The organism is Bacillus sp. Brlt_9 (assembly GCF_051948935.1).
In the GTDB taxonomy this organism is placed as follows: Bacteria; Bacillota; Bacilli; order Bacillales; family Bacillaceae_G; genus Bacillus_A.
In genome coordinates, this window is sequence record NZ_JAYJLO010000003.1 from 403,701 (window position 1) to 461,371 (window position 57,671).

Consider the following 57,671-nt stretch of genomic DNA (forward strand, 5'->3'; position numbering starts at 1 on the left):
ATATACTGGTTTCTCTTTATACTCAGAAAGGTTTTGATATTGAATTTTAAAGAAGTGAATGTATTCATAAGTGGAATATATCAAATTGTAAATTTCGTTGGTACCAAAAGGAACTGGTGAACCGTTTAAACTTCTTGGAATCAAAGTATATATATATTGGTTATCGTCATCTATTTTGACAATTTTGACTGTAGCTATTACTCGGTGATCATTAGTAATCACCTCTGCTGGCTGATGAAATTGCATAAAAGTTTTACACCCCCTAAATTTGACTAATTATACTTATTTATTTTAGATTTTCAAAAAAACTTATTAATCAAGTTAAAAAAACTTATAATACAAATTCTCAATAAAGCAAGCATCATCTAATTATTATTTTTGCATTATAAAATAATGCATTGCATTGTAAAGTAATGTAAAACAATATCTTGCATTACTTTACAATGCAAATATTTTTTAACCATAAATTCTTATGTCCTCTTTCTATATCTCACTATGTTATCACTTCTTACTTCTTATTTAAGCTACAGGTTTGGTTTTTTTACTTTTTTCTCCCAAAACTAAATTGCTGAGTAAAATATGAACAATACAAAGGAATAGATAATATTTTAGGGGGATTTAAAATGATTAAGGAAATTATTTTAGGTGGAGCAATTTTAATTGGAGGATTTGGCGCAACTCAATTTTTTGGAGAATCAGCAGAACCAATTACTCTTACAAAACAAGACGCAATTGTATTTGTAGAACAACAAGCTGTATCTTCAAATATTGTAGATGAAGCAACGCCTTATACTTCTCCAAGTGGTAACAAGGGATACAAGATTACATTAAAACAAGCCAAAAACATTGCCGAAATGGGACACTATAAAGAATGGGTAGTCACTTCGGGTTCTGGAGATAATCCTGTAAGATTTTCACCAGCAGAGTAAAAATAAAATAATAATAAAGCTCAACTCTTGAGCTTTTTTTCACGGAAAGATTCTTTATTCGTAGGTAGATTTTACTCATAGTTGTATGGGATCTCTCAAAAATAAAACCCTAGTCAATAATATTGACCAGGGTGGCAAGATTAATTATTTTGGTGCCCATTCTCTTTAGCGGTATCATCAATTCCATTCAATTTATCTTGTAATACATCTCTTAATCTATTTACTTCTTTATCCTCTGCAACTACATAGGATACCCCTTTAATCATTTTTGGTTCAGCCGTATATTTAATAGTATCTATGTTTTCAGCTTTTATATTTCTCATTTTAAGAGCAAGTAAACCTAAATCTTTATATGATACATTTGATGTAAAGTTTTTATCAATCGCTCCCATAATATCCACTATCTTCGGTATATTGCTTACAGAAATTGTTTGATCAATAATTGCTTTAACAACTTGCTGTTGTCTTCTCATTCTACCGAAGTCACCTTCACCATCACCTCGGAAACGAGCATAATTTAATGCCTGTATTCCATTTAAAGTTTGGTCACCTTTTTTAAGGGAGAATCTTGTTTTAGTTATTCTATCACTAAAGGTTAAATCTTTTTCTACTTTCACATCAACCCCGCCAATTGCCTCAACCATATCTTGGAATCCTTTGAAGTTGATAACAGCGTAGTGTTCGATCGGAACTCCAAAAATTTTCTGAATGGTTGCCGCAGTTAAATCTACACCACCCTTTGCAAAGGCAGCATTGATCTTTTCATACCCATTTTGCCCAGGAATCTGTACTCTTAAATCTCTAGGAATGGATAATAGAGATATTTTATCATTTTTCGGATCTACTATACTTAACATAATTGTATCACTTCTATTATTTTTAAATGATTCACCATCCACACCTAACAATACCATCGCAAATGGTTTTTTTGTATTTAAACTAGCTTCATCATCGAAATGATCAACACTTGAAATTTTTCTTACTTCCTTAGTAATTTGTTCTTCGATGGTTGGTTTTGGGTTAATTGTATTCCAAATGTATTCGTTAAAAACAAAATATCCACCGTATACTAATACACCAAAGAAAAATACAGACGTTATAAATTTTATAAAACCAAAAATTTTCATTCATACACCTCATTATGACGTTCAAAAGAAATTGTGATAAGTATTTATTCTTTTATAAATCCTCTTTCCCTTAAATTCAATTTTTTTATACAAATTTGATTAGTTTTGGTAAACTTCGCTTTTTTTTGTTTATAAATAGATTTATACAAAACACTAAGGGAGATTTACGATGATACAGACAAATAACAAACTAGCAGTATTTAAAAATATTATCACTGAGAAAGCACTTGAAATTTTCGGAGATATCGAAGAAATAGAATCAAATATATTTAGAGTTGTTTTAGATAATGGCACTTACATTAATATTGACTTAAACAAACCTTGGAATAAATTTCTAGAAACGAAAGATGAAACTGTAATTACAAATTTTATAAAAATGCAAAGTGATATCTTTTCAAATCTTGAACATACAGATAAAACATATGAATCCTTAAAGAAAACACTATTGTTAACAATCCGCTCTACAGAACTATTAGATGCACTGAATAATAAAGGAAAAACTTTTAGAAGAGATATTGGGAAAAACTTAAATGCGGTTGTGATTAGCAATCAGAATTCATATACACAGGTTGTCACTAAAAGTTTATATGATGATTTACCAAATGAAGAAGAAATCTTTGAAACAGCCCGTGAAAACCTACTTCAGAAAGGATGGGTCGGCCCAACCAAAACGCTTAATGAGGATATGTTTGACCTTTGTATTTTTGAAGATAGAAAATTCAACTCTCATTATCAATTTTTTATTCGCGAATGGATGGATAAGCATTTTGGTAATTGCTATATCGCTTTTCCTTCGAATAATGTAGCGTTTGTATTAAGATTAAAAGATCCAAGCTGGAAATCCTGGATAAAATGTCTTGAATTCTACTCGAACATTGTTAAAAAAACATTTGATGATGCAAAAAGCCCATTGTCCCATAATATCGTTGAATATAAAGACGGTGCATATACTGTATTATAGAAAAACAAGCCCTTTTGCTACTAATAGCATTAAGGGCTTTTTTTCTATTACTCTCAGTAATTTATCCGCAATGCAAAACAATGCAATACATAACTTTGCAATGCTAAATAATACTAAACAATGCTTTACAATGCATTGCATTATCTAACAATGTATTACATTAGAAAGCAATGCTATGACTTGCATTATATTGCAAAGCAATATCTTGCAAGTCAAAATACCCTCTACCTAATTAGCATTGCAAAATTATTATTTAGCATCGTAAACAAAATGGGAAATTCCTATAATTTTTGTTTATAATATTTAATATAGATATATTAAAAACTTTATATAAGATAACTTTTTAAATATAAACATTCACAACTTGGAGGTTCTACAATGAACGTAATTAAAAATGTATTAGCAAAAGTATTAGATCTAGGAGCAAAAGAAAATTTCTCAACTTATCAAGATGATGATTTCTACACAGTTGTTACTCTACACAAATCGACTGTTCTTTATGCTAGAGATAAACATCAAGCTGACGAACTAATAAGACTTCTAGAAAGTAAGTACCCTAACTGGGACAATATAAAAAGCCTTCAACATTTAAGAGATGTTGATCCGAGTTTTTACGAAACAATACGTCCTATTTTAAGAACGTATGCCGTACCAAAAAAGTTAAATGGTAATTATATGTCTACGTTAACAGCTGATGGCACAGTGAAGTATAAGTTGTCAAACGGTAAACTTGTAACTGGTTCACACATTAACGAAGGTATTGCTATTCGATTTGATAATACTATTTGTCATTTAGATAATATTGCAGTTGGACGAGTAATAACTTCTATGGATTCTGAATTACAATTAAAAGAGTTGTATAACAGTACAAAACAGTATATACCTTGGGCATCTGATAAAATTTTCGAAGTTATTAACCAAGAAGCAGCACTTATAAATTATTTAGTACAGAGTAAAGATGCAGTCCGTACAGGCAGTCCCCTCCCCTCTCTTGATCCGTTAGTTGCAAGTAAAGTGCAATTTAAAATCAATGGTAAAGTGAGCGAAAGTAAGTTAGCAGCATTTGAAAACGGTATGAAAAAGTTACTAAATATGACTGGACTTCACGGAGTAAAAAAAGAAGTACAAGGATTTATAAAAGGGATTTACGCTACTGAAAAGCTAAAAAAAATGAACCTCAATGTAGATAATGAAGCACTACACTCATTATTTGTTGGGCCTCCGGGAACCGGTAAAACTGAGGTTGCTCGTATTATGGGTGATCTATTGTGGTCTATGAATATGATAAAAGAAAATAAAGTGGTAGAACTTTCAAAAGAAGATTTAGTAAGTAACGTAATTGGTGGTACGGAAGAAACAACTAAAAAGAAAGTTGAAGAAGCTTTAGGAGGAATTTTATTCGTAGATGAAGCTTATATGCTAAAAGGTTCAGGAGATAATGACCAAGACTTTGGTAAAATTGCGCTAGAAATTATTATGAGATATATGGAAAATCATAAGGATAATTTAGTAGTCATCTTCGCTGGGTATGAGAAGGATATTAAAGAATTACTAGATATAAATCCTGGTCTCCCTTCTCGTTTTGCATTTACTTTTAAGTTCAACGATTTTGTACCTAGTGAGTTAGCTGAAATTGCTGATGGTATGCTAAGTTCAAAAGGATTTGTAACAACAAAAATCCAAAATGAACTTAATGATTTAATGAAATCTAAAGCAAAACAAGGTTCACTTTCTGGAAATGCTCGTGACGTAAGGGTACTAGTTGAAGAGATTGTAAGAAAACATAAAATTCGTGTGGCTGATCACGATATTAATGCAGCTGTTATTAACCCGGAAGATGTTCAATCACTTCTTCATAAAAAACAAGAGAAAAATGAAGATGCATTACTTAAATTAAGACTAGAAGCTGAAAAAGAATTGCATTCCTTAGTTGGTATGCAACAATTAAAAGATCAAGTAAAGACTTGGGCAAATTATGTAACAATTGAGAATAGAAGATTTGATCTTGGAATTAACACAGAACCACCAAAGTTACACTCTAGTTTTGCAGGAAATCCAGGAACAGGTAAAACTACGGTAGCTAGAATTGTTGGAAAGATTTTAAAAGGTAATGGTATTCTATCTAGCGGTCATTTTGTAGAAGTTAGACGTAAGCATTTAGTAGGAAGCTATATGGGACATACAGCTCAGAAGGTAAACGAAGTTGTACAGCAAGCCCTTGGTGGTGTTTTATTTATTGATGAAGCGTATGGATTGGTAAAGGGTGAAAATGATACTTTTGGTCTTGAAGCTGTTGATGAACTAATTACTGCTCTAGAAAATCATAATGATTTAGTTGTAATATTTGCTGGGTATCCAGAAAAACTAGAAGAACTATATGCAACTAATGCTGGTTTCCGCTCTAGAATAGCAGAAACATTCTTATTTGAAGATTATTCTTCAGAAGAGTTATATCAATTGTTTAAAATCCGCATTAAGGCGGAAGGTTTTGAAATCACTGAGTCCGCTTCAGAGAAAGCCAACTCACTTATTAAACAAGCTAAAGATAGCGGGTTAGTCAAAGATGGTAATGGTCGTTGGGTTAGAAACTTTATTGGTAAAATTAAAATGGCACAAGCCAATCGTTTAATGAATGAAGGTTCAAATCTTCTAACAAAACTAGAATTAAGTGATGTTGAAATCGGTTTTTCGAAGCTATAATTAAACAAAAAACGTCCGTGTTTTAAACGCGGACGTTTTTTTCTTCTAAATAAATTTAAGAGAGAAGTTATATACAGACCAGTACTCTATCATATTTTGCAATGCATTACATTGCAAAATATTGCATTGCGTTGCGAAATCTATGGATTTCTTGCATTACTTTACATTGTTTTGCATTACATATATATTACTTTGCATTGCAAAACATTATAATTTAATTACTAATTTCATATTCTTGTATACATTCTGCATTACTTTGCAATGCAAAGTAATTACTATTCTTTGTTTTTAACGGGATTTCTGCGTTTATCGCACTACAAATCAGTACTTTATACTACTAAACAGTATTAACGGATAGTAGAACTAGTATTCAATCACTGCTCAATACTCCAGCTACATTTAAACATCTGCTACTTTTATACCGATTCCATATGCATTTTAAGATACTATTCCTATAGCTCTATCCATCTTATAGTTCTTCTAGACAACAATTAGTTCATACTACACACAAGAATTATAGATTATTATAAATTTTTTCTAGCTTCATACCTCTTGATGCTTTTAACAATAAGAATAAATCTTCTTTTTGTATTTTTAGATGTTCAATTAGTTCATCGACAGTTGTGAAATATTTTGATTTAACGTCCGAACTGATAGAACTGTAAGAATGTTTCGTTTCACTTCCTACAAACCAATACAAAATTTCACTATCATTTGCTAGTACACCCAGTTCCTTATGGATCCCCCTGCTCTCATCACCAAGTTCAAAAATATCTCCAATTATCGCTACTTTCGTTTTTGTAGTCTGTATTGTTGATAATGTCTCCAAGGCTGTTTTCGCCGATGTCAGGCTAGAATTATAACAATCTAAGAGAAAACTATGTCTCCCCTTCTCTCTAAATTCTAGTCGAAGCGGCTGATTCTTATATTTAAGCAGCCCTTCCTGTATTTGATCTTCGTCCAGTCCAAGAAGTTGGGATAATCTAATTGCAAATGCAGCATTTTTAAAATTATGCTTACCCACAGTCGGAATCGTATAGTTAAATCCATTGATCTTACATAATATACCTTTATCGCTTAAGGATTCCCTTGATTCGTGCAATGCATTATTATTGTTTTGCAATGCAAAATATTGCATTGCATCGTGCCCTTCCGCATCTTTCTTTTGCGGTGCACCTGCCGCGCACATTGCAATATCGCCACTTTGCATTGCAATGCAATGCTTTTTAGGTTTATTCTCTATCCCCTGTTTTATAGCGGATTCCCTTGCGGCGCACTTTTCATTGTTATATTTTTGCATTGCAATATTGCCGTGACTCTTGCCGGGCCACTGCCCTTCCATAGCCATTCCCTCTGTCTTCCTAATGGATTCCCCTATTACATTTATACTAGAATCGCATATTTCATAGCCCTTAATATGAGATAGCAAAGGTTCATCACCATCAATTAAAATGTTTTCTTTGTTAATCAAACCGCTCATAATTTCAGATTTCGCCCTAGCGATTCCCTCTCTCGATCCGAGTAAGCCTATGTGCGATTCCCCTATATTCGTTATCATTGCATAGTTTGGATTGGCTATATTGCTAAGCAATTCAATTTCGCCGAAATGGTTCATACCCATTTCTACTATGCAAACCTCTGTATCCACTGGCATAGATAGCAAAGTTAATGGGACTCCTAAGTGATTGTTGTAATTCCCCTCGTTTTTATGAATCTTAAATTTTTCCGCAAGTGTGGCCGAAACAAATTCCTTAGTTGTTGTTTTGCCGTTTGATCCTGTAATCCCGATTACTATTGGATTTACCTTATGTCTATATTTATTTGCCAAATCCTGAAAAGCTTCTAGTGTATCTTTAACCAAAATAAACTCTATTTTATTTTTACAACTTTTCGGTATTTTAATACTCTCGTTCCATAAAGTTGCGACCGCGCCTTTCCCGATAGCTTTTTCTATAAAACTATGTCCGTCTGATTTTGAACCTTTAATTGGGATAAATAACCCACCTGGTTTTAATGCATCAGTGTTAAAGTGAACATTAGTAATTTTCGTTCCAATCAAATCTACCAACATTTATATTCTCCTGCCTTCTATTTCATTCTTATTTGTCTATAAATATTTATCTAACAAAATTAAATATTCCCTTTCCTTACTTTAAAAAATTAAATGTTTACTGGTTGATTTTATTTAATGGAATAGTTTTTAATGTTTCTGCTATATATAAATCCTTATTGGGAATTATAAATTCAATTTTCATTTCAATCGGAAATACATTAAGGGGGAAAAAATATGTGTGGAATTGTTGGGTATATCGGCTTAGAACCAGCACAAGGACATTTGATATCAGGATTAAGTAAACTTGAGTATAGGGGCTATGATTCAGCTGGAATTGCAACGATGGAAAACGGAAAAATTACGATCTATAAACAAAAAGGTCGTATCAAAGATTTACAAACTATCTTAAATTCAGATAACAACGCAACGATCGGCATCGGGCATACTAGATGGGCTACACACGGTCCTGCTACTAAATCAAATGCTCATCCTCATTCTAGTACGACTGCTCGTTTCGTATTAGTACATAACGGTATTATTGAAAATTACAATGAGCTAAAAAATGAATACTTAAATGATATTCAATTTAACAGTGATACAGATACTGAAGTTATTGTTCACTTGTTAGAAAAAATGTCTAACGACTCTTCTGACACTTTCGAAGCATTCCGTAAAACAATTCAATTACTAGATGGAAGTTATGCATTAGCTATGCTAGATAAAGAACATCCAGAAAACTTATATGCTGCTAAAAATAAAAGTCCCTTATTAATAGGCACTAGTAAAAATGCTAATGTAGTTGCTAGTGATGCAATGGCTGCGATAAATATAACTGATCATTTTATTGAATTAGAAGATGAAGAGTTGGCTATACTAACAAAAGACACTATTAGTCATTTTAAATTAGATGGTACTGTAGTTAACCGTTCACCTTTTAAAGCTGAGATTGATCCGGGTGATATCGAAAAAGGAACATATGACCACTATATGTTAAAGGAAATCGATGAACAGCCAACGGTGATTAGAAAATTGATTAATGAGTATACGAATAATGAAAACTTCAGTATTGATGAGGAATTGATTAGTACTGTTTTAGCATCTAATAGCATTCATATTGTTGCTTGTGGTACAAGTTATCACGCTGGACTGGTTGGTAAGAAATTGTTAGAAAAGTTGTCTAATATTCCAACACAAATTCATATTGCTAGCGAATTTACTCAGGATGTACCAATGATGGCATCGAATGACCTTGTAATATTTATTTCTCAAAGTGGAGAAACTGCTGATAGTCGTGAAGCTTTACAGATTGTTAAAAAACAAGGTAATAAGACTTTAACTATTACTAATGTCAAAGGTTCTACATTATCTCGTGAATCTGATTTCACACTTCTATTACACGCTGGTCCTGAGATTTCAGTAGCATCTACTAAGGCATATACTGCACAAATAGCTGTTCTATCGATCTTAGCTGACGTTGTTCGTGAAAAAACAGGGCGTTCCAAATTGTTTGATTTAAAGAAAGAGCTTTCTAAGATCGCACAAGGTATGGAACAAATGATTGCTCATAAAGAAGAATTTAAATCGATTGCCTCGGAGTATTTATCTACAGCCCGAAATTGCTTCTTTATCGGCCGTACTATGGACTATAACGTGTGTTTAGAAGGCGCACTAAAATTAAAGGAAATATCCTATATTCAAGCTGAAGGGTTTGCTGGTGGAGAATTAAAGCACGGCACAATTGCATTAATTGAAAAAGGAACACCGGTAATTATTCCTATCACTTCACCTGAAGTAAACTTGCTGATTCGTGGTAATGTCCAAGAAGTTAAGGCTCGTGGTGCAAATTGCTGTATTCTTTCAATGGAAGGTCTAAGTCAAAATGGAGATAGATTTACAATACCGAAGACACATCCTATGCTATCTGCATTAGTTAGCATTGTTCCTATGCAAATGATAAGCTATTACGCAGCTTTACAACGTGGCTGTGACATCGATAAGCCACGCAATTTAGCAAAATCAGTAACTGTAATGTAATCCGAAAAATTAATATCAATATTCTAGATAAATAGAATAATAGATATAAAATAGAGTTATAACATATAAAAAAAACTAACACCAAAGTGAGGACATAAAATGAAAAGTAAAAAAATTATCTTAGGTGCAGCTCTTACTGGCGTATTAGCTCTATCCGCTTGCGGTTCAATGGGTACTGTTGCCACTTCAAAGGTTGGAAATGTATCTGAAAGCGAATTAAATAAAGAACTTAAAGATCAATTCGGGCAAAAAGTTTTATACTATACAATGGCTAAAAAGGCTCTATTAGATCAATACAAAGTAACTGATTCTGAAGCTGAAGAAAAAGTAGAAGAAATGAAAAAACAAATGGGCGACAATTTTAAGCAAAGTTTAGAACAAATGGGTATTAAAGATGAAAGCGTACTAAAAGAACAAATGAAAGTCCAAGTCGCGATACAAAAAGGAATAAAAGAAAGTATTACAGAAAACGATTTAAAAGATCATTATAAGCCAGAAATTAAAGCGAGTCATATCCTTGTAAAAGATGAAAAGTTAGCTAAAGAAATCAAGGATAAACTTAAAAATGGTGAGGATTTTGCAAGTCTAGCAAAAGAATATTCTGAAGACCCGGGTTCTAAATCAAAAGGTGGAGACTTAGGTTACTTTGGCCCAGGCGTTATGGATAAAAACTTCGAAGAAGCTGCTTACAAATTAGAAAAAGACAAAGTAAGTGATCCAATTAAGTCATCATTTGGTTACCATATAATAAAATTAACCGACAAAAAAGAACTAAAACCATTCGAAGAAATGAAAGATGAGATTCGTAAGAAGTTAGAAACAGAACGTTCTCAAGACCAGAGTGGTGTATGGAATCAACAAGTGGTAGATAAAGCACTTAAAAAAGCAGATATTAAAGTGAAAGACAAAGATTTAGAAGGCACATTTAAGAATATAAAATAATTCAAATTATATTTATCCAGATAGCACACATCTTCTACAAGATGTGTGCTTTTTATGTAAGAAGTTTGATACTACAGATAACGTGCAGCTAAAGAAATTCATCCATTTATTAATATGTACAGAGATAATAAAGTTGTTTAATTTACAATAAAGTCATTTAAAAAATAATATAGTTGTTTAAAAATCCTTCTTCTACTAACGAGGCAGGTTAGTGGAAGAAATAGCAAGTGGGTTTAACTAGGAGAAGTGTTGATGACATTAAAGAAGACACCGAGGTGTCTTCTGTTTTTTAAATTAAAAATATCGATAAATTAGGATTTATTTACTTAACATTATACTTATATTCGGACCGAGGCATCTAATCGGTGAGTATATACAAACCAAGTAATGCTTGCTGTTAATAATGTTGACGAAATTAAGGCTGTAAGAACACTATATGTTTGCCAAATAAGTATCGTTGACCAATCGAAGGCAAAAAACATTATACACTGGGCAATCGTAGCGATTAGGAAAATAATTGTTACGATTGTTCTCTTTTTTGTCATTGACTGCTGCTCATTCGTTTTCCTTTTTCTTAATCCTAAGAAAAATAACAGAACGGCTAATAGGCAAAGAATAATTGTGGTAGACGACAAAATGATGTCCAAAAGCTGTGTGCTACTTTTCTCATATGGCTGAGTTAGATTGCCGTTTAATATATTTTTAACTTGTAGTACCAGGTTTATATTGGTATTTGCGCCGTTGCTCAGTAAGCAGATGGCTGTTCTTTCATTTGGCAGTATGGCTACTTTGGTACTAAAATTTGGATTACGCCCAGTGTGTTCTATAAACGTTTGTTCGGCGTTTACCGACCAACCTGCCGCATAATACATATCATTGACAGCCGAAACAGACATATCACCTCTATGTGATTTTTCGATGGCCCTGTGAAATATTTCGGGTATGTCCTGCACGATACCCATCTGTATGCCCATCCAACGCGCCATATCTTTTGTATTAGAAATGATATAGCCGGCAGGTTTATTCCCGGCATAATCCGGAGCGTTAAATGGAGTTGTTATAAAAAAGGAAGAACGGTAGCCCTGTGCTAACTGTCCAGTGGCTTGAGCATCTTCTTTATAAACATACGTCTGGTGAAGACCTAAGGGTAGAAATACCTGTTCCTTCATAAAGTCTTCATAGCTTTGTCGTGATACAATCTCAATAACCAAACCCAATACGTCATAATTAACGGTTCCATAGTTATATTGTTCACCGGGAGAGAACGCCAATTCTGCATCTACCAGCGTTTCCACAGTCTTTTGCAACATATCAGGCGTATTACCTTGTGGAATATTTTGAAGATGTTTAATATTTGTTAGACCGCTGGTATGGTGAAGAAAGTTATTTAGTGTAAGGTTTTGCATATCAACAGGTTTACCTTGATACTTTAACGTAAACCAAGGTAAATATTTTTGGATAGGGTCAGTCATTGATAGCAGCCCTTGCTCTTCCAATAGCAAAATCCCCATACCAGTAAAAGCTTTACTCACCGAGGCCAACTCATAGAGTGTATTTTCACTTGCAGACAGGCCCTTTTCAAGATCTGCATACCCAGAAGAAAAGTAGAACACTTCACCATCAGCAAGTATTGAGATTGACATTCCAGGCACACCTGACGTACGACAAGCATCATCTAGCAATGCTTGTATTGCCACAGATTTCGAATCTGACAACGCATAACCTTGTGTTGCGAATCCTGAGAATAATATAAATATCGTTAATACAAAAACAATAGTCTTTTTCATACACTCTCCTTTTTGAAGAATTATAAGGTTATAAATAACTTATTTTTATAACTATAAACTAAATTCTAATTTATCTTTCTATTCACCTGTATAATATCAAATAATTGCGAAGAGTTAAACTTAAACTAACGGTGGCGTTAGTTCAATAAGAAGTAAACAACTTTATTATTCATTTTTTAAGCATTACATAAGAAGATGGATATAATTTGAAACAACTTTAAAGAGCCTTGCTGCATATAGAATGTAGTGAGGCTCTTATCTTTTTTAATCAAAATTCAATAACTTTATTATCACTATACATAATATATCTGATTAATATCACGGATAATTTCAAACCTATATGAGTAAAAAAATACAAATTTGTAATTTGAATGGTGAATATTTTTATATTAAGATGTTATATATTATATTGAAAGGAGATTTGATTGATGATAGGAAAATGCGCTTTATGTAATTCAGACAAAGAACTAAAAAAAAGCCACATAGTACCTAAATTTATCGGAAAGTGGCTTAAAGAAACGTCGGCAACAGGTTATTTAAGGCAAGGTGCAAGTCCTGACGCAAGACATCAAGATATTTCAAAGCAGTATTTACTATGTGGTGAATGCGAATTAATATTTTCAAAGAATGAAAAATTGTTCTCCGAGAAAATTTTCAAGCCATTTCAAAATGGTTACACTACATTTCAGTACGATAGCTGGCTAAAAGAATTCATTATATCTGTTCAATGGAGAATCCTTGCTGTAAAAAAAGAAACAGCTACAGGTTTATCTGATAATTTCCTAAGAATTTTAGATAATACGTTTGAAATGTGGCGCGCGTATCTCAATAACGAAAGTAAAGACACTGGATTGTACACTCACCATATTTATTTTTTTGATGAAAATGAAATACAAAACAAAAAACAATACCTACCAGAAAGGCCTAATATGTATTTGTTAAGATCTATAGATTGTCAGGTAATAACTAATAATGTTAACAACCTTTCTATATACTCGAAATTACCTGGCATTCTAATTTGGTCACAACTTTATCCTGAAAAAATTGAAGGATGGCCAGAAACAATAATAAGTGATAAAGGTATACTATCAATACCTCAAGAATGCAATGTTGATCGTTTATGGGAATTAATTGGTAGTCTAATAAACGAATCACGTATGGGCCAAATAAGTGAAGCTCAGCTTGAGAAAATAATAAAGTCTTCTACAAAAAATAAAGAGAAGACGAAAAATTCAAGATCATATGCAGCCCTACTCGCAGATGAAAATCTAAAATAAATATAATTATATAGAAATAAAACGTTTTAGAAGAGTTATATTTAAACGTGTTATTTCTATATTCTTTTTAAATGTTGTGTAATTAAATTATCAAAGTTTTCTAATTTAAATACATAATATTTTGCATTGCAAAATATTGCAAAACTGGAGGGAGTAATTATTAGTCAAAAATTAAAGTTACGCTACACAGTTTCAGATTTAAGTGCCATTCTTATCTCTTCAAGTACAATGTTCAATTAAACAAGTTTTTTAAAGCCTCTAGAAGCCCCTTAGAGCTTCTTTGTCACTTCTGAATACCATTGCATCCCCCTCCCCTCTAAAACCTTAATATGAAGGTATATTTCCGATCTTTTTTTACTGAATTTGTAAAAATTCACTTGTTTTTTATTTGAAATTCTACACAACAAGTTTTCGTCAGAATATTTTAACTAAAACTAATTAACTCTTATTTCAATAAATAATTTTGAATAAAATAAAAAACTATGTAATCATAGTTTTTTACTCTTGGTTTAATTTTAATTTTTCGATTCTTTCGTTCCTTACTTTATCAATTTCCTTTCCAAAATCATTCGTTGAAATTTTAGTAAGATTTGTGATAAGAATGAGTTTCTCTGTTAACTCAGATATGAACATTGCAGCCAGATCACTATTCGGAGTGTTATTTACATACTTATACATATCGTCTACTTTATTACCTTCCTTAATAAGCATATAGTTAAGTGTTTCCAGTAAGGTTACCCTTTCCTCTAATGCTTCATTAATGCGTCTGTGAAAATCATTAACTAGTAGTACATATGTTTCTCTTTTCCCTTTTTCATAACCAAAGACAGCAATCTGCTCTTTACCAACTGTAATATCTAACTTGTAAACCTCGTCTTGGTATGAGTCCATTGAAATAAACCATTCCTTTATTTTCGATTCAATTTGCTCGATTTTTCTAACCAGTTCTATGATTCCGTTCATATTCATTCCTCCTAGTTGTATATAAATATATTATAATGACTCGTTTATAAAAATGTGGATAAATTTCACAGAAATTTAAAATAAGGTTGTTTAGTTTCAAAAATACAATATAATCACTTTAATCGAAAGAATGGAAAGAGGTAATCGAATTGAAATTAAGAGACTTATTAAGTGATTGTAAATATACTGTAGTGCAAGGTGATGTGAACGTGGACATTGAAAGTCTTGCATACGATTCTAGGAAAGTAGATAAAGCTTCAATGTTTATTTGTATTACAGGGAAATCTCTTGATGGACATAGATTCTTAGATAAGGCGATTGAGAGTGGCGCAGCCGCAATATTAGTGGAAAAAGATGTTGAAGTAAGCGATAAGCGTATTGCGGTGATTAAGGTGCATAATTCTAGAGAGATTATGTCACACCTTGCCGATCGATTTTATAATGAACCCTCAAAGGATATCAATATGATCGGTATCACTGGGACAAATGGTAAAACATCTATATCGTTTTTAGTATCTGAAATCCTTCAATACGTACAACGAACTGTTGGTGTAATTGGTACAATTGGCATTCAAGTTAATAATAAAACGCTAGATATCGAGAAAACAACTCCAACAACTCCTGATTCATTAGAAATGCAAATGATACTAAATGAAATGAAGAGACAAGAAGTTTCGGATGTCGTTATGGAGGTTACTTCAATAGCAATTGATTTAAACCGTGTTGATCACTGCGGCTTTAATATTGGTATCTTCACTAATCTTACTGAAGATCATCTTGATTATCACGAAACAATGGAAAATTATAAAAATGCAAAGAAGAAGCTGTTCAATATGTGTGAAACTGGCATAGTGAATGTCGATGACCCTGTAGGGTTGGAAATAAGTGAAACCGCTGATGCAACTATTATTACGTATGCAATAGACTCAAAAGCTGATATACAAGCACAAAATGTTCAGTTTACACCGACTGGTTCCTCCTTTGACTTAGTACTTTCTGACAAGGTGTATCATATTAAAATCAACCTTCCTGGTAAGTTCAATGTTTATAACGCCCTTGCTGCTATTTCTACGGCGTTGAAACTGGGTGTTAGCATAGTTGATATCAAAGAAGCTTTAAAAGGCATCAGAGGAGCAAAAGGACGTTTTGAGAGTGTATTGAGTAATAGAGGGTTTACTGCTGTAGTTGATTATGCTCATACACCTGATGCTCTAATGAATGTATTAAAAACTGCAAGACAGTTCAATCCAAACAAAATAATAACTGTGTTTGGCTGCGGTGGTGATCGTGATAAAACAAAAAGACCTATTATGGGAGAGATTTCAGGAGAACTATCAGATTTTACGGTAATAACCTCTGATAATCCGCGAACTGAAAATCCTGAGCAAATATTAAAAGATATTGAGCAAGGTGTAAAACGTAATACACAGCAGTATACAATGATTGCGGACCGAAAAGGAGCTATTAAAGAAGCTATTTCTATGGCCAGCATAGGTGATATTGTGATAATTGCAGGTAAAGGGCACGAAACATATCAAGTGTTTAATGATCAAACAATTCATTTTGATGATATGGAAGTAGTTCTCGAATTTCTTAGTTAATTTAATGATTTAATTTATTCCTAAATTACACTTATGAAACAAAAAAGAACACGGATTCCTCTTAAAATACGTGTTCTTTTTTTATCTCAGTGAATTAGATTGCTGTTGGAAGTTCCAAAAGGAAAGAATGCTAAAAAAAGGGAATACTTTTATCGTATATAAAATAGACAATGGATGTTTATTTAATTAAGGAAGTGTTTAAAATTGTCTATTTTCCCCTCAGTATATACACAGAATCTATTTGCAATAAGCTTGTTGCTATGGAGTCTAATAGAATTTAGAGTCCTAAGGAAAGATAAAAGTAAACGGCCTAAGAAACAAGATATAAAATCAATTTCATTATTTTCAGTTTTAATAATTATGTTTACGATAGTTTCTTTTAAAATATTTCATTTGCAGATAGGTACGATTCCTGTGCAATATGATTGGTTATATTGGATAGGCCTATCTATGATGTACTTGGGTATAATTCTAAGGCACTATTGTGTATATTTTATGGGAAATCAGTATGTTGCTACTTTACGAGTTAATGAAAAACCTAAATTAATTACACACGGTCCTTTCGGATTAATTCGTCACCCTTGCTATACTGGCTTTATTGTAGCTCTGTGGGGTGCTAGCATTACAATGCTAAATTACGTATTTGTTGCATTTTTAGTGTTAGCTTCGCTTATTCTTTTTTTAATCCAAATAAAAATTGAGGAAAAGCAGCTAATAAAATATTTCGGAAAAGAATACGAAGAATATATAAAATCAACGAAAAAACTGTTCCCATTCATTTACTAAAAAAATGGAGTTGGTAAATTCCAACTCCATTTTTTGCTTCATACAAATGTTGTTAATCCTTATTTATTATCTTCAAATTCTGAGCAATAGTCATTCGCATATACTTCTTTTCTAAGCATCTCGCAATAGCCTTCACGACTACTATCAGGATGATAGAAAATACAGTTTTTACAAGAATCTGACATAAGACACCCCCTATTTTTTAACATTAATTATTCTAGCTATATTTTTGTTAAACTGAAGGAAAAGCTCATATTTTAATTCATTTAAAGTGTGAATTAAGAACAGGTCATCTTGTTGTTTTGGAAGTCCGGTACGTTGTAAGAATGTTCGAGGATGATAAGGCTTTTCGAAGTTTTCAATAACAGAATCTAATAAAAGAAGTTCCTTGTTATAATCTTTGAATGCATCTTTAAAGCCTGTTTCTAATTCGTTATAAGTAATTGGGAAGGCGCTAAAGAATTTAGGATCCATTTCATACTTCAAGAAAGCAAAGTAATCGAGTAAGAAGAAGACATATAAGGATTTAATTTGATTTTTCTTTAATTCTTTAAGTTTGCTTAGATATAAAGACTTGGTTGAGAACGGGAAATCCTCTGGTCTAACAGAAAAAACGGCATCAAAATAGATCTCGATTGTAACAAAAGAACTTAGAACCATATAAGAGTATGGGGATGGGCTGTCATCTGGCTTTATTTGTTTTGATAATTCAAATGCAGCATCCTGAAACATTTTTCTAGTTTTATTATCCAATCCTACACCTCATTCACATTAAAAGCTTAAACATAAATAAGTAGTTAGTTACCTAAGTATAAAATCCTAAATACAAATGAAATAATAGTAGTGATGACTTATTTAACGTTTTTGTAGTATAATGAGTATTCCTATATATCTACATAGTTTGATATACTTAAATATAATGGGTCAATAAGTATTAATTTACTTTAAGCAAGTCTGTCGTTATTATACTTCTTAAATAAACGATAGAAAGAGGTGGGAAAATGCAGGGGAAATTGCGTAAAATAGGGAATTCACAAGGTGTTATTCTTCCAAGTCAATTTCTAAAGAAGATGGAACTGAGAGAAGATGAGATTGTTGAAATTGAATATGATGCAACTAGGAATATGATATTAATTAAACATCCTGATAGTAATTTTAATAATTTTGATAGTGCACCAAATGATTTCGATGCTTTACTGGAAAATAAAGTAAGGCGAATAGTAAAAAAAATAGAAGCTGAACAAACTTCTAAAAATTGCTAATGGGAGTCACTACTTTTCGCTGTTGGATGTGTCAAGTAGTTAGATAGTTAGTCGGTTCAGCTTCTATGTAAAAAAGAGAGGAGGATATACTCTTCTCTTTTTTTATTTAGTTTTGCTTAAAGCGGAAAAATGTTAATAGGACTGTCTACTTTACGTGTTGGATGTGTCTAGTAGACCGTTAATATTTGGTTAAGCTTTTATATTAAAAAGAGAGGGGATAAATGCCTCTCTTTTTTTATTTATTTTTGTTTTGCGCCGTCTTTCACATCTTCAACAGTAGTGTCGATTTTATCAACATTTTCTGTTGGAGTGAAGCGATTTGTTTCTTGTTTAACTTTTTCAGTAACTTTATCTAAATCATCCACTTTAGTGTTTGCTTTATTAAGCTCACTAGTTAAACCTGATTTTTCGTTTTCTAAGTTATTGTTTTGGTTACCAAGTTTGTCATTTTCTTTAGCTAATTTGTCGTTTTCTTTAGCTAACTTATCATTTTCTTTGCCTAATTTGTCAATTTCTTTACCTAATTTATCATTTTCTTTACCTAACTTGTCGTTAGTAGATTTTAGGTTTTTGTTTTCTGCTACAACTTTATCGTATTCTTTTTGAAGATCAGTAAGTTGTTTTCTTGTATCTCCAAGAAGTTTGATGTTGTTAGCAAGTTCTTTTTCAACTTTTTCTTTCTGAGCTGTAGTAAGGTCTAGTGTTTCTGAAGTTTCAATAAACTGAGCGCGTAGATCATCATATTGCTTAGAAATTTCCTCAATTTGAGCTGTCAATTTAGCAGCGTGATCTCTAATTTCAGCGTTATCAGCCTTTAACTGTTCAATATCTTTGTTCTTATTTTCAATGATTCCATTTGCTAATTGAACTTTATCGTTAGCACTTAATTTTAAAACTTGAAGTTTTTGCATAAGTGTTAACTCATTTTGATCATAACCCTCTACTTTTTGTTTAAGTGAATACAATGCGTTTTCAGTATTCTTAAGTTTTCCTTCACCAGTAAAGTATAGTCCTAGACCAGTGCCTGTTGCTCCGATTGTTAAAGCTGCTGCACCTGCGATAAGTTTTGTTTTTAATAACATTTTCTTGTCCCCCAATTGATTTCTGTTTTTTGTTTTTTAGTTTGTTGTTTGTTACATTCACAATGTTATAACATTGTTATAACATTGTAAAGCATATAATCGATTTATTGCGTTAAAAATATAATTAGTTATATATAATACACCAATAAATAATCAAATGCGTTATAACATTCATATTTATAACACAAAATAATTTTTATAGTAAAAAAAGATAGAAAAAATTCTATCTTTTTAAATAAGCCTTTTCGAACTCATCAACTGGAAGCGGTTTCGAGAAATGGTACCCTTGTATTCCGTCCGTACCTATTGTTTTAAGTATCTCGTATTCTTCTTTTGTTTCTACACCTTCGGCTATAACCTCTAAGTCTAATACGTGTCCTAAATCAATTATGATTTGAACCATTTTTTCTGTTTTTTCATCCTCAGCAATCGTATCAATAAATGATTTATCCAATTTCAAACGATTCACTGGAAAATCTTTTAGATAAGAAAGTGAAGAATAACCTGAACCAAAATCATCTATTGCTAATCCACAACCTAGATTTTTTAGTTTTTCAAGAACAGCAATAACATTTTTCTTACGTTTAATCACAACCGTTTCCGTAACTTCGACAGTTAATAAGCTTGGATCTAAACCATACTTACGGATTTTCCTTAATATTGTTCTATAAACATCTTGTCTATCGAATTGTTTTCCTGAAACGTTTATACTGACCGGAACAACTTTATATCCCTTAGAAATCCATTCTCTTAGTTGTCTACAGCTTTCTTGAATAACCCAATTTCCTAAAGAGTGAATCATACCAGAAACCTCTGCTAAAGGAATAAATACACCTGGAGATATCATTCCTTGGTCTGGTGAAAACCAACGTATTAATGCTTCTGCTGAAGTCATTTCCCCGGTTTTCGCATCAATAATTGGTTGATAGAATAACTGGAATTCGTTATTCTCTATTGCTTTCCTTAAGTTGCCGTTAAGATGGAATTGTTCACTTGTATCTTGAACCATTGTGTCGTTAAAGAAAGAATAGTAGTTTTTACCCCTCTGCTTTGAATAATACATAGCTAAATCAGCATATCTTACAAGATCGTTTGATTTCGTTGTATCCTCAGGATAAGTAGCAATACCTATAGAAGATGAAATCAGAACTTCGTGTCCTTCAATAAGAAATGTGTGTTTAAAGCCATTTAATACTTTTTTAGCTATTTCGATTAAGTCGCTTCTTTTTTCATAATTTTCTACTTGAACAGTGAATTCGTCTCCACTCATTCTATATAAATGACAGTTTTCAGGTAGTGCTCTTTTAATTCTTTTGGCAATACCTTTCAATAGTGCGTCGCCCGCAGCGTGTCCTAAACTATCATTTACATTTTTAAAATTATCGACATCGAAAAATAGAAGAGAAAATTTATTTTCATCTTTTTTAGCTGCATTGACTCTATTAACTAAATCATTTTGGAATTTCCCTCTGTTTGGTAGATTTGTAAGGGTGTCGGTATAGGCTAGTTGATAAATTCTTTTTTCATACTCTTTCTTTTTACTTATATCTTTAGCGATGCCGTGAATACCAACGAGTTGATTATGAACAAATATAGGGAATAGAGACAGAGAAACAAAAATAGGATTGCCGTGTTTTTTAATCATTACGGAGTCATAAGTTTTTCTAACACCTTTTTTTACGTCTATAAGGCTCATAACAGTCCTAGGGAAGTACTCGGGAGTAATTAAGGTTGAGAAAGGTCTATCGGTAATCTCATCCCTTGTAAAGCCTGTAGCATCCAACATAGCATCGTTAATGTCAGTGAAACAAAAATCTAAATCTAGTGAAAACACGAAATCAGGATTTTGATCAAATAAGGATTTAAAACGTTGTTCTCTTTCCACTATGTTCTTCACATCTTTTTCTTTAATATTTATATCTCGCATAATAATAACGATGTAAGAAACACTATTGTTTTTCCCGATAATAGGATTAAAACTTGCTTCTACAGCACTATATCCGTTTGCATTCTTAACTCTAAATTGAACTAAGTGCTTCTCGTTGTTTTCAAAGACTTTATTGATAATATGCGCGATCATTTGATTATCAGATTCGTGTACAAACTCAAGATAGGAGTGTTTTTCAAAACCTGAGGGTGCAATACCTAGTTGTTTTTTGTGAGAAGGAGAAGAGAAGAGTACTCGCGTAGTAGAATCAATTATATTAATCATATCGTTCGTTTCTTGAGTAATTGTGTTGTAAATAGGATGGTTCTTCAATTCAACATCTTCAGACCAAAACATATATAAATCGAATTGCTCATCGTTTATAACGATTCTATTTTTCTCGAAAAATACAGGTACTTCAAATCCATCTTGATGTAATAAAGCCTCTTCTTCTATTGAGAAGAGAAGATTGAATGGGTTTAACAATATATCTGTGTCAGACTTGTTTGTTAAGTGACAAATGAACGGGTTAACAGATACAACAATAGAATCATCGTTAACTAATACTGTGCCCGTGTTATAACGTTTTTCCATTAAAAATAACCCTCCTTCCGAGAAGTTTTCAGGATAATAATCTATAACCGAAAAAAAATCCATCTTTTTTAAAAGAAAAAGATGGATTAAAACACTTTTTTTCCAACGTTGAAAATACGAATGTAAAATTAAGTGGAAGGAGTGGCTTTATGATTACTAGAGAAGATATTCACGACTTAAATGAAATGATGCGCGAGATAAATATGTTAAGGAGAAAACAGATATATTCTAGTCTAAAGTGCATTTGGATATTGTGGAAGATAAGGATTAGGGAACTTATGAATGGCCGGTATATTGTTAGTGAAGAATGGCAGGTAGAAAATATCAAATGGAAAAACAACTTAAAACCGTTAGTAAAAGAAGAATACAACCATCTTAAATCCAAGTTTAAGATGAAATTTTTATTGTTTCGCCTTAAAATAAGATATATTTTTCACAAATAACTATTCATATTAAGCAAAAGAGATCGTATTGTACGGTCTCTTTTTATATTGAATCGAGCGGAACAAAAAGTTTTTCCAACATCATCCATAGATTGTCTTTTTGATATACAATTTAAGAAAAAACTAAGGAGAGTTTAATTTATGTTGAGATGTATAACTGAAAGTCAAATATTATTGTATGCGCCTAATTGCAAAGAGGAAGAGACTAGACAATTATCGAGAAGCGGATTACTATTTTGTCCATCTTGTAAAGATAAAGTACAATTTTGTCGAGGTCAAAAAAAGGGGTCATATTTCAGACATCCTAAAAGCAATTGTATAGCATATAAGTACGATTATTCAGAATCCCCGAATCATAAAAAGGGTAAAGATATTTTATATAATTGGCTTAAAAATAAATTTGAAAAAGCGATTGTAGAAAAAGAAAAATATATTCCTGAAACGGGTCAAATTGCTGACATTCTTGTAACGCATACAGAAGGAAAGCTAAAAGGATGTATATGGGCCTTTGAATATCAGCATAGTAAATTACCTAAAAAAGACTGGGATGCGAGGCATAATTTATACCAAAATGCTAATATAGTCGATTTTTGGATACTTGATGCTGAAGTGTTTTTAAAATACTCTCAATCCAATGATGAACGCATCAAGAACGCAAGAAATAAGCAGGATCTGCAAGAAACTATATATTCAACCACAGGTTTTTGTTATTTCTTAAATATATCAACTCTAGATCTTACAATTGATTTTAAGTTCAGAGAAGAGTTTATAGGACCAAAAAACCCTAAGGATGTCTTTTATCCTTCAAAGCCATATAAATTTCATAGCCCTCTGAAACACTCTTGTAGACTTGAAGAAATACAATTTATGTACTACGAAGGAAGCAGCGACTTTATAGCTATGTTCTACAAAGATATAGCGGAAAAACTGAAGAAAGAATTTAAAACAAAAAGCCAGGCGTTTAAAATAAAAAAGCAGAAAAAATGGGATAAAGAACTAGAAAGCAAGATTCAACAAATATTAGAGTATACAAAAATTAACTATGATGAAGTATTTTTTAGTTGTATGAAACGTTTTATAGAAATAAATAAACAAGACATTCAAATAGACGCATATCATTTACCGGAAGAAGAGTTCCTTCAAAAATATGAAGCATTTGTGCGTGTCCTTCAAAAATATGAAACTGAGAGGCTGGTCTGGAAAGAAAGTGTTAATGACACCTTACGTATCATATACGAACTTTCTGTGCGCGAAAAAGATGAAGAAGGAATATGTAGTTTAGAATTCCTTGATAAGAATAAGTTGACTTTAAAAGACCATTATCTAGAAAAATATAAGAATAAAATTGAGATAATTACCTATGTTCTTCGAAATTATGAAGAGCCGCTTAAAAAGTTAGCCCAGCTAAACCCAAACAGAATCAGAACGTGGTTGTCTAAAATTAACACTTGGCTTACACCACTCGGGATAGTTAACCCTACAAAGTTTGATTATGCTTTTGCATATCGCCATATCAAATCTAAAGAAGAAGTAGATAAAATATTTAAAGTGATTCAAGAAGAAACGAATATTCTTAAGTAATTATCATCTGAAAATCCAAATCTTATCAAATTAAATTATAAAACAAAAAAGACAACGTAAAACTACGTTGTCTTTTTAATTCTTTTTTTAAAAGTTAGATGGGTTTGAGGAAACAAGCATTAAATGGTAAGGTTCACTTTTTACTTGGCTTTTTATATACAAATAAATTTAGATTATATTTTTAATATCACCCGAAATTGTCCATTATGATATACAATTTAAGAAAAAATAAGGAGAATTGAAACTATGTTAAGTTGCATTACTAAGGATAAAACATCACTATACGCACCAAGTTGTGAAGTGGAATTAACAAAAGAAATGTCTAGTAACAAATTACTTTTGTGTCCTAATTGCCTAACACACGTCATATTTTGCAACGGCCCCAAAATGGGGTCCTATTTCAGACATTATGATGAAGATGCTTGCATAGGCAACTATTCAGAACCAGAAACAAAGAAACATCGTAAAGGAAAAGAGATACTCGTAAACTGGCTTAAAAATACATTTAAAACTTCAATTGTAGAAACAGAAAAACGTATTATAGAGACAAACCAAATTGCTGATATTTTAGTCACTCATACTGAAGGGAAAATTAAAGGGGATAGATGGGTTTTTGAATTTCAACATAGTAAATTATCTGCGAAAGATTGGGAAGAAAGACATAATCTCTATCAACAAGCTAATGTCACTGATTTCTGGATATTAGATGCTGAAGTGTTTTTAAATTACTCTAAATCTAAAGATAGCTACATTCAAAAATCGAGGCTACAGAAAGATCCTCAAGAAGCTATTTTTTCATCTACTGGTTTTTGCTATTTTTTAAATCTGAATACGCTTGAACTAACAATAGATTATAAGTTTAGGTATGAAGATATAAGGGTAGAAAGACCTAATGGAGGCTATTTTCCAAAAAAAGAATATAAGTTCCATAAAAATAGTGAGCAATCCTGCCATCTACATAAGGTAAGTTTCAAATACAATGAAGAATTTAATTTCCTTGCATTGGGTTACAAAAATATTGGAGATGAATTTTTTGAAGAATTCGAATGGAAAATACAAAAATTGCAAAGAGAGAAGCAGGAAAAATGGGAAGAAGAGCTTGTTAAAAGGGGTATGAAAAAAGTACGATATGCTCAAAAGTTATATGGTGAATCTTTTTCTAGCTATATGGTTGAGTTTATGAGGGAAAATAAAGAAGCTGTACAAAATGATGCTTTTGATTTATCAGATGAAGAATTTTTAAATACATATAAATCCTATGTACAAAGACTTCAAAAATATGATGAAGAGAGAAATAGCTGGAAAGAAAGCTCTGATGACATCTCGCGTGTAATATACCAACTATCTGCTCGTAATGAAGATCGAGTTGAAATGAGATCCTTAGACTTTCTTAAAAAGAAAAAATCCACTTTCAAAGAGTATTTGTTAGAAAAATACGAGGATGAAATTAACGTAATCAGCTTTGTTATACAGGAATATAAAGGCGTATTCGAGAAGTTGGCAGAGTTAAACCCACAGATTATAAAGAAAAGGCTAAATGAAATTAACTGGAGGGTTGTACCCTTTGGATCAAACCCTACAGAGTTTGATTACGCGTATGCATACCACTACATTGAAACGATAGAGCAAGCTGATGAAATACTTAAGATTATTAAAGCGAGATTGAAAATCTAGAGTGTTATTATGATATAAAAATTAATATAAAAAAAGACAACGTTTATACGTTGTCTTTTTATTTACTTTCTTTGGAATCAATAACCTTTTTGCCGTAATGGTCCAAAGTTGCAGATATTATCTTCTTTTTATTCGTCTTGTGATCCGTAACTTCTACTGTGTATCTAAGAAGTGGTTGTTCAACAAAATCAATAATTGCCTTCTGTTCAGAGTTTTCTATATCTAAAACAACTGCATCTTTTCCGAACTCCTCTTGTATCAATTCTAGTTGTTGTGCCCTTTGTATCTTATATTCTATAAAGGTATACGCAGCAACAAACAACCCTAAAACTAAAATAGCTATCACGTTGAAACTAATCTCTTTTTTAAAATCCAATGGAATAAACCTCCTATTTCTTAATTAGGTCTAACCATTCTTTTTCATATTTTTTCCGATTTACTTCGTGTTGATCAAAAGTTTCCGCATAAAATGTTTGTCCATTTGGTCTTGCGTAGAAGTAAATAGCTTTAAATGAAGAACCTGCTGGTTTTAATGCTGCCATAAAGGATTCTTTACTTGGAGAATTGATAGGTCCTAAAGGTAAACCTTTTGTTTTATACGTATTGAAAGGCGAATCTGTTTTTATATCTTTGTGTGTCATAAATACCTTATGTTCTCCATTTGCGTATGCAGCAGTAATATCACTCTCTAACTTCATTCCTTTAGCTAATCGGTTATAAAACACCTGAGATACCTTAGGACGATCCTCTTTAAATTTTGATTCTTTTTCAATTACAGAGGCTAGTGTTAATAATTCTTCAAATGAATGTTTAGAGTTTATGATTTCAACTTTATTATCTTCATACCATTTATTAGTCTCTTCTAACATTTTTTCAATTATCTTATGCGGTAAGGTGTTTTTATCGAAATCGTATGTATTAGAGTGTAAATATCCTTCTAACTGATTTCGTTTATTTTTGTTGTACTCTGGTAACCACATATACTTTTCTTTAAGCTGTTTATAATAATTTTGGTCATTTGTTAGTTGTAGAAAGGCTTTGGCATCTACAACGTTTTTAGATGCTAGTATTTCTGCCATTTGTTCTACCGTTGTTCCTTCTGGAATAGTTACGAATCTGTCTTTATTTTCATTTGAACTAGCATTTTGGAATTCATTTAGTTCATCTATTAATTCGTCGAAGTTCTTTGCTTCTAATGTAAAACTACCTGGTTTAAAATTAACTTCAAATTTTTGTTTTTTCCAAGGTGCCTTTTCGAAGTAAATTTGTTTTGCTCTGATATAGTAATAGAACACATCAGAATCATCTATTATGCCGCTTAATTCAAGAATATCTGAAACTTGGCGAACTGGCGCACCTTCAAAAATCTCAATTTTACCCGGACTCACTTCTGATTTAGATTTAAACCACAATAAAAAGCCTCCAACGAGTAATGAGAAGGCTATAAAGAAAGCTATTAATTTCATAAAAAATCTTTTCATTCTTTACCCCCTAATAAAAAAAGTTCCTTTTAACGCTATTCGACTAGCATCAAAAGAAACCTTAAAAAGAGAAAAATATATTAAAACCATTTCCAATGGTTATTTTGATTCATTCCTACACCAGCTAATAGGTTTGTTGGATAGTTCTTATCCGAAACAAGACTTAGGATTTTAAATCTTGTGTCTTCAATAGGGATTTGAACAGCTTCTCCCCAGTCATTCAGAACGATATATGTACCGGTATTCCAATCTATCCCTAATACATCATAATCGAATGTTTCTTCAAAACTTGGTTCGTCATATTCTTCGTGAGGTATTGTCTCTAAACTGACTAAAGTATCCACACGTTTATTTTGTTTCTCCATAAACATTTGTATGTATGTTTTCGTAATAGCTTGCATTTCTTCTCATTCCTTTTATAAATTCATCAATATTATTTTGCTTATTTTATCAATAATAACAAAAGCATTATAGAATATTGCTGGATCTAAAGACAATGAGATAAGCAAAGGAGATTAATATGTTACAAATTTATAAGGACCGGAGTGTTTCAGAAGGAGAAAAGGTAAAGGTATATTTCAATCTACATACTCACTTATTTTCTATGTTAGCAATGGAAGGAGAACATAAAGGGAAAGTAGTAGCCCACGGAAACGGAATTAAAATAGAAAATGTAGTTTTTCATATAAACAAATCTGGACAATTGAGGGTTAGAGAACAGCAGAAAAGAAATGTTCACGCATATGCAGTTGGTACTTTTAAAGGAATAACTCAATCAGAATTAGAAGGAAATGCTTACTACAATCCCTATCTTACTGATAAATTTATAAACCTAGATACAAAATTAGAGCTTGATGGGGTAGAGGTGGCTGTATTGAAAGATAAGAGAATTACATATATTTGAGACGCTTAATAGCGTCTTTTTTTATTTTTTTAATATTTTTAAAAAAATCTCGATATAAGAATAGTAAGGAGGGATGACATCTATGAAATGTGATTCTTGTAAACGAAAATTCGAAGAAGGGGAAGAGGACTTTTATAAATGTGATCATTGCGGATACTATATATGTGAACAATGTATGAAAAAACAGGGTAAACGTTGCAGAAAATGTGATGAAGGTCGTCTACATAGGGATTAAACACGGTATAAAGCCGTGTTTTTTCAGTGCAAAAAAGATGATGAAATCGTATACTTTAGGTAGGGATATTACCCTAAATAAAAGGAATGGTCTCTACTATTTATAATAACAACATAATAACTAATAATAAAAAGGGGTAATTCATATGACGGATTATATCTTTGTTAATATCGCTTTAATATTTGTTCTTCCAATGATTCTAATTTATAAGATCTGTATCGAAAAGTTTAATGATGCAATTATAAATGATGCGTCGCCAAAAAGTAGATCCATATTAACGAAATTTACGATTGCGACAGGCATTATAGCGGTAATTGGAGTGTTATTTATGTTGCCCGCATTACAATATAAAGCTGGACAAGGTTCTGTTAATATACTTGCTATTATTTACACTGGCCTCATTTGGTCACTTTCGATCATATATGTAATTAGAAAAACTTTAAGTTTAATTCAATACAAAGGTAGTAAGACAATTAGGATGTTAAATGTAATTATGATTCTAGTAACAAGTGTATTTTCAATTATATCTCTTGTATGTATCCTGCTATAATTTAGAATTAAATAACTGATGTAAAATGTATGTGTAAGGAAATAAATATTTGAACCAAAATGCGTAATAAGAAATGGAGGTTGTTTTCTGGCTTTTCATTACGAAATAAGAAAAAAGGGTTTAGATAATAAACCAGATGAAATTCTTTCTATATGTAACAAAAGAGAGGAAATCCCTTATGAATTAGAGATATTAGGATACAAAGATTGCAAAACAAAATTAGATTATGACGGAACATTATTGTATTGCAAAGGAAGAAGAAACATTGTTTATGTAGCTTATGTAGGAAATTATTAGAAAAGTTACTTCACATTACGAAACAAGAGTATATTGAATCATAAAAAGGCAACTTATAAGTTGCCTTTTTCTAATGCTCGAATATTGCTAATTTCACTGCTATTTACTACTAAAAAGTGACTTTCCCTCACAAAAGAGAACCCGTCAATATATTCACTGCTCTTTTTTTCATCCATAACATTTTTTTATTTTTTACTATAGATGCCTATTTTTATGCTATTATCCTAAAAAAATTAAGGTAGGTATCTAATATGAATATTTCTGAAATAGTTAATTCAATTTTTCAAGACTGCTTATTTAATGAATTTGAAATTGTAAATGGTATTCCGAATGAGACTCCTATTAAGGTACAAGGTTTAAATCATACGTTTTGTTTTCATCCTGAGCGATTGGATAAAAATAAAAAGGCTATTGACGAAATAATCTCTGTTCTTCCAGATACCTTTAAAGAAGGGTGGTCATTCTACAAATTATGCTATACAAAAGATGGTATGCAATGGACTGATTTACACCAAAGATGTGAACAAATAATGGTACTAGGCATAGCGATTCAAAAAATGGAATATTGTCTACCTAGAGAAAGCTGGAGTATATTCCCTGGCGCTTTACCTTATCTTACGATCAAAGCGTAATAAACTTCATAAATACCAAAAAAGCTAACTCAAATTGAGCTAGCTTTTTTTAATTTCATCAGCAATACTATGGACCAATTTATTTACTTGTACTTCGCTTTCTCCTTCTACCATTACGCGAACAAGGTTCTCAGTACCTGAGGCTCTTACTAATACTCTACCATTACCTTGTAGTTCATTTTCTGCTTGTTCTATTACATTACGAATAATCGGATGTGATTCCCACGAGTTCTTATTCTTTACAGGCACATTAATTAATTCTTGAGGGTATTTATTAAAGCCTTCTAATAACTTGGAAAATGGTTTCGCTTCACTCTTTAGTACATTAGCTAATTGTAATGCACTTAAAATACCGTCTCCAGTTGTGTTTAATTCTAAGAATATAATATGACCAGATTGTTCTCCACCCAATGTATAACCGTTTTCAAGCATCGCTTCTAAAACATATCTGTCTCCAACTTTGGATTGTACAGTTTCTATACCTTGTTTATGAAGTGCTTTTTTAAATCCGAAATTACTCATAACAGTTGAAACTACTGTATTGTCTTTCAACTTACCTTTGCGGCTAAGTGCTGTTCCGCATACGAATAGAATCTGATCGCCGTCAATCTCGTCTCCTAGTTCATTAACAGCTATTAATCTGTCTGCATCGCCGTCAAAAGCTAGACCAATATCGGCCTTAGTTTCGATAACTTTAGCTTGTAGGTTAGCTGGATGAGTTGAACCACAATTAACATTAATATTAATACCGTTAGGCTCTGCTGAAAGTACCGTTACTTCTGCACCTAATTTCTTAAATAATGTCGGAGCGATACTTGTTGCTGCACCATTTGCACAATCTAGTACTATTTTTAAACCACTTAAATCAGTATCGATTGATTTTTTCAGGAAGTTGATATAGGAATTAACTGCATTCTTATTCTCAACGACTTTACCTATATCTTTTCCGGACAGTTCTGGAAGTTCTCTTTGATTATCGATAAAATATTCTATTTCTAATTCGATGTCATCAGCTAATTTAAAACCTTTTTGATTAAAAAACTTAATTCCGTTGTCTTGGAAGGGGTTATGAGAAGCTGAAATCATTACACCGCCATTTGCAAGTTCTCTTGTTAAGAATGCAACTCCTGGAGTAGGTAGTACTCCTAATTGGATAACATCCACTCCTGATGAGGTTAATCCCGAAATTAATGCTGCCTCTAACATTTGACCTGAAATACGTGTATCTCTTCCAACCACAAATGTAGGTCGTTGTTTTTCGGCTCTAATTGTTTTAGTTAATACATACCCAGCACTTTTTCCTAAACGAAAAGCAAGTTCTGGAGTTAATTCCACATTTGCAATTCCTCTAACACCATCTGTTCCGAAATATTTTCTCATAATATTGCCTCCAAAGTAATTTAATTACGTTTCTGTTGGCAATAGTTTTGTAAAAAAATAAGAAAACCCTTATTCACATTAATTAGTGATTGGTTCAAAACATTTTCAAAAAAATATATACACTTTTGTTGCAGTATTGGAATTTTTATTTATAAACGCGTGTGAACTAGTACTACAATTTATTAAAACAAAGTCGGATCATAATTGATTTGGAAAATTTATATTGAATCCAATTTGTACATAGTGTCTTGTAATAGCAGCAAAAAAGAGTGAAGAATTTATACTACACTCTTTTTGTTACCTAAAGTAATTAAATTAGGTAACGTGGTCCATTGGCGTTTAACCCCTATGTCCAACTGGGTAATTATGTGTGCTATCAGACACTAATAAAGATTTAGATTTTACTAAGATTAACCCCTTAATACTTTATGATAATACTAAAAATTTTTATGTTTTTTTGACAAAAACAAGGACTAATTAATACGTTGACAAAAAAACAAGATGTTTCACGTACTAAACATCTCAAATTTGAATTATTTAAAAGGGGGTTTTTAATATGGTTATCGATTGGTCAGTAACAGCAGTCTATAACACAATAATGTCAGTAGCTACTGGTATTGGGCTGTTATTAATGCTTCAATTTGTTTCTCATTTACACAAAAATAAAGTTGGGCAATTAGAAGGCTGGTCAATAGGATTTGGAATACCAGGAATTATTTTAACTTTAACAGGAGCTCATATGGTGCTTACTTGGCCATTATCTAAAATTGGGTTCCCATTTGATGATATTATATTCGGTGAGCCTTCACTTGCTTTTGGTATTATGCTTATGGCTGCTTCTATCTTATTATGGAGAAAATCTAATCTTTATCTAGGACAAAGCATTGATATGAATGATACAAAAACTGTTTCAGAAACTTTGAAAAAAGAATTACCATACTTGGTAAAACCATTATCTTACTTTGCATCAGCGATGGGATTAGCACTTATTTCAATCGCGTTCGCAGGAATTAAGTTTCAATTATTTGCAGCACCGCCTGAAGAACCAATATCAGGAGCTTTCGCTGACTATCCTATGTTAGAAGCTACTTTCATTTCAGGATTATATGCAATTACAGGTATAGGCGCAGTTCTACTTCCTTTTGCTTTAAACAAAAACGCAAATCCAAACTTTGCTAAAGCTATCAAATACCTTTGGGCATTAGCAGGTGTTACGTTTGTTATATTTGGAGCAATGAATTACTTTACACATATCGGATTGATTGTTAACACAATGGCAAAATAGTCTTGAATGAAAAACAAAGAGAAATCATTTTCTCTTTGTTTTTCTTTTTTATTACTTCTTTATTCTAGTTTTCTCCTATTGGCCCGAGTATTCTAAATTTGAATATTTATTTTAAATTAAAAACCTGTATTAACAAGGGATATCATTAAACCTTTAAAAATATAGTTCATAAACCATTGGAAAGGGTGGAAGAGAATTGGATAAAAAACATTATATCCTCTTATCAATATTAGTAGGATGGGTTATTCAATTTGTCTTTCCAATTAGTGAGCCTTCTCTCACATATTTCTTAGGTATTTTTGCTGGGGTTCTCTCCTTGTTTTATATTCCTAATGAAAAATACACTCATAATGTATGGATTCAATCAGCTCTATGGGCAGTCCTTCTGATTGTTTTCCCTATATATATTATTGCTGGCCTAGCTGTCGGAGTGGGGGCACATATTGGATTAGATTATTTAAAAAGCTCACTAAAAAAGCCTTATTTAGGCTTCCATAAACAATGGGTACTCACATTAGCGTTAATTACTGTGAATACAGTGTTTGTAACTGGTGTTGCTATAGCGAAATTTCTGCATTACTAATTCTAACCGCATATCTATGATGCGGTTCTTTTTTTAGAAAGAGGGATATTCAATGGGATTACAACAACTGCTTGATAACAGACGTATTAAAAAGTATATGAAAGTAGCAAATAAAGTAATAGAGAAGCAATCAAACTACGAAAAACTTGAAGATGCTGACTTTAAAAAACAAACAAATCAGTGGCGTGAAACATTTAAGGGAAAAGAGATTTCAGAGAATGTTCAAGTCGAGATTTTCGCATTAGCTCGTGAGGCTGCCAAACGTGTATTAGGACTAGAAGCCTTTCCGGTTCAATTAATAGGTGGAATCGTACTCTCAGAGGGCAATGTAGCGGAGATGAAGACGGGTGAGGGTAAAACCCTTGTGTCGTTATTTGCAATCTTCTACGAGGTAATCAAGGGCTCTAAAGCGCATTTAATTACAGCAAACGATTATTTAGCTGAGCGAGATAAGTCGATTATTGGAAAAGTATTAGAGTTTCTAGGTATTACTGTCGGATTAAACTCTGCTGGCCTTAGTTTGAGTGAAAAACGAGAAATTTATAAAAATGATGTAATTTATGGTACTGCATCTGAGTTTGGTTTTGACTATTTGAGAGATAATATGACAAGTTCGGTCGATGCTTGGGTTCAATCCGGTTTAGATTTTGTGTTAATTGATGAAGCTGATTCAATTCTGATTGATGAAGCAAGAACACCGTTAATTATATCTGGTAAGAAACAAGAGGATTTAGGTGTATATAAAAGAGCAAATCTGTTACTAAAGAAATTTACAGAAGTAGATTATGAATACAATATAGAAAACAATTCTGTTTGGCTTGCTGATAACGGAATAGATAAAGCTCAAAAATTCTGGGGAATAGATGACTTATATTCACTAGATAACCAAGGATTATTAAGAGCGACTAATCTTATGCTAAAAGCTTACTTCACTATGAAAAAAGATAAAGATTATGTTGTACAAGACGGTGAGATATTAATTGTGGACCAAAATACCGGTCGTATTATGGATGGAAGAAGATTTAGTGAAGGATTGCATCAAGCTATTGAAGCAAAAGAGTCAGTAGAAGTAAAAGATGAAACTGTTACTTTAGCAACGATAACGATCCAGAATTATTTCCGTATGTATCAAAAAATTGGTGGAATGACTGGTACTGCAAAAACTGAGGAAGAAGAACTACAAAAAATATACGGTTTAGATGTTCTTGTAATTCCTACTCATCGTTCAATAGCTAGAATTGATGATGCAGATGAAATTTATCTAAGTAAAGAAGAAAAAGGAATAGCGATTGTAAAAGAAGTTTTAGAAAAGCATACGGCTGGACAACCAGTTCTAGTTGGTACAGCTTCAATTGAAGATAATGAATGGCTTAGTGACCTATTTACTAAAAATAATATTCCGCATCAAGTACTAAATGCCAAAAATCACGGTAGAGAAGCAGAAATTATCTCCAATGCTGGTGAAAAAGGAGCAGTTACTATAGCGACTAATATGGCAGGTAGGGGTACAGATATTAAACTTGGGGATGGTGTGAAGGAACTTGGCGGTTTAGCTGTTATAGGTACCGAAAAACACGAAAGTCGCCGAATTGATAATCAGTTAAAAGGACGTTCTGGCCGACAAGGAGATCCGGGATATAGCAAGTTCATATTATCTTTAGAAGACGAACTGATTGAAAGATTCAATGGTAAAAAAATAAAAGACCTTGCCGAGAAAATAGGATTCCCTAAAAACGAACCGATATCGCACAGAATGGTTGTTAAGGCAATCACTGGTGCCCAAAAGAGAATGGAAGGTACTAACTTTGATATCCGTAAAAATCTTTTAGAATATGATGAAGTAATGGATATTCAAAGAAAGTTTATCTATAAAGAACGAAAAGGGTTAATGGATATTAAGGACACAAAAGCATTTACCAAAGGTATTCTAAATGAGTTTGTTAAGGTCCAAATTGAACAACGATATGATGATGCTGAACCTGATAAAGCTATGGAATGGGTAGTAAATGAACTTACTGGTGCAATTGCTCCAGGCGAATTTAGTATTGATTACATAGATGATGTAATTGAGGGAGTTCAGAAAAAGGTACTTGAAAACTACGAATTAAAGAGAAAGAATGTTGGGGATGAAATCCTTAATGAAGTTGAAAAGACAGTATTCCTTGAAATAATAGACCAGTTCTGGGTTAAACACATTGATCAATTGGTCAATTTAAAAGAGGGTATTCATTTAAGAGCTTATGCTCAGTCGAATCCACTTGTTGAATATCAAAAAGAAGCTGCTGCAATGTTCCAAGGTATGTTAGATGAATTACAGTACTACTACTGTATGAACGTTATCCATTTTCAAATTTCTGTAGTTCCAGAATAAATGCAAGTTAAGGTTCGGCCGTTTTCTTTGTGATAGGGGAGTGTCGGAATATGATTAACTACAAAAAGTACATAAATGAATTAGCAGAAGATAATAAAGAAACGATTCTTAAATATGCTTCGAAGATTGGATTAGTAAAAGAAACTTCTAAAGATGAATATAAGGAATTAGAACAACGCTGTTATGAGTTGCTAGCAGAATATGATTCTCTGACTATTTATGGGATAGATGGTGAAGAGTCGTATTTAAAAAATCTTTACGAGTTATTTAAAGATGATCTAAGGGTAAGTTTCTGGATTGATGAACATTCCAGAAATATAATCCCGATTGAAGGTAAAAACGTCTGGTTTAGATGTTCCTCTGAAAATAATCCTTATGCTCGGCCAATGTTCGATTATGGTGATTATAGATTGAAAGATAAAATGAATGGCATAGAAAAAGCGGTATTATTTGATGCCGAAAACTTTATAACAAATACAGCTGGATATAAGACAGGTACAAAAAAAGAAAGGAACTTATGTAAGTGGGTTCCAGAGTTTTTAAAATCCGAGAAAGAATTAGTTGTATTTACAAATGAGGAGAAAACCTTAATATATTTAAAAGGTCTTCTTCGCGGTATGGGGGTAACTAATAAATCTATTACTTTTGTATTTAAAGATGGACAACAAAACATTCTGTTGGATGAGTTTAAAAGTGATCTATTTAAAGTAACACCTGCTATTTTTGTAGAGAGAGATAAAGAATGGAAAGAAATCAAAAGAAAAGCAGCAATTGTTCAAAAAGAAATTGTAAAAGAAATAGTTAAACTAAATACCAATAAATAAAGCGCAATGTGATAACACATTGCGCTTTTCTTAATATACATTAATTGGTCTTTTCTTTATGGAATAACCAGCTAACCATTACCGTAATGATAAGGAATACCATAAACATACAAACAAACATAGCTAAAGCGAAAATAACTGTTTGTATTGATGCAACGGCAGGGAAATAGAATGAGATGCCTTTTGAAAGTGACAACAATATTAAGATATATGGTGTCAGTGAAAATAACATTGCTGTCCATTCAGAAATATTCAATGAAAACCATTTAATCCAAATTGCTGCATCATTTTTTCTCATTTGTTTTAGTTGTTTTACTAACACATCTTCAAAAGTCGAGAAGTACTTATACGAGAATACAACGAGTACCGCTATTGAAAGTATGCTTAAACAATCAAATAAAATAGATGATCCAAAAAAGACATCAGAAGTCCTTGTAAATAGAAAAAGGATAGCCGGGATAGCCAAAACAGACCAAATCCACTTTTTCATTCGATACACCTCCTGAGTTTTCTGAATAAACTTTATCAAAAAATAATAAAACCCCTTGTTTTTTCTTCGTCACATTCAAGTCGCTACTAAAAAACATACAAAAGCATTGAAAAATAATACATAAAAATTATAAAACACTTTATTAATTATTCGTTTTTAATACGGTTGTTTTTTATTTTTAACAATTTTTTTTACAAGTGAGGTAGGGGAGCAATGGATAAAAGAATTAAATTATTTACCATTGGACATCTTTTGGCGAATGGAATCATTGCATTAATGTGTTTCCTTTTAATTTATCAAACTAAAGTCATAAAAGATGATCTTATATTTTGTTTGATTGTTTTATGGGTTAGTGGTTTATCGATAGCAATTGCATCAAAGAAAAGTATTCCCGAGTATTTTATATGCTTTTTGCTGTTAATTCCTATTGTCTTACCAATTTCATACGCGTCGTATATAGGTCAAATACCTACTTCGTTAATTTTTTTTGATGCATTAGGGGTGTGCTATATCTACATTCGATTTAGAGAATATGAGAAAAGGTCAACTGAATCTGAACAAATTGATTAGAATGTACTTCTTTACTCTGTAATCAATATTCTCAATTCCAAAAGGAAAACCAGTTATTTTTAAAAAACAGTACAGTATGAATTAATGTAACTTAATGAGGTGTGAGTAATGGGGTTAAGAAAAGAAGAAGACCAACAAACAATGGATTACTTTGTTCGACAAAAGCTAAAAAGTGGTTCTAAATTTGTAGATACAGAATTATGGGCTAAAGAATGGCTGGATCAATATGCAGCGTCACATAAAAATTCTGAAGAACTTTATTATAAAGCGTATCATAATATTCCTAAGTATGTAGAAGTTTGGGAAGAGAAGCTGAATATTAAAGATTCTACTATTAATAAAAACACGAGAAAAATATATGATTTCACACATAAAGAAAAAGCTAGAAGACTAATTGAACAAAATAGATATAAAACAAAAATAAACTTTAATGAATTACAACCTGAAGAATATAAAATGATATGTGATTGGCTTGAAGGAAAAAGCGAATTACCTACGTATCTTCGAGGAATTTTAGAATACATACCTACTTTCACAGAGAGATTCGAGCATTTTATAGGTAAAAGTGTGGAACAGTTTCAGATTGACTTACAAAACAAGTTATTTTATGTGTTTATAATTTATTTCTTTATGATTGTTATGATTATTAACTTGTAAAAAAGATTATATAAAACAAAAAAGCGCTAATTTTTAGTGCTTTTTTGTTTTATGCTTATATATTTATTCGCCTAAACTTAAGGATTTTATTTTTCAAAGGAAATTATAAATGGTATTTCTTTTTTATCCTCTTCTATAAAATTAAGGATTAATTGTAAATGCCTATTATTTTTATCAATACTTACTGTAAAAGCATCTGAATGAAACAGTTTTTCATTTAGTGACGAACACTTTCCATCTTCATAGGTTATTTTCAATTCATTAATATCATATTCATATCTAGCGTTTTCCACTTTAAACATTGATGTACCATTCAAATTCCCAAAAGTTGTTAAATTGTTAGTCGTAATCCAACTGTATATCTCTTCTAAATAATTTGTATTACTCAAGTCATATCATCCTTTGTTCTTATTTACATTAATTCAAAGTGTCTTATTAAGTACTGCAAACAAATACAGAATAGGGGAGTATATGTTAACAAGCCAATAATTACAAATGGTTTTACTTGTTCACCTTGTTCACATACTTTTTCGATCCAAAAATAGAAAACTAATGGAGAAACAAATATTATTAATACTGAATAAATAAGATTGATCAATGTAGTTATCATCGAGCTTTTATGCCTCCAAATGGGTTCTAAAATTATTTTATACTGCCAAATATACAATCAGGAAAAAACATTAATCTCTATATAAATAAAAGCTACTTATATAGGGTTGTTGATAACTGAAGAGGACTATTTATTCTTTTTCCATTCTTTGTTTGTAATATCCTAAATTAAAGGCTATCTAAACGGGGTCTTTTTTAAATTAGCTACTTATATGGGGTTTTAGAACGCTTGATTTTGATTTTCGCACTTTTTTCATTCTATATTCGTAATATCTTAAACTAAAGGCTATCTATAGAGGGTCTTTTTACCGAAAGGTTACTTATAGAGGGCGTTTATCTTGTTTTAAGGGCGGAAGTTATTATACACAATTCTTTTGGGAGCATATTTTTGTTAATTCTTATATAAATAGGCTTGAAATTCATCTTTAGGGCTACTCTTTTTGGTAATTAAAGGTTACCTCATTTCTCCTAAATGTATTTTTTAAGTTGTTAACGAAATTTTAACAATAAAGTTACCTAAAAGGGGTTGTTTTCGAAATAATGTTCCTCTTCAAAGACCGTTTAGGTAGCTTTTAAATTTACTATCCTTGCTGAATTACTCACTATATTTTATTTATTTATAACAGTATCCAACAAAGGATATTCTTAATAATAGGGCTACCTAAAAGGGGTTGTTTAATATAGCTACTTAAAAAGGAAGAGAATTACCACTAGAATATATCGCCGCTACTGTAGCGATTTATTCTCTTTACTTTGTATATTTAAGCTACTCAAAAAGGGTTAATAGGATTATGTTTTGAAAGTGAGTTAGGTAAAAATGAAGGACTAAAAGTTTGTAACTTTTCCTTGAATATTTTTTTAGAATCTATATGAAACAAGGAAGAAAGCTTCCAATAGGGGGTGGCCAAAGTGGACCTTTTGTTAAGACGAAAATATGAAGAAACGCTTAAATTAAATTTGAAAGATAAAATTACTAACCTAGAAGAACTATTGGTTAGTTGTAAACAACATAAAAATACAAAATTAACTTACATTGTGCAGTTCGAACTAATGGAAAGTTATAAGGTAGTGGGGGAAACATATAAAGCTATACAAATGTATCTAAATAATATAGATTTACATATTGAAAATAGATTTGATGTAAAGATTCTGTTGGAGCGTTTCCCTTGGGTAAGTACAAATATTGATAGTATTTCTTCAATTACACAAAGTCAGATCAATAATTTTTTTATTCAAATGGAAAAGGTATTCAATTACAGTATTTATTCGCTTCGAAGCTACTATCAAGAATTATATCGCTACCAATTGCGGATCGGTAACTGGAACGATGCCTTCGAAACATATACGAAATGGATTGTAGAAAGTCGAGATGCAGTTTCTCAAAGTATGGCATTAGAGGAATCCGAAAGAGCTATATATTATTTCTTAGTTGGAGATAATCATAATGCTAAATATATATTCAATTCAGTTGAGAAGGGGATAGAAGGAGCAAGTGGTGCAAAAGCCTTTCTTTTTCCGCGGTCAGCTCGTTACTATTTAGAATTAAAAGAGTGGGAGATGGCAACATACTTAATTCGAAGGGGATATGATTTTAATAAATACAAATCAGAATCTTTAGAGGAGTTAACAGAAATAATGAAAATATTAGCCGTACTTAATCCAAAAATATGCTTAAAAATCTGGAAGAAACATCGATACCATATAAATAAATCGGAAAACGAAAGAGCACATTTTTCATTAGGCATTGCTGCACAGCTAATAGAAAATTCTTTATGCAGATTACTTATTCATTCTAATAATGGTGATAAGCTAAAAGTAGACATTGAAAATATGAGAAGATTAGAAAAAGCTTTTGATTCTCGAAATCAAAATTCTTCATATGCTGATGAAGTTGAATACTGGTCTAATACCTGGTTAAGGTTTAATAAAAACAGGTAGCTGTAAGATGGTTATTTCGCTGTAAAGGTATTACTAATTTTTAATGAAAGTATATCTGTAGAAATACCTAGGAGGAATACATATGAAAACTTTTGAAAAATTATCAAATATGATTGCGGATCGCCTTAATGTAGATCAAGCAGAAATTAAATTAGAATCAAAGTTCAAAGATGACTTAGGTGCAGATTCACTAGATACAGTAGAATTTATTATGGAGTTAGAGGACGAATTTGGCATTGAGGTTCCTGATGAAGAAGCTGAAAAATTAACTACTGTGGGTGACGTTGTTACGTTCCTAGAAAACCATATGTAAAAAGTCTTAAGGGGGATATCCCTCTTAAGGCTTATTTATTTTGACCTTTCGTAATTCATCCACTTAAAAATCTATTCTATTTTCTCAAAAAGTTTATAAAACAATTATAATCTGAAAAACATAGATGATAAGGAGCAATAAAAATGAAAAATTATATTGTTGAATATTCTGTAGGGATAAACGAAACTGCTGTTACTGGTAAAGGACTAGCGATTACACAAAGTACTAACCGTGTTGAAGTAGCTGATGAATTTCTTCAATCTTTATTTGGTGAAGTAATTATCAATACTCCTGGTAAGTACTATGAAACAATAGGGACAGAACTTTCCATTGAGATCGAAAAAGTAGTTGAGGTATCACAAGGGGATGCAAAAGTCTTAAGAAAATACTTATAAAGAAAAAGATTGCATTAATGCAATCTTTTTTATTTATTCGAAGTCATATTCATATGCATTCAATTCAATAATTGGGAGGTTCATTGTGTCTAGTTTATATTCTTCGATGATTTTCGAGGTAGGGTAATCTTCTTCAACCTCTATTGATATAAATGCACCACCTATTTCAGTGCGATTTCCAAGGGCGTTTTTAAAAGTAATGGTCCCTTCGAATCCTTCTAAATATTCATCACACGTATAAACAAATATTGCTGCCGGTGTAAAGTGAATAAGCGCTCCAGCTGTTATTTTTTCACTAGAGGGTGTTTCTTCTTTCTTCTTGCTATTAGAGAACCAAGACATAATTCCACCTCATTTTTTTATTAAATATAAAACCTGTTATGCAGTCTTATTATAGTGGTTTTCAAAGAATTTTCGGAAGTCATTTCGACTTGTAATTAGGTATAACCCTTTTTTAGTAGCGATTCGAATTGATCCTGTTTCTTCACTTACTACAAATACTGTTGTATCAAAATTCTCCGCAGTCTCAATTGCAACCATATGTCTTGTTCCTAAAGTGCCAAAGTTTTCTCTTTTGCGTGCAGAAAGGGGAAGTTTACAACCTGCATATTGAATTCTACCTTTTTCAATTAATACCGCTCCGTCGTGTAGAGGTGTATTGGGATGAAAGATTGTACCTAAGAGAGAAGGGGAGATTCTAGCATCTAAGTAAGCCATATTCTCTGATGCTGCTGAAATATCACTTGAATCATCCATAATAATTAATGCACCGTGTTTTTTCTTAGCAAGATCGAATAATGAATCTTCCAGTATTTTTAGTGTGGCATTTGTCGGCCTTTTTTGACCTGAAAAACCACCTAAACGTTTTAAAAACATTCTTAATTCGGGATGAAAAATTAATATAGTGCCGAAAATCAAAGTTTGAGTACCGAGATTTAATAAAAATGCAGTTTTTTGGAATCCTAAAATTTCTGCAATATATGAAAGAACATATATGATTATTACGCCTAAAACTATTCGTAAGGCTTCAGTTTTTCGAATGAATCGGTAAATAATAAAGAAAATGGTCAAAATCAGTATGTAGTCTAGGACGTTGAGCCAATTCAAGGTCTTTTCCTCCTTAGAAGATAATAATAATCTGTTTATTTATTTAATTATCTTTAGAAAAGAAAAAACCTTACAGAAGCGTAAGAAAAAAGATCTACCTAGTAAGGTAGATCTTCATTATCAAATGCATCCAGTTGTTTAACAGTTTTTATAGGTTTATATACAAAGTCATCGTCAGAAATTACCTCAAACTGTTCGCGTCTGCGTTCTTCCCATTGATTAAAATATGTTAAAAGTTGTCTGAATTCATCAAAATCATCTTCCGTAAGTGTCGGGAAATTTTGGCGTAATCTAGCTTCGTGAATTTCGTCTAAAACTATAAAACATTGTTTATTTCTTTCCTCACCTAAACGTGCTACTTCTTGAGTATCCCCGGCTCTACCAGCTTTATGGACTTTATTATTATAAAAATTAACAACACCATTTAATTTATCAATATCGCTTCTGTTTTTGTCTTTAAGTTTTTCAAAGAAGTCACCAGAAGCCATACTATAAAGAGAAGATTCATAATCAGCTTCAGCGTATGAATAATCAGATTTTGCATAATTCTCGCTCATCGCTTTTACTATTAAACCGGTAAGGCTTTCGACTTTACCAGTTTCGTATTGTTTAAGAGAATATATTAAGTTTGCTTCTACATACTTAGGATGGTGTTCTTTAACAAATTTACTTGCTACACTGCGTGAAATACCATATTTCATTAATTCTTTTAATAAAGAACGAACATCTAAATCCACAGCTTCTTTGGTAATATTTTTATTAATGTTTTCAGTATTTCGGGTTATTTCGAACACAAAAGACACTATCTTTCTACCAATTTTTTTATACGGCTTATATGTAAAACATATATCTGTCTTTTCTTTTAGTTCTTTTTTCGATTTATCTAAAACAACCTTTTTTAAATTTTTGGTCTCGGGTAAGACACCATCAGGTATACCTAGTTTCGTTCTTAATTCATCAATTGTCATTATGCGTACTCCGCCTAATGGTAGATATTCTTTTAAAAGCTCATACATTCTCCAAGAATAATCTGACCTTAATTGAGCAACGTTATAAAGATGATATTTAGTAAATGATGATTTTAAATTTAGTAAGTATTCTGCTAGAGCATCTGATAGTTTAATTCTTACTTGACCTTTTGTATACGTCGCTTGCTGAATCCAGTTAATTTTATCACGTTGTATTAATTTACCTCTATCATCGTACTTATCAATAATAAAATATTTACTTTGTAAGCTATCTACTGTTTTTTCAACTCGGCTGTAAAAGCTTTTTGTGGTTAATCCTAGGATACCCGCTAGATCCTTTACAGGTAATATGTATGTTTTCATTTCTTTATCTTCTGGTTGAACTAAGCTAATTAAACTATAAATTACTTGTCTCTCTTGAAGTGTTAAATCCTGATGAGCGTTTAGTAACGCGTTTGACTGGTTTACAAGATAATAAGGTTTAATTTCTGCTACAGGCAAATAGTCATCTATTGTTTGTTGTTCAGTTGTTATATCCATAATTCCAACCGACATCAAAATCTCTCCCTTAACTAATATATTTCTCAATATTAAAGCATATAAAAATAGAATTCCACCCCCAATTTTTGAGAGATAGGGGGAGAATTTAATAGGCTACTTAAACGGGGTGTTTTTCCTCAATAATCCCTTAGCTAAAAATACGTGACAAAAGCCGACAATACAACAAAAATTTCTTTCAATAAATTCTAAGGATCTATAAAGGTTACCTAAACGGGGCGAAAATAGCGTAATAAAAAATTTTTTTAAAAGGTAGAGATTAAAGGGAAATAGAATAATTTATTATCAGTGGTATTTTATTGGGATTTAATATATATACTTGTTTTAAGTAACTTAAATTTTTAAAAAAGCAATGGACCCTGTTTAGGTACCCCTATAACAACACAAATAATGGAAACATAGTCAACAACCCTGTTTAAGTAGCTTTTAACCCTTTTTAGGTAACCTTTAGACCCTCTTTGAGTAACCCTTAACCCCTTTTAGGTAGCTCATAACCCTCTTTAAGTAACCTATAACCCTCTTTAGGTAGTATAATGGTCTCTAAAACCCTTGTGGCTCTAAGGCTCATCATATCCCTAAACATATAAACAAAAGAAACATTTAAAACATTTATATAAACAATAAAACACGGAGCGAAAAAATCTCATTTTTACGCTATTAACCCTGTTTAAGTAGCTTTAATCCAAAGTTATTAACAAAAAAACTATGGTATTGTGCATAACTTTAAAAAATAGTAAAAAAAATAGAATTCCCACCCTTTTTAGGTAACTTTTATAGTTATATATATACATTACTTAGCTTATATTTAAAAACCATCTAATATTCACCCTCTTTAGGTAACCTTAATTACTTTATTAACCTATGCAAATCTATATTAAAAATATAATTATTAATTAAAGTAATAATATTCCTACATAACCCAGATAAAGTCTTCAGGCAATATTTTTCCTTATATCGTATTCTAAACAATAATTCTTAGTTTTTACCAAAATGCATTTGTAATATTTATTTTGTTTTAATATTTTTATCTCACTTTTTTAATAACACTCAAAAACTCATAAAGTATTAGATCTTATACACTATATATTCCTTTCAAAGAATTGTTATATACAATAAATTAACTATCTGTATAACTCAAAAATGTATTTTTAAAAGCTACTTAAAAAGACTATAACAAGGTTATGTAGAAGGTCTAGAAACAAAAGATATAGAATAATTTCATTAGCTAAGGTATTTTATCTAAATTTCAAATATATACTTGTTTAAAAGGAGCTTTTTTTATAAAAAGAGTCTTAAACCCTGTTTAGGTACCCTTTTAACAACACAAATAATGGTAATGAATATACTGACCCTTTTTAAGTAGCTTTAAACCCTCTTTAGGTAACCTTTAAACCCTCTTTGAGTAACCCTTAACCCTTTCTAAGTAGCCCATAACCCTCTTTAAGTAACCTATAACCCTCTTTAGGTAGTACAATGGTCTCCAAAACCCTTACGGCTCTAAGGCTCATCATACCTCTAAACATATAAACAAAAGAAACATTTAAAACATTTATTAAACAATAAAACACGGAGCGTAAAAAATCTCATTTTTACGCTATTTACCCTCTTTAAGTAGCTTAAATTACTAGTTATCCACAAGAATTCCATATAGTTGTGCGTAACTAATAAAAATCCAACTATAATTAAATATTTAACCCTCTTTAAGTAGCTTAAATAAGTATCAATGAATTTTATTTACTTAAAGACTCTAATATTAACCCTCTTTAGGTAGCCTTAATCACTTTATTAACTTGTACAAATCTTATTTTTTATAGATGCCGTTATTTATAACAATAATTACATTTATTTCACACATTCGGAAATATAATTTATGTTCTTATAGTTTTTTGTAAATTAGAATCTATATTTTTACACAAGTAAATTTCTAATAAATATTTTGATATAAGACACCCTAAACCCTAAAAATTATTTATTTTAAGTAAATCCATACAATGTAGTTAATATAATGACTGTCTATGCACTACAAACTGTATTTTTAAAAGCTACTTAAAAGGGGTGTGAAAATGCTAAGTTACTACAATAAATTTTTTTGGATCAATAATGATAAAAAAGCATTGATTAATATACGCTTAAAGGAACAATATGAGCAATTAATTCAATATAGCTATAGATTTATATTGATTTCTAAAAACGAGAAATATGTAGTTTTATTTACTAGGTCAAATAGTAATTTTGTACAAGAAAATAATCTTATTGGTTTTCATTCTCAAATTGCTGCACTATCTTTTATAAAAAATGAACTAAACAATGTAATTGAAGATAAGTTAAAGAAATTCATATATTGTAAAACCCTTTAAATAATTTTTTAATGCTGTTCTTCTTAGAAAGAGAAACCCTCATACAAGACTCTTTAAACATTCTTATACTGGACCTAAATAATATTAGGTCTTTTTTTTATAAAATGCATTGTTTTGCAATATTTTGCATTGTGATGTAATGCAGAATATTGATCGTTTATTTTCAAAATTTACTTCAAAACGATAAAAATTGAACTAGACTATTGAAAATTGAAGAACTGTTGAGGTGCAATTATGAAGAATTATTACTTTAAAGATTTAACTAAGAGTGCTCAAAATATGGCACTAGAAAAAACATTTAAAAATATGCTTTTAAAATTGACTGTTTGGGAAGAAATTTCCGATCAAATTAATGTTAAACTACAGAAATATCTAGAAACCAAACGGATAAAAATGATTGAAGATCTTCATAAAAAACATTTTCGATACTATTTAGATATCCTAACTGTTAATGATGTTAGGATAAAACCTACACAGGTCTATATTGAATTAGAGCAACATTTGAAAGGACAAGAAAAGAGCAATTATCTCTTACTAAAAAAGTATTCCCCGTACTATATACCTGATATTTTTTTAGGATATGGTGGTCAAAATGGTGTAGAAGATTTAGATTTTGGAAGTGAACATTTTAATACAAACGATAATAATGCAACCAAAGTATATTTAGAGTTTTTAAAAGAGGCTAATGTAGATATTGGTACGTATGAAGTCATATCATATTTTGGTAATAATGATAATGAAATAGAAGTGAGAGTTAATCAAATTTGTGAACAATTTGAAAAAGAGATTCGTTCTAAAATAATAGATATAGTTGATAAATTAGAAACTGAAATAATAGAATTGGTTATGAATGAATTAAATTGTGAAAAGTATATTAAGCAAGTCAAGTTAATGCTATTACAAGATACCAACTACTTATTTGATGAGTTTGGAAATCTAATAAATTGATTAGAAACCTTAGGCATTTATTGCTTAAGGTTTTTTACTGTACTTTTTTTACAAACGGATAAATATACAACGTATAATGATCCTAAATTGAGGTGGAAAATATGAAGCGATTAGATATTGATATGCTATCTTTTATAACAGTTGGTACACAAGAATTTCTTTCCAAACTAAGAAATGAAAACGATAAAAATATATTAATTAATACATTTTCCCAAATGGATGACGAAATACCTGATCCGGAACAAGTTGATTTTTTAGATAAAATTGAGTATGTAACTGGATATGGTAGTGGATATTGGGCAGGTGTGAACGAAGAAATAACATTAGTACGATTGAAAGAGACTAGGAGCTATTATTGGTTCCTAATGAATTATCCTTACAATATTTTTGAAAGCTATAAAGAAGAAAAAAATATTGTAGAAGATGTAGTTTTTAAAATGAATATGGATGATAAAGCAGCTTACTTTTTAAATATATTTAGTACTAAGCCCAAAGATAATATTATTCCGGGTGACATAGAAGCGTTTCAAAGAAATATTTGGTGGTATTTATCACAAGAAAATAAATACCTACGAAAACTGTTTGAACTTGAAGTAAAAAAAATACTTATTTCAATCCAGCAGCAACAAGTAAAAGAAAGTATGAAGTATTTTCAAGAAACTCCAGGTGTTGTATCAATACTAGAAAAAAAGGGAAGTATACAACTAACGCTTGAGAACGGAAAAAGTTTTGATGTTAGACTAATTCAAGAAGAAAAAATTAAGTTAAAATAAAAAACCAGTGTTAATTCACTGGTTTTTAGATATCTTTAATAACATTTGGTGAAAACAGAAATTCAATAAATACTTCTTCTATTTTTTCTTTTAGTGATGTATTTAATTCGAAATTACTGCAAACTTTACCATAACTCATCAATTTTTCTTCAAGAATTTTATACTCTTCAGCATATTCTTCAAATGAGACGGAACCACTTTGTAGTAATAAGAGTTTTTCTCTTTCAATACCAGTAAAGTATAAAGAGGTTTCATAGTTTTTAAAGTTGCTTTCAGCATACCGTAAAAATGTGAGCATCGTTCGGATAGAATTACGTGCTGGTTTATGCCAATCAGTTTTATTGTTTGCTAATTTAAATCCTTTATTAGCCATTCCTTTTGATGAATTAAAAAAGTTGGGTATATTCATTCTGGCAATTTGTTCCCGATGCTCCAATATAAATTCTAAAATTGATTTAAATCTCTCATCGAGAAGTACAATCTTTGTTGAAAACAAAGTTTCCACAAAATTAATATTTGATGAGGTTAATAGATAAACATAATCTCTACAATCTTTATATTCAAGTAACCCTGTTGGAGTAGCTATTTCTTCTTTTAAGTTTTTTCCTGTATACAACATATGTTTTGTAGGTGCTCCGATGACTTTAAAGTCTGAATCTGATTTGATTGTATCAATGTTATAATTTTGAGAACCGATTAATGCCATAAATAATTCTAAACAAAATTTGTTTAGTTGTTCGGATGAAATTGTATATACTGGTTTCATAAAAAATGTGCTCCTTAATGTCGTTTATTTTTTTGTATATATAAAGTATAAATTGAAATTTACAAAAGTTAGAAAAAAAGAGAAGTATATACTCGATACATCATTACACAAAATAACAGTACAATCATACTTATTGGATTATTAATTAATTGGCTGTTGTAGATTTCTTAATTTATTTTGTACAGTATCTATTACATATTGTGCATCTTCCTTACGGTTCACAATATCTAATTTATCCATATCTAAAATAAGGATATCGCTATCGTTATAATGATTGTGTATCCACTCGTCATAACCGCTCCATAATGTTCTGTAATATTCTACAAGCTTTTGATCTTGTTCAAATTCTCTACCACGTAAACCGATTCTGGCTATAACGGTTTCAAAAGAACCTTGTAAATAAATCATTAAATCTGGATGTTTTTTATAGGGTAATTCCTCTATTTCTTTCATCATTGAATACATTAGCTGCTTATACATATCTAATTCTAACTCCGAAATTCTACCGAGTTCGTAATTCACTGTGGCAAAATATTCATCTTCGGCCAGTGATCTATCTAAGATTGATAATCTATTTTTCTTTGCACTACGTATACTCTCAAATCGGGTATGTAAAAAATGCAGCTGTAATAAAAAGGGGAGTCTTTGTTTTAATAACTCTTCTTCTTTTAAAGTATAGAAGAGGGGGAGAATTGGGTTGTTCTCTACACTTTCATAATATATTTCTGATTTAAAAAAATTTGATAACAATTCTGCAATTGAAGTTTTACCTAAGCCGATCATTCCACCGATTACAATCATAATGTCCTCCAGTACGTAAATAGAAAAGATTATTAATTTTAATCTGGATAATAAGCAAAAGGGAAGGAGTGTGGAGAGAAAATAAAAATGATAAAAGATTTTTCCACTCCTTTTTTCAGATGTTATACAATATAATCACTAAAAAAAAGAAGTGATTAATTTGTATTTTGTAATTGGTGATATACACGGTTGTTATGAAGAAATGAAAGAGATATTAAAACATTGGAATAAGGATAAACAACAATTGGTTTTATTAGGCGATTTAATTGATCGAGGGCCGGATAGTTTAGCTTGTGTCCAATTAGCTATGAAATTGGTGAAGGAATACAACGCAATCGTACTTGGAGGTAATCACGAAGAGTTGTTTTCTGAGTGGTTGGATATGGAGAAAGATCTAGATTTTTATTATATGGATATATTTGATAATACAATTAGATCGCTATTGTATCGTGAAAAAAATGTATTGTTAAAACGAACTAAAGAGGAGATTTCCTCTCGAATTAAAACACTATATCCTGAGGTTTTAGAATTTATGGCAAATAGACCATTATACTATGAAACAGATAAACTGTTATTTGCTCACGCAGGTTGTAATTTAACCCCTGATTGGAAAGAGGATGCAGAAAAGGATTGCCTTTGGATACGTAGTCCTTTTATTTATGGTGAAAATAAGACAGGTAAAGTTATTGTATTTGGCCATACTCCAACTTCAAATATACACTTAGATAAGTCGAATAGAGTATGGAAGTCGCCTTGTGGTTCTAAAATAGGGATAGATGGTGGATGTGTATATGGAGGACAACTAAATGCTATTGTGATTAATGATAATTGTGAAATTCTTCGTCAGTACTCAATAAGCAAAAAATAATAAAACGAGATAAGTACATAGGGGGAAGTTGTATGGGCAAAGAAGAGATAAATGTAGGTGGAAAAGTTTTAGTAGAAGTGGAGATAAGAAGATTAGCAGGAGATAATGTACACATATTGATTGGAAATAAAGTAGTTTCCGTTCCGATTTCAATGTTGAAATGAAAGTTTTGAACTGTATGTAAAGGGAGATGTGAATTTCACTAAATAAAAAAAGCCTCTTCTTAGAGACTTTTTATTTTAAATTCAGATAGCTTTATTCAAGATAATTTTTCAGGTACTCAACTAAGTATAAATAATCTCCAGTTAAAATAATAACGACGGCAACAATAAATCTTCTATTGCGTTCAATTATCTTTTTACTGTAAGTAGTTAGTTTTAACATTTCCTTCATAGGAATTTTTTTAGTTTTAAAAAAAGAATTTTTAAGTTCTTCATTCTCTGAAATAAAACTGGCAATTTCGATTGAGGTTTTTCTAGTATCTGAGTGCTTAGGAGAATTTTCAACTAAATCTGAGAAAGTTAGATTAAACTCACCTAAAACCTGTTGATAATGTAAAATTTCCTCTTTTCTTAGCTGCTGTGTAATAACTTTCTTATGTTCATCAATTGAAATAGTATCTACAAGGGAACTATTACTATTAAAAGTATCGTTAGAATCTTCTTCATCTACTTCTTGGAAATCGTCAAGTCCATATTGAGGATAATTATTTTGGTAAGAAGCCTCTGACCTGATATAATCGATGACTTTTCTTTTAATAATAAGGGTTGCAAAATCAATAAAAGATGCCCCTTTTTCTAACGAGTATTTTTCTAACGCTTCATTGAAGGCGATCAATCCAATACTGAATTCATCATCAGAGTCTTCAATAAATCTTTTACAAACAGAGGAAACAGTGCTTGAGATAAAAGGCGTATAATCTTTTAGTATTTGGTTTTGTAGTTCTGTGTCTCCGGATTGAATTCTTAATATAGATTCTTCAAGAGAATTTTTCTTCTTACCAAACTTTAAAAACAATTTAGCTACACCCATTATTTCACCTCTACTCCCTTGTTTACATACCTAATTATAATAAACTATATAGAATGTGAAATCAAAGGAAGATTTTCACTTATACGATATAAATTACGTTTTCTATATACTTTATATATCTTTATAATCAAATTAAACATATTTTTTTACAATATAACAAGGTTTTTTTATCATCAAGTATAAATCTAAGTAAGAAAATTATATGAGGTGAAGTAGTGTCTGAATTAATAATAACGTTTATTGAATTTCTTAAGCAGTTTTCATATTTTGGTATAATGTTTGCTCTTTGCTTTGAATTTGTGCCGGGGGAAGTGATTTTGCCGTTAGCTGGTTATTGGGTGTATCAAGGGGAATTTAATCTTCACCTAATGGCACTTGCTGCATCTATTGGTGGAACAATTGGACCTATTAGTTTATATGCCTTGGGGATGTATGGGGGAAGACCGTTGGTTGAAAAGTATGGGAAGTTCTTCTTAATTAACAAAAAGCAAATTGATTCCTCTGATCGTTTCTTTGAGAAGTATGGTTCTAGTGTAGCTTTTTTTGCAAGGTTTTTACCGGTAGTGAGAACAGCTATCTCAATTCCCTGTGGTATGGCAAAGATGAATTTTTCTAAATTCGTATTCTATACTTTTCTAGCTATGTATCCGGTTACGTATTTTTATTTATACTTAGGTATGAAACTAGGGGAGCATTGGCAAGAAGCAGGGGCGTTGTTTGATCAATATACCGCTCCAATAATTGGTGGAATAATAGGAGTTTTAATTATTTACTTTATCGTGAGAAGCTTTAGATCTAAAAGACGAATAACTGCGCAAAACAAATAAAAGTGCGATAGCAGCACTTTTTTTGTTTTTATACGTTGAATTAGGTGTTAGTAAAAAAATAGAATGAACTATCCTTTGTAATTGGAGTGGTTCGATGTATTTCTTAAACGCACTAGCTGAATTTATTTCTAAGGAAAAAAAGGAAGATTTTCAGTCATATATAGGTCATTTAGAGGCGATTAAACAAAATTATAGTGACTTTGAACAACTTGAAGTAATGACTCACGAAACTTTGAATGCTGATGGACTCGTGTATATGGAAATGAAGGAAATTGATAGTATTGAAAACGATGAAGAGATTGAGATAGACTTTATTGATAAAAATGGGAGAAAAATGACTCAGTTATCTTGGAAAATAACCCTATCATCGATTGGGGAATGGAACGGATATTGTAAATGTAATGCGAGTATGGAAGGATACAATGAGAAAAAAGAATGTTGTGGTAACTGTGATTGGTATCGACCAACCTATACTCTTCAAAAAATTATAGCAAGTTATAAAGAATTCAAGGGGAATCAAAAAGATATATGGGATACGGAAAAGTGCTGGGCCAAATACTATAAAAAGTACCAAAGAATGAGATTAACAAGTGAAAAAGGACAGTTAATGGAACAAATAGAAAGTTATGAATGCAGCATTATGAAAAATGAAGAAAAAATTAGAGAGATAAATAAAGAGATTTCTGATTTAACATCAAAAGGATGATCCCTTTTGATGTTTTTTTATTTTCTCGAGGAACAATGGTCTTAAAAAAAGAGACCTATTTTATTGAATTTGGTAAAAATCATAAAATCTTGTTTATAATAGTTAATATATGATATATGATAATAAAAGATTATAACAAAGGAGAGTTACAAACTTATGAAGAAAGCTGTATGGGTCCCATTATTGGTCATCTTAGTTGTAGCACTAGGATTCGCGGCTAATTATTTTATGGGCAGTGGGAAAGTAAACAATCTTATCGAAAGAGCGGATACCTCATTAGAGAAAGAGGATTATAAAAAGGCTTCAGAGCTATATACTGAAGCAAGTGAAATGAAGAAAGATAAAAAAATTGATGATTTAAAAGTTCTTTCTAAAGAAATGAATAAATTAGATGAAATGAAGAAAACAGAAGCTCCTAAGGTAACATCAGAACAAGTTGATAAGGTTAAAGTCTTACCTAAACATCAATTTGAAAAACAAATTACTAAATCTCTAGTAAAAGTTGAAGAAGAGACTGATGAATTACAATCACAGTTGCAAGCAAACGAAGAGAAAATCAAAGTTATTGAAGAAGTTCTCAAAAATAAAGAATTAAGTAATGTTGATGAATTGACGAAAGATGGCGTTATGAAATTCACAATTGACCATCCACTAATTAAAGAGCAAGAAAAGAAATGGTCAGAATTTGTTACGAAGGCTAAAGAAGAAGCTAAATCTTTTGCAAAAGAGAAAGAAGAAAAAAAACAATTAGCTGAACAGAAAAAACGAGAAGAACAAAAGAAAAAAGACGAACAACAGAAGCAATTAGCTGAAAAACAAAAGCAAGAACAACAGAAGCAAGAGCCAGTGAAAAAAGAAGTTGCTAATGTAGAAGGTAAAAAAAATATAGAAACTACGAATAATGAAACTACGAATAATGAAACTACGAATAGTGGAACTACTACTCAAAAAGTACCTGATTTTAAAGTTGGGGTATCTGTTGTGAATTCGTATTTAAAAGCACATAATCTTGAAGGTACTGCGGTATATGAAAACCAATTAGATACTGATGATAGTTTTGCCTATAGAGTTACAGACTGGGGTAATAACGGAAAAACAATGTACTATGCAGTGAATAAGAATACTGGTACTGTGGCATCATTTGAAATGTAAAGTTAATTTTAAAAGAAAGTGGGATTTTTTCTCACTTTCTTTTTTTTATGAGTACAATTTTAAAAAAAGAAAAAGGATGATCGAATTATGAATTATAGCCAATTAAGTGAAGAAGCAAAGAAGAAAGCAATTGAAACGGCTTATGCAAAAGTGCAAGAGGAAATGATTGATTGGGAAGATGAAATGGAAAGAATGAAAGGGACTACAATTAACTATTATTTATCAGAATATCATTCCAATAATGGCGAATTAAATTGGAGTATTGAACATAATAAAGTACTACTAAGTTCTGAGAAATTAGAGTTTGATATACCCTCAATGCTGAAAAATAAAAAGGACTTATTGGAAATTTGGGAACAAATTATTGATATAAGTGGTGAATATTATGAGATAGCTGTCTCGCTCTCACCTAGAAATACCGCGGTAAGTTTTACAGAGGATTATGATTGGGATGATTTAGAGAAAAAATTAAAGTATATGGAGAAATATGGCCCTGAATATGGTGTAGATGTAGATAAATATATGATTCCTGTAATGTTTGGTGCAGATATAGAAGGATTTGAAGATCTTAAAGCTGAATTTGAAAAAATATTGAAGGGTAACGGGCAAAAAGTTGCTGACTATGTTTTGAAACAAGTTGAAGAAATGCTAGAAAAAATCAAAAATGGAATTGAAGCTCAAATTGAATATCTAGAATCTGAAGAATACGTTAAATTAATGTTACAAAATTCACCTCATATTTTTGAATTTGATGAAAGTGGAGAAATGCTTAACAATTAATAGAAATACAAAGTTTGAAGAGGTAATTATGTAAATAAATATTATTAAGTTAACAAAGTGTAATTAATGAGGTATAAGTTGATACACAAAATATCGTTATAAAAACAAAGAAAGTGGGATTTTTTCTCATTTTCTTTTTTTTATGAGTAGAATTTAAAAAAGTCATAATAAGGATGGTCAGATAATGAGATATAACCAATTAAGTGAAGGGGCAAAGAATAGGGCAGTCGTAACAGCTTTCGAAGAAGTTCAAGAAAAAAAGATTGATTATTCATATGAGAAACAGATAATGAGAGAGCTTGCACAAAATTCATTATTTGAATTCCACTGCAAGAGCAAAAATGTAGATTGGGAATATGAATATGGATTAGTGGATTTCACTATAACTGACATAACAATTAATCTTGAGAGTCTTCTATCTGATAATGTAAAATTATTAGATGTTTGGAAAGAAATTATGAATGTTAGTACAGAAAAATGTGAGATAGAAGTTGAAGTTTTAGGAAGGTACCCAATTGCGAATTTTAAAGAAGATTATGAATGGGAAAATATAGAGAAAAAGTTGGAGTATATGAAGCTATATGCAGCTGAGTATGATATTAATGTGGATAAATATGAAATCCAATTGATATTTGGTGCAAACATTGAACAGTTTGTAGGACTCAGGGATGAATTTGAAATAATTTTAAGGAAAAACGGATTAAAGATTGCTAATTATGTTTTAAAAAAGGCTATTGAAATGGTTGGAAAGATGACAGCTAGTATAGACGGACATATAAAATACATTAAATCTGAGGAATATGTAAAGGAATATTTAGAAAACAATAATGATGTTTTTGATTTCGATATAAGTGGTGAAAGATTGATAGCAGAAAATAGTACTGAAAATAACTAATATGAACATTTAAATACATAAAAAAACAACGAAAAGGATGATTATAAATGAAATTTGTAGACTTAAATAATGGAGCAAAAGAAGTGGCGATTAATGAGGTATACAGTAATTTAAATAACTGTTTAAACCGTAAAAACGAAATAATCAGAATCAATAAGAATGTTAAAGATGTTTTTAAGAGTTATCAAAGTAACTCTATCAATCTAGCCTGGAATTTCAAAAATGGCAAAGTGAGTTATAAAGAATTCTCTCCTCAATTAAATATTAGTGATCTGTTAGTAAATAATGATGAAATTAATGGACTATGGAATGAGTTATATGAAATTACTGATGGATATAGTGAACTAGAAATGAAACTTTCATCAGAAAGTGCTAAGGTAGATTTTATTCTGGATTATATTCCTTTCCTAAATACAAGCTATATGATTGGTTTTATTAATAAATATGATAATCAATTCAAAGAGTCTATTATGGCCGAAAGTGAAATAAAATCCGCATTTGAATCCGTATTGAAAGCTAAGGGTTTAAAAATAACAAGTTACCTGAATCAAAAGTTAAATCAATTGAGAATTGAGATTAATAATATGATTAAAAATGAAATGGAATTTATAAAATCAAGAAAGTATATAAAAAAACAGTTAGAAACAGGACTAAATTTAAATTTTGATTTTGATGGACATTTAATATCTCAGAATCAAAAAACAGCATAATTAAATCTAAAAAAGCGATAGATATCTTCCTATTGCTTTTTTCTTTTTTGAAAATATATATAAGCTCTATATGAGGATCAAGGAGTTCAAGAATTAAAGCGCAACTTAAGGGAACTAGATATAATAAAAATATTAAGAGTTTTATTTAAACAAGTAATAATTATTTTATTTATAAAAAAGGGTTGATTTTATTTTATTATAAATAATATAATACAAGAACAGAAACGACCTTGAAGTTGATAAAACTTTAAAGGGAAATTTCTTCTTTTATGAAAGTTAAATAGTATTCCTGATGCGGGAGAACAGTTACTTCGAGAAAATTCAAACATAAGATTATATTTTTGATTAAAATATAGGTTTCGTGACGTAATAGATATGTTTAGCTTTGAACAACTGTTCGGTTAGATAAAACTAAGTACGGCGATAACAACTATTTTTGTTTTGATTAGATTCAAAACATTTTACTGTTCTCATTATTCTCAGGAATATTGATTTTATAAATAACTATGATTTTATATATTCTATCCTGATGCGGAAGCACAGTTACTTCGTACAATACTTTGGGTGTAATGTAAACACAAAACTGTTCTTATTATTCTCAGGATAGATTTAAATTTTATAATTTATAAATCATATACGATGCGGTTAAACAGATACTTCGACAAGACTGTAAATCTTATTAAAACATAAAAGATTCTACAGCTACCTATTTCGTAGATATAGAGCTAGCTGTCTTTTTATCCTCTGTTTAAAATATTCTCGTATATGTACTTATATAGGATAGACAAGGGGATCGGATCCTGATCGCCTTGTAACTATCCCAAATTTTAAAAATAACCCACAAGATGTGAAGCGGACAAACAGTTACTTCGAACAATATCAAAAGATAAAATTAAACGCTTTGTTTTTCCAAATGTCTAACAAAACTGTTTGTGATATTCTCGCATCTTGTTTTTTTAAGGAATAATAATTATGAATATGGGATGTAAATTCGAAAACAGAGCATTTAGATGGTTGAGGCAAATTGATCAATGCAATGAGTGTGAGAGTGAGTTGTAGTGCTCTGTTTTGGAAATTACATCTTTTTTGTGTCTAAAAACATCTCTTGGAGGGGTTATATATATGAAAATGACTAAAGCAGTAAAAGTGAAACGAGAACGTGAAGTAAATAAAGCTGTAACAAACT

General features: G+C 31.1%; 56 protein-coding genes (2 of these 56 cut by a window edge). 35 read left to right on the plus strand and 21 right to left on the minus strand.

Annotated features, from left to right (window positions below; all coding sequences use genetic code 11):
- A protein-coding gene (locus VF726_RS14435) for a PilZ domain-containing protein (protein WP_440169265.1) crosses the window boundary here: on the minus strand, nucleotides 1-246 show its 5' end (the start). It extends 294 nt beyond the left edge of the window; the window shows 246 of its 540 coding nt (coding positions 1-246); the start codon lies at nucleotides 244-246; its stop codon lies off the left edge, out of view.
- A 377-nt stretch (nucleotides 247-623) separates the two neighbouring features.
- Between VF726_RS14435 and VF726_RS14440 the strand changes: the two genes are divergently transcribed.
- The gene (locus tag VF726_RS14440; protein ID WP_440169268.1) at nucleotides 624-929 is read left to right on the plus strand and encodes a hypothetical protein; all 306 of its coding nucleotides are present in this window, start codon (nucleotides 624-626) and stop codon (nucleotides 927-929) included.
- A 140-nt stretch (nucleotides 930-1,069) separates the two neighbouring features.
- Here the strand turns inward: VF726_RS14440 and VF726_RS14445 are convergent, their stop codons facing one another.
- Nucleotides 1,070-2,056 carry an LCP family protein gene (locus VF726_RS14445; RefSeq protein ID WP_440169269.1) on the minus strand — a complete coding sequence of 329 codons (987 nt, stop codon included), beginning with the start codon at nucleotides 2,054-2,056 and terminating at the stop codon, nucleotides 1,070-1,072.
- 169 nt (nucleotides 2,057-2,225) lie between these two features.
- On the opposite strand from VF726_RS14445, the gene VF726_RS14450 reads away from it, so the two are divergent.
- Nucleotides 2,226-3,017, plus strand: a complete 792-nt coding sequence (locus VF726_RS14450; RefSeq protein ID WP_440169272.1) for a hypothetical protein — start codon at nucleotides 2,226-2,228, stop codon at nucleotides 3,015-3,017.
- Nucleotides 3,018-3,395: 378 nt separating this feature from the next.
- Nucleotides 3,396-5,717, plus strand: coding sequence for an AAA family ATPase (locus VF726_RS14455; RefSeq protein ID WP_440169275.1), 2,322 nt, complete (start codon nucleotides 3,396-3,398; stop codon nucleotides 5,715-5,717).
- Between the two features lie 514 nt (nucleotides 5,718-6,231).
- On the opposite strand, the gene VF726_RS14460 is transcribed toward VF726_RS14455, so the two are convergent.
- Nucleotides 6,232-7,788, minus strand: coding sequence for a UDP-N-acetylmuramoyl-tripeptide--D-alanyl-D-alanine ligase (locus VF726_RS14460; protein ID WP_440169277.1), 1,557 nt, complete (start codon nucleotides 7,786-7,788; stop codon nucleotides 6,232-6,234).
- Between the two features lie 216 nt (nucleotides 7,789-8,004).
- Between VF726_RS14460 and glmS the strand changes: the two genes are divergently transcribed.
- On the plus strand, nucleotides 8,005-9,804 hold the full coding sequence (gene glmS / locus VF726_RS14465) for a glutamine--fructose-6-phosphate transaminase (isomerizing) (protein ID WP_440169279.1): 1,800 nt from the start codon (nucleotides 8,005-8,007) through the stop codon (nucleotides 9,802-9,804).
- 99 nt (nucleotides 9,805-9,903) lie between these two features.
- Nucleotides 9,904-10,746, plus strand: coding sequence for a peptidylprolyl isomerase (locus tag VF726_RS14470; protein ID WP_440169282.1), 843 nt, complete (start codon nucleotides 9,904-9,906; stop codon nucleotides 10,744-10,746).
- Nucleotides 10,747-11,084: 338 nt separating this feature from the next.
- Here the strand turns inward: VF726_RS14470 and VF726_RS14475 are convergent, their stop codons facing one another.
- A complete protein-coding gene (locus VF726_RS14475; protein WP_440169284.1) occupies nucleotides 11,085-12,533 on the minus strand; it encodes a serine hydrolase domain-containing protein in 1,449 nt (482 codons plus the stop codon).
- 428 nt (nucleotides 12,534-12,961) lie between these two features.
- On the opposite strand from VF726_RS14475, the gene VF726_RS14480 reads away from it, so the two are divergent.
- Complete coding sequence (locus tag VF726_RS14480) at nucleotides 12,962-13,810, plus strand: hypothetical protein (RefSeq protein ID WP_440169286.1); 849 nt, start codon at nucleotides 12,962-12,964, stop codon at nucleotides 13,808-13,810.
- A 498-nt stretch (nucleotides 13,811-14,308) separates the two neighbouring features.
- On the opposite strand, the gene VF726_RS14485 is transcribed toward VF726_RS14480, so the two are convergent.
- Complete coding sequence (locus VF726_RS14485; RefSeq protein ID WP_440169288.1) at nucleotides 14,309-14,773, minus strand: hypothetical protein; 465 nt, start codon at nucleotides 14,771-14,773, stop codon at nucleotides 14,309-14,311.
- Between the two features lie 149 nt (nucleotides 14,774-14,922).
- Here VF726_RS14485 and VF726_RS14490 point away from each other — a divergent pair, with 149 nt between their 5' ends.
- On the plus strand, nucleotides 14,923-16,374 hold the full coding sequence (locus tag VF726_RS14490) for a UDP-N-acetylmuramoyl-L-alanyl-D-glutamate--2,6-diaminopimelate ligase (RefSeq protein WP_440169290.1): 1,452 nt from the start codon (nucleotides 14,923-14,925) through the stop codon (nucleotides 16,372-16,374).
- 255 nt (nucleotides 16,375-16,629) lie between these two features.
- Complete coding sequence (locus VF726_RS14495; RefSeq protein ID WP_440170187.1) at nucleotides 16,630-17,160, plus strand: methyltransferase family protein; 531 nt, start codon at nucleotides 16,630-16,632, stop codon at nucleotides 17,158-17,160.
- 59 nt (nucleotides 17,161-17,219) lie between these two features.
- On the opposite strand, the gene VF726_RS14500 is transcribed toward VF726_RS14495, so the two are convergent.
- Entirely contained in the window at nucleotides 17,220-17,345 is a 126-nt protein-coding gene (locus VF726_RS14500; RefSeq protein WP_440169293.1) for a high-potential iron-sulfur protein, read from the minus strand.
- Nucleotides 17,346-17,355: 10 nt separating this feature from the next.
- A complete protein-coding gene (locus VF726_RS14505) occupies nucleotides 17,356-17,913 on the minus strand; it encodes a hypothetical protein (RefSeq protein ID WP_440169295.1) in 558 nt (185 codons plus the stop codon).
- A gap of 248 nt (nucleotides 17,914-18,161) precedes the next feature.
- Between VF726_RS14505 and VF726_RS14510 the strand changes: the two genes are divergently transcribed.
- The gene (locus VF726_RS14510) at nucleotides 18,162-18,422 is read left to right on the plus strand and encodes an AbrB/MazE/SpoVT family DNA-binding domain-containing protein (protein ID WP_440169297.1); all 261 of its coding nucleotides are present in this window, start codon (nucleotides 18,162-18,164) and stop codon (nucleotides 18,420-18,422) included.
- A gap of 239 nt (nucleotides 18,423-18,661) precedes the next feature.
- Here VF726_RS14510 and VF726_RS14515 read toward each other — a convergent pair whose 3' ends face one another.
- Together VF726_RS14515 and VF726_RS14520 are read right to left on the minus strand one after the other, a co-directional pair.
- The gene (locus VF726_RS14515) at nucleotides 18,662-19,504 is read right to left on the minus strand and encodes a hypothetical protein (RefSeq protein WP_440169299.1); all 843 of its coding nucleotides are present in this window, start codon (nucleotides 19,502-19,504) and stop codon (nucleotides 18,662-18,664) included.
- Nucleotides 19,505-19,727: 223 nt separating this feature from the next.
- On the minus strand, nucleotides 19,728-22,025 hold the full coding sequence (locus VF726_RS14520; RefSeq protein WP_440169301.1) for a sensor domain-containing protein: 2,298 nt from the start codon (nucleotides 22,023-22,025) through the stop codon (nucleotides 19,728-19,730).
- A gap of 584 nt (nucleotides 22,026-22,609) precedes the next feature.
- On the opposite strand from VF726_RS14520, the gene VF726_RS14525 reads away from it, so the two are divergent.
- Nucleotides 22,610-24,049 carry a competence protein CoiA gene (locus tag VF726_RS14525; protein WP_440169303.1) on the plus strand — a complete coding sequence of 480 codons (1,440 nt, stop codon included), beginning with the start codon at nucleotides 22,610-22,612 and terminating at the stop codon, nucleotides 24,047-24,049.
- A 300-nt stretch (nucleotides 24,050-24,349) separates the two neighbouring features.
- Entirely contained in the window at nucleotides 24,350-25,723 is a 1,374-nt protein-coding gene (locus tag VF726_RS14530; protein ID WP_440169305.1) for a competence protein CoiA family protein, read from the plus strand.
- 58 nt (nucleotides 25,724-25,781) lie between these two features.
- On the opposite strand, the gene VF726_RS14535 is transcribed toward VF726_RS14530, so the two are convergent.
- The 3 genes from VF726_RS14535 to VF726_RS14545 all read right to left on the minus strand — a co-directional run bounded on the left by VF726_RS14535 (nucleotide 25,782) and on the right by VF726_RS14545 (nucleotide 27,605).
- Nucleotides 25,782-26,099 carry a hypothetical protein gene (locus VF726_RS14535; protein WP_440169307.1) on the minus strand — a complete coding sequence of 106 codons (318 nt, stop codon included), beginning with the start codon at nucleotides 26,097-26,099 and terminating at the stop codon, nucleotides 25,782-25,784.
- A gap of 13 nt (nucleotides 26,100-26,112) precedes the next feature.
- Nucleotides 26,113-27,204 (minus strand): endolytic transglycosylase MltG, encoded by a 1,092-nt coding sequence (gene mltG, locus VF726_RS14540; RefSeq protein WP_440169309.1) that lies wholly within the window; start codon nucleotides 27,202-27,204, stop codon nucleotides 26,113-26,115.
- A gap of 80 nt (nucleotides 27,205-27,284) precedes the next feature.
- Nucleotides 27,285-27,605 carry a hypothetical protein gene (locus VF726_RS14545; protein WP_088363037.1) on the minus strand — a complete coding sequence of 107 codons (321 nt, stop codon included), beginning with the start codon at nucleotides 27,603-27,605 and terminating at the stop codon, nucleotides 27,285-27,287.
- A 119-nt stretch (nucleotides 27,606-27,724) separates the two neighbouring features.
- Between VF726_RS14545 and VF726_RS14550 the strand changes: the two genes are divergently transcribed.
- The 3 genes from VF726_RS14550 to VF726_RS14560 all read left to right on the plus strand — a co-directional run bounded on the left by VF726_RS14550 (nucleotide 27,725) and on the right by VF726_RS14560 (nucleotide 29,822).
- Complete coding sequence (locus VF726_RS14550) at nucleotides 27,725-28,108, plus strand: hypothetical protein (RefSeq protein ID WP_440169311.1); 384 nt, start codon at nucleotides 27,725-27,727, stop codon at nucleotides 28,106-28,108.
- Nucleotides 28,109-28,488: 380 nt separating this feature from the next.
- Nucleotides 28,489-28,893, plus strand: coding sequence for a hypothetical protein (locus VF726_RS14555; protein ID WP_440169314.1), 405 nt, complete (start codon nucleotides 28,489-28,491; stop codon nucleotides 28,891-28,893).
- A gap of 548 nt (nucleotides 28,894-29,441) precedes the next feature.
- A complete protein-coding gene (locus VF726_RS14560; protein ID WP_440169316.1) occupies nucleotides 29,442-29,822 on the plus strand; it encodes a hypothetical protein in 381 nt (126 codons plus the stop codon).
- Between the two features lie 39 nt (nucleotides 29,823-29,861).
- Here VF726_RS14560 and glmM read toward each other — a convergent pair whose 3' ends face one another.
- A complete protein-coding gene (glmM, locus tag VF726_RS14565; protein WP_440169318.1) occupies nucleotides 29,862-31,202 on the minus strand; it encodes a phosphoglucosamine mutase in 1,341 nt (446 codons plus the stop codon).
- Between the two features lie 556 nt (nucleotides 31,203-31,758).
- Here glmM and VF726_RS14570 point away from each other — a divergent pair.
- From VF726_RS14570 to VF726_RS14585, 4 genes are all read left to right on the plus strand, one after another.
- Nucleotides 31,759-32,487: a DUF981 family protein gene (locus VF726_RS14570; RefSeq protein ID WP_440169321.1), complete on the plus strand. Its 729-nt coding sequence runs from the start codon at nucleotides 31,759-31,761 to the stop codon at nucleotides 32,485-32,487.
- A 196-nt stretch (nucleotides 32,488-32,683) separates the two neighbouring features.
- Nucleotides 32,684-33,070 (plus strand): hypothetical protein, encoded by a 387-nt coding sequence (locus VF726_RS14575; protein ID WP_440169324.1) that lies wholly within the window; start codon nucleotides 32,684-32,686, stop codon nucleotides 33,068-33,070.
- A 52-nt stretch (nucleotides 33,071-33,122) separates the two neighbouring features.
- Nucleotides 33,123-35,441 (plus strand): preprotein translocase subunit SecA, encoded by a 2,319-nt coding sequence (gene secA / locus VF726_RS14580; protein ID WP_440169327.1) that lies wholly within the window; start codon nucleotides 33,123-33,125, stop codon nucleotides 35,439-35,441.
- A 50-nt stretch (nucleotides 35,442-35,491) separates the two neighbouring features.
- Nucleotides 35,492-36,265 (plus strand): hypothetical protein, encoded by a 774-nt coding sequence (locus VF726_RS14585; protein WP_440169330.1) that lies wholly within the window; start codon nucleotides 35,492-35,494, stop codon nucleotides 36,263-36,265.
- 40 nt (nucleotides 36,266-36,305) lie between these two features.
- On the opposite strand, the gene VF726_RS14590 is transcribed toward VF726_RS14585, so the two are convergent.
- Nucleotides 36,306-36,755, minus strand: coding sequence for a hypothetical protein (locus tag VF726_RS14590; RefSeq protein ID WP_440169332.1), 450 nt, complete (start codon nucleotides 36,753-36,755; stop codon nucleotides 36,306-36,308).
- A gap of 213 nt (nucleotides 36,756-36,968) precedes the next feature.
- On the opposite strand from VF726_RS14590, the gene VF726_RS14595 reads away from it, so the two are divergent.
- A complete protein-coding gene (locus tag VF726_RS14595) occupies nucleotides 36,969-37,325 on the plus strand; it encodes a hypothetical protein (protein WP_440169334.1) in 357 nt (118 codons plus the stop codon).
- A gap of 108 nt (nucleotides 37,326-37,433) precedes the next feature.
- A complete protein-coding gene (locus VF726_RS14600) occupies nucleotides 37,434-37,982 on the plus strand; it encodes a hypothetical protein (RefSeq protein ID WP_440169336.1) in 549 nt (182 codons plus the stop codon).
- 86 nt (nucleotides 37,983-38,068) lie between these two features.
- Here the strand turns inward: VF726_RS14600 and VF726_RS14605 are convergent, their stop codons facing one another.
- Nucleotides 38,069-38,371, minus strand: a complete 303-nt coding sequence (locus VF726_RS14605) for a hypothetical protein (RefSeq protein ID WP_440169338.1) — start codon at nucleotides 38,369-38,371, stop codon at nucleotides 38,069-38,071.
- Nucleotides 38,372-39,500: 1,129 nt separating this feature from the next.
- Here VF726_RS14605 and VF726_RS14610 point away from each other — a divergent pair.
- The 3 genes from VF726_RS14610 (at nucleotide 39,501) to VF726_RS14620 (ending at nucleotide 41,237) form a co-directional block, all read left to right on the plus strand.
- The gene (locus tag VF726_RS14610; RefSeq protein WP_440169340.1) at nucleotides 39,501-40,529 is read left to right on the plus strand and encodes a hypothetical protein; all 1,029 of its coding nucleotides are present in this window, start codon (nucleotides 39,501-39,503) and stop codon (nucleotides 40,527-40,529) included.
- Nucleotides 40,530-40,611: 82 nt separating this feature from the next.
- Entirely contained in the window at nucleotides 40,612-40,842 is a 231-nt protein-coding gene (acpP, locus tag VF726_RS14615; protein WP_440169342.1) for an acyl carrier protein, read from the plus strand.
- Nucleotides 40,843-40,985: 143 nt separating this feature from the next.
- Entirely contained in the window at nucleotides 40,986-41,237 is a 252-nt protein-coding gene (locus tag VF726_RS14620) for a hypothetical protein (protein ID WP_440169345.1), read from the plus strand.
- A gap of 33 nt (nucleotides 41,238-41,270) precedes the next feature.
- On the opposite strand, the gene VF726_RS14625 is transcribed toward VF726_RS14620, so the two are convergent.
- The 3 genes from VF726_RS14625 to VF726_RS14635 all read right to left on the minus strand — a co-directional run bounded on the left by VF726_RS14625 (nucleotide 41,271) and on the right by VF726_RS14635 (nucleotide 43,867).
- Entirely contained in the window at nucleotides 41,271-41,579 is a 309-nt protein-coding gene (locus VF726_RS14625; protein WP_440169347.1) for a hypothetical protein, read from the minus strand.
- 36 nt (nucleotides 41,580-41,615) lie between these two features.
- A complete protein-coding gene (locus tag VF726_RS14630) occupies nucleotides 41,616-42,344 on the minus strand; it encodes a diadenylate cyclase (RefSeq protein ID WP_440169349.1) in 729 nt (242 codons plus the stop codon).
- A gap of 98 nt (nucleotides 42,345-42,442) precedes the next feature.
- Nucleotides 42,443-43,867, minus strand: a complete 1,425-nt coding sequence (locus VF726_RS14635) for a replication initiation protein (protein WP_440169351.1) — start codon at nucleotides 43,865-43,867, stop codon at nucleotides 42,443-42,445.
- 2,066 nt (nucleotides 43,868-45,933) lie between these two features.
- Between VF726_RS14635 and VF726_RS14640 the strand changes: the two genes are divergently transcribed.
- The 3 genes from VF726_RS14640 (at nucleotide 45,934) to VF726_RS14650 (ending at nucleotide 47,948) form a co-directional block, all read left to right on the plus strand.
- Nucleotides 45,934-46,227, plus strand: coding sequence for a hypothetical protein (locus VF726_RS14640; RefSeq protein ID WP_440169354.1), 294 nt, complete (start codon nucleotides 45,934-45,936; stop codon nucleotides 46,225-46,227).
- A gap of 234 nt (nucleotides 46,228-46,461) precedes the next feature.
- A complete protein-coding gene (locus VF726_RS14645) occupies nucleotides 46,462-47,175 on the plus strand; it encodes a hypothetical protein (protein ID WP_440169355.1) in 714 nt (237 codons plus the stop codon).
- A 101-nt stretch (nucleotides 47,176-47,276) separates the two neighbouring features.
- A complete protein-coding gene (locus tag VF726_RS14650) occupies nucleotides 47,277-47,948 on the plus strand; it encodes a hypothetical protein (protein WP_440169357.1) in 672 nt (223 codons plus the stop codon).
- Between the two features lie 25 nt (nucleotides 47,949-47,973).
- On the opposite strand, the gene VF726_RS14655 is transcribed toward VF726_RS14650, so the two are convergent.
- Together VF726_RS14655 and VF726_RS14660 are read right to left on the minus strand one after the other, a co-directional pair.
- Entirely contained in the window at nucleotides 47,974-48,714 is a 741-nt protein-coding gene (locus VF726_RS14655) for a hypothetical protein (RefSeq protein ID WP_440169358.1), read from the minus strand.
- 141 nt (nucleotides 48,715-48,855) lie between these two features.
- Complete coding sequence (locus VF726_RS14660) at nucleotides 48,856-49,515, minus strand: deoxynucleoside kinase (protein WP_440169360.1); 660 nt, start codon at nucleotides 49,513-49,515, stop codon at nucleotides 48,856-48,858.
- A gap of 160 nt (nucleotides 49,516-49,675) precedes the next feature.
- Between VF726_RS14660 and VF726_RS14665 the strand changes: the two genes are divergently transcribed.
- A complete protein-coding gene (locus VF726_RS14665; protein WP_440169362.1) occupies nucleotides 49,676-50,383 on the plus strand; it encodes a metallophosphoesterase in 708 nt (235 codons plus the stop codon).
- A 32-nt stretch (nucleotides 50,384-50,415) separates the two neighbouring features.
- Nucleotides 50,416-50,547: a hypothetical protein gene (locus VF726_RS14670; RefSeq protein WP_440169365.1), complete on the plus strand. Its 132-nt coding sequence runs from the start codon at nucleotides 50,416-50,418 to the stop codon at nucleotides 50,545-50,547.
- Nucleotides 50,548-50,638: 91 nt separating this feature from the next.
- On the opposite strand, the gene sigI is transcribed toward VF726_RS14670, so the two are convergent.
- The gene (gene sigI, locus VF726_RS14675; protein WP_440170190.1) at nucleotides 50,639-51,418 is read right to left on the minus strand and encodes an RNA polymerase sigma-I factor; all 780 of its coding nucleotides are present in this window, start codon (nucleotides 51,416-51,418) and stop codon (nucleotides 50,639-50,641) included.
- Between the two features lie 212 nt (nucleotides 51,419-51,630).
- On the opposite strand from sigI, the gene VF726_RS14680 reads away from it, so the two are divergent.
- The 7 genes from VF726_RS14680 to VF726_RS14710 all read left to right on the plus strand — a co-directional run.
- Complete coding sequence (locus VF726_RS14680) at nucleotides 51,631-52,242, plus strand: DedA family protein (protein ID WP_440169368.1); 612 nt, start codon at nucleotides 51,631-51,633, stop codon at nucleotides 52,240-52,242.
- Between the two features lie 94 nt (nucleotides 52,243-52,336).
- Nucleotides 52,337-52,948, plus strand: coding sequence for a hypothetical protein (locus VF726_RS14685; RefSeq protein WP_440169370.1), 612 nt, complete (start codon nucleotides 52,337-52,339; stop codon nucleotides 52,946-52,948).
- 156 nt (nucleotides 52,949-53,104) lie between these two features.
- Entirely contained in the window at nucleotides 53,105-54,100 is a 996-nt protein-coding gene (locus tag VF726_RS14690) for a hypothetical protein (protein ID WP_440169372.1), read from the plus strand.
- Between the two features lie 87 nt (nucleotides 54,101-54,187).
- Complete coding sequence (locus VF726_RS14695) at nucleotides 54,188-54,880, plus strand: hypothetical protein (RefSeq protein ID WP_440169375.1); 693 nt, start codon at nucleotides 54,188-54,190, stop codon at nucleotides 54,878-54,880.
- Between the two features lie 184 nt (nucleotides 54,881-55,064).
- Nucleotides 55,065-55,775, plus strand: a complete 711-nt coding sequence (locus tag VF726_RS14700) for a hypothetical protein (RefSeq protein ID WP_440169377.1) — start codon at nucleotides 55,065-55,067, stop codon at nucleotides 55,773-55,775.
- A 47-nt stretch (nucleotides 55,776-55,822) separates the two neighbouring features.
- A complete protein-coding gene (locus VF726_RS14705; protein ID WP_440169379.1) occupies nucleotides 55,823-56,485 on the plus strand; it encodes a hypothetical protein in 663 nt (220 codons plus the stop codon).
- Between the two features lie 1,122 nt (nucleotides 56,486-57,607).
- On the plus strand, nucleotides 57,608-57,671 hold the beginning of the coding sequence (locus VF726_RS14710) for a TROVE domain-containing protein (RefSeq protein ID WP_440169381.1). 1,613 nt of this gene lie beyond the right edge of the window; only the first 64 of its 1,677 coding nucleotides appear in the window; the start codon lies at nucleotides 57,608-57,610; its stop codon lies off the right edge, out of view.

Bases quoted from the DNA above. Each gene is read 5' to 3' on its own strand.
- VF726_RS14475 (WP_440169284.1), bottom strand. From the start codon at position 12,533: ATGAAAAAGACTATTGTTTTTGTATTAACGATATTTATATTATTCTCA.
- VF726_RS14640 (WP_440169354.1), top strand. From the start codon at position 45,934: ATGCTAAGTTACTACAATAAATTTTTTTGGATCAATAATGATAAAAAA.
- VF726_RS14645 (WP_440169355.1), top strand. From the start codon at position 46,462: ATGAAGAATTATTACTTTAAAGATTTAACTAAGAGTGCTCAAAATATG.
- VF726_RS14445 (WP_440169269.1), bottom strand. From the start codon at position 2,056: ATGAAAATTTTTGGTTTTATAAAATTTATAACGTCTGTATTTTTCTTT.
- VF726_RS14705 (WP_440169379.1), top strand. From the start codon at position 55,823: ATGAAATTTGTAGACTTAAATAATGGAGCAAAAGAAGTGGCGATTAAT.
- VF726_RS14510 (WP_440169297.1), top strand. From the start codon at position 18,162: ATGCAGGGGAAATTGCGTAAAATAGGGAATTCACAAGGTGTTATTCTT.
- VF726_RS14440 (WP_440169268.1), top strand. From the start codon at position 624: ATGATTAAGGAAATTATTTTAGGTGGAGCAATTTTAATTGGAGGATTT.
- mltG (WP_440169309.1), bottom strand. From the start codon at position 27,204: ATGAAAAGATTTTTTATGAAATTAATAGCTTTCTTTATAGCCTTCTCA.
- VF726_RS14560 (WP_440169316.1), top strand. From the start codon at position 29,442: ATGAATATTTCTGAAATAGTTAATTCAATTTTTCAAGACTGCTTATTT.
- glmS (WP_440169279.1), top strand. From the start codon at position 8,005: ATGTGTGGAATTGTTGGGTATATCGGCTTAGAACCAGCACAAGGACAT.
- VF726_RS14515 (WP_440169299.1), bottom strand. From the start codon at position 19,504: ATGTTATTAAAAACAAAACTTATCGCAGGTGCAGCAGCTTTAACAATC.
- VF726_RS14455 (WP_440169275.1), top strand. From the start codon at position 3,396: ATGAACGTAATTAAAAATGTATTAGCAAAAGTATTAGATCTAGGAGCA.
- VF726_RS14685 (WP_440169370.1), top strand. From the start codon at position 52,337: ATGTATTTCTTAAACGCACTAGCTGAATTTATTTCTAAGGAAAAAAAG.
- VF726_RS14450 (WP_440169272.1), top strand. From the start codon at position 2,226: ATGATACAGACAAATAACAAACTAGCAGTATTTAAAAATATTATCACT.
- VF726_RS14600 (WP_440169336.1), top strand. From the start codon at position 37,434: ATGGGGTTAAGAAAAGAAGAAGACCAACAAACAATGGATTACTTTGTT.
- secA (WP_440169327.1), top strand. From the start codon at position 33,123: ATGGGATTACAACAACTGCTTGATAACAGACGTATTAAAAAGTATATG.
- VF726_RS14660 (WP_440169360.1), bottom strand. From the start codon at position 49,515: ATGATTGTAATCGGTGGAATGATCGGCTTAGGTAAAACTTCAATTGCA.
- VF726_RS14500 (WP_440169293.1), bottom strand. From the start codon at position 17,345: ATGTCAGATTCTTGTAAAAACTGTATTTTCTATCATCCTGATAGTAGT.
- VF726_RS14700 (WP_440169377.1), top strand. From the start codon at position 55,065: ATGAGATATAACCAATTAAGTGAAGGGGCAAAGAATAGGGCAGTCGTA.
- VF726_RS14650 (WP_440169357.1), top strand. From the start codon at position 47,277: ATGAAGCGATTAGATATTGATATGCTATCTTTTATAACAGTTGGTACA.
- VF726_RS14525 (WP_440169303.1), top strand. From the start codon at position 22,610: ATGTTGAGATGTATAACTGAAAGTCAAATATTATTGTATGCGCCTAAT.
- VF726_RS14625 (WP_440169347.1), bottom strand. From the start codon at position 41,579: ATGTCTTGGTTCTCTAATAGCAAGAAGAAAGAAGAAACACCCTCTAGT.
- VF726_RS14590 (WP_440169332.1), bottom strand. From the start codon at position 36,755: ATGAAAAAGTGGATTTGGTCTGTTTTGGCTATCCCGGCTATCCTTTTT.
- VF726_RS14545 (WP_088363037.1), bottom strand. From the start codon at position 27,605: ATGCAAGCTATTACGAAAACATACATACAAATGTTTATGGAGAAACAA.
- VF726_RS14555 (WP_440169314.1), top strand. From the start codon at position 28,489: ATGACGGATTATATCTTTGTTAATATCGCTTTAATATTTGTTCTTCCA.
- VF726_RS14570 (WP_440169321.1), top strand. From the start codon at position 31,759: ATGGTTATCGATTGGTCAGTAACAGCAGTCTATAACACAATAATGTCA.
- VF726_RS14460 (WP_440169277.1), bottom strand. From the start codon at position 7,788: ATGTTGGTAGATTTGATTGGAACGAAAATTACTAATGTTCACTTTAAC.
- VF726_RS14690 (WP_440169372.1), top strand. From the start codon at position 53,105: ATGAAGAAAGCTGTATGGGTCCCATTATTGGTCATCTTAGTTGTAGCA.
- VF726_RS14635 (WP_440169351.1), bottom strand. From the start codon at position 43,867: ATGTCGGTTGGAATTATGGATATAACAACTGAACAACAAACAATAGAT.
- acpP (WP_440169342.1), top strand. From the start codon at position 40,612: ATGAAAACTTTTGAAAAATTATCAAATATGATTGCGGATCGCCTTAAT.
- VF726_RS14655 (WP_440169358.1), bottom strand. From the start codon at position 48,714: ATGAAACCAGTATATACAATTTCATCCGAACAACTAAACAAATTTTGT.
- VF726_RS14695 (WP_440169375.1), top strand. From the start codon at position 54,188: ATGAATTATAGCCAATTAAGTGAAGAAGCAAAGAAGAAAGCAATTGAA.
- VF726_RS14480 (WP_440169286.1), top strand. From the start codon at position 12,962: ATGATAGGAAAATGCGCTTTATGTAATTCAGACAAAGAACTAAAAAAA.
- VF726_RS14520 (WP_440169301.1), bottom strand. From the start codon at position 22,025: ATGGAAAAACGTTATAACACGGGCACAGTATTAGTTAACGATGATTCT.
- VF726_RS14470 (WP_440169282.1), top strand. From the start codon at position 9,904: ATGAAAAGTAAAAAAATTATCTTAGGTGCAGCTCTTACTGGCGTATTA.
- VF726_RS14620 (WP_440169345.1), top strand. From the start codon at position 40,986: ATGAAAAATTATATTGTTGAATATTCTGTAGGGATAAACGAAACTGCT.
- glmM (WP_440169318.1), bottom strand. From the start codon at position 31,202: ATGAGAAAATATTTCGGAACAGATGGTGTTAGAGGAATTGCAAATGTG.
- VF726_RS14585 (WP_440169330.1), top strand. From the start codon at position 35,492: ATGATTAACTACAAAAAGTACATAAATGAATTAGCAGAAGATAATAAA.
- VF726_RS14595 (WP_440169334.1), top strand. From the start codon at position 36,969: ATGGATAAAAGAATTAAATTATTTACCATTGGACATCTTTTGGCGAAT.
- VF726_RS14670 (WP_440169365.1), top strand. From the start codon at position 50,416: ATGGGCAAAGAAGAGATAAATGTAGGTGGAAAAGTTTTAGTAGAAGTG.
- VF726_RS14485 (WP_440169288.1), bottom strand. From the start codon at position 14,773: ATGAACGGAATCATAGAACTGGTTAGAAAAATCGAGCAAATTGAATCG.
- VF726_RS14550 (WP_440169311.1), top strand. From the start codon at position 27,725: ATGTTACAAATTTATAAGGACCGGAGTGTTTCAGAAGGAGAAAAGGTA.